Here is a 43,436-nt window from a genome sequence, read left to right on the forward strand (position 1 = left end):
AATTTTACACGTTTTCAGGCGGAAAGATACCCGTCTATCAAAAAAACTGTAACTTTGCAGCCAAACATTGTATGTTTAAGTTCAATAACGATACGTAGCAATAATGAAAAGAAAAGCCAGTTCTGAGTTAGGGCGATGGTATGCCTCCCCGGATCGTAAGCCACTTATTATACGTGGCGCCCGTCAAGTAGGTAAAACCTGGTTGATACAGGATTTTGCATCAGGCCGTGCCGCCGGTTCGGTCTATATCAATTTCGAGGATGACAAACAATTACGTGACATCTTTGAGCAAGATTTCAACATGGAGCGTATTCTGGAGCGCATCAGCATCCAAAAAGACACGGACATTTCGTCCGACACGATGATTATATTGGATGAAATACAAGAGGCTCCTCATGGGATAACAGCATTGAAATATTTTGCCGAGAAATTACCCTCACAGCCCGTGGTAGCTGCCGGATCGTTGCTCGGAATCTCCATGCACCAGAATGATTCTTTCCCCGTGGGGAAAGTGGATTTTATAGACCTGTATCCGATGGATTTCGAGGAGTTCTTATGGGCAACAGGCCATGAACGTTTTTCCAAAATCATCTCTGAAAAGAAATGGGAGCTCATAACCGGTGTGAAAGACAAGCTCACCCACCTTTTGCGCCTCTATTATTATGTGGGCGGAATGCCCCGGGCCGTTTCCGTATACTCGTCTACCAAAGACCTTGCGGCAGTCCGGCAAATCCAGTTGTCGCTCATCAGTTCATACGACAACGATTTCTCCAAGCACGCCCCTTTGAGTCTTGTGCCCCGCATCCGGCTTGTGTGGAACTCGGTGGTTTCACAATTAGCCAAGGAAAACAAGAAATTTATCTACGGGCTTGTTCGCGAAGGAGCCCGGGCACGCGAATATGAGTTGGCTTTGGAGTGGTTGTCCGATGCCGGATTGTTGCATAAGGTCTGTCGCACAAAGAAGGGCGAGTTGCCTTTGAAAGCTTATATGGATTCATCTTCCTTTAAGGTGTATCTTCTTGATATAGGTCTTCTCTGCGCCTTATGCGAACTCGGTCCGCAAGCGGTGGTTGACGGTAGCGACATCCTTGGAGCATTCAAAGGCGGCCTCACCGAACAGTATGTGCTTCAGCAATTGCTCTCCTGTAAAGATACTGGCATATACTACTGGTCGTCGGACAATTCAAATGGCGAGATAGACTTCCTTTTGCAGAGGTCCGACACTGTTATTCCTATTGAGGTCAAAGCCGAAGAGAACCTTAAGTCAAAGAGTCTGCGCTTGTTCTCGCAGAAATACAATCTGTATCCCGCTCTCCGCTTCTCCATGTCGGATTACCGCGAGCAGGACTGGATGACAAACATCCCGCTTTACTGCCTGCAAGTAGTCTCAACCATCTGACTTATATTAGCGCCAAACTGCAATGAATGTTCTACTATCTTCACGGGAGCCATCGGGAGTTAGGCTACAATAACAGTAACTCACTGTTCTACCAGTTGTTTAAGATAATTCACAGAGTTATCCAAATTCCTCTTTTTTATGACTTCAATGGCCTCCCAGTCGAAGACCTGTTCGCTCTTCGGTTCAATGCAGCCTTTCAGCCCGAAAAGGTCGAGCAAACTCTCCATGCGCGAGTTCACCTTGTGTCGATGACGGTTGAATACATAAACGGGCTTGTGGAACATTATCGAGAAGGCTGTGCCGTGGAAGGAGTTGCTCACAAACGCATCGCAGTGGTAAATCAGTGAAAGAAACTCTCGTGGACCCGCTTTTGAGAAATTCTTGTCAGCATATAACCGTGGATACGTGTCATTGATATTGTAAATTTTCAACCCGTGTTGCCGTGCATACCGCTGTGCAAAGGCTTTCAACGCATCGTTCCCTTCAAAGTCATATACCAGCAGGTAAGGTTCCGTCTTGCGGTAATCCGTCATCAGCGACTTCCATTCCTCTACGGACAGCAGAAATACAGGATCGAGAACCCATTCTCCCGGGATGTTCATCTCCCTAAGCAGTTGTAACCCGTGGCTTTCCCTAACTGATACAGCATCAAATGTCTGGAGATACCCGGCAATTCTTTTTTTCTCCGCTTGCGGGATGTCCACGTAGGAGAAACTGGCGGCATAGGATGCTTTTTTCCCATTTGTCACAAAGTCAAGATAGAAAGCCGGGTCGCGTCCCGTCTCATAAAACACGTTCCATATCTGGTCGCTTCCCACTACATAAAGGTCGGCTTGAGGGGGATTATTGCGGAGGACTTTATACGAAGTATATCTCACGGGTGTTTCCTTTAGTACCTGATGGTTGAAGATGTCGAACATCCGTTTTCTGCCTAAGGTTGTTTGGCGTTGCAGGTATTTCATCACCCGATAGGCGGCGCGTGTCAAGGCATATTTGCTTAACTTTGATTCCGGGTTCACCCATTTGTAATCATACTTACGGGTCAGATAATGGGGCTGGTAATTGATGATTTCCACCTCATGCCCCAACCTCATCAAGTATTGTTGCAAGGCATAGGCTTGCAATGATGCACCATAATTATAGACATCGTATGTAGTGAGAGTATTTATTTTCATATCGGTTATTTTCTTATAATCATATTCTTAAGAACAATGTCGGGCATAGAGCAAACAGCCGAGTATTTGAATCCGCAAACAGGATACAATTTTTTGAATATTTTAGTCCGCCATGTCTTTTTCATAGGGAACCTCAGTTGCTTGTTGCCGGCAATGGCTTCCTCCACCGGTCTTTCCACCATATTCACCTCTGAAGCTATATTCCGAAGCATGGCATGACCTTTTTCAGAGTTGACTAAAGCAAGTGACAATCCGTAGTCAGTGTTCGTATGTATTTTGGATTTGTCCACTCCCCAAAAATCCCCGATGGTTAGGTCGCTGACTCTCTCACTCTGGGCATATTTGCATTCGTGGCAACAGTCTCGACAAAAAACAGCTTTAAAAAAGCCTTTCATGTATAAGTCTGTATGTAATTCTCTGTTATAAATTATTTCCTCTGATTTATACATCTTTAACCTGTAGGTTGTGTCGTCTCGGAAAGTTAATTTATCAATATTACATTTTGCGATATCAGTAGGCAAACTTGATTTGAACAGTTGCATGGACGGAACTCCATGGCAAATAACGTCCACAGTGAACAGATTGGTTTCAACTTTTTTAGCGTATAGCATCACAGTAGCCACTTGACATGGTGTACCGATGAATAAGACCTTCTTTCCGCTCCTCAAATCACTCATCAATTGCGAGTGGATGCCCGTCAAATCGCTCTGTACATATTTTGAGTTTTTCAACTTTTCCAATTCATTTACAGATGAGCAACGGACATGCTTTATGGAAAACGGTTTCTCGAAAGCGCATCCATAAACAACGCCCCCTTCTGCAATCATCCGTTCAGACAATGCCGCAGCCAATCCACCCGAAGAACTCTGACGTCTTAGTGTGTCGTCTTTTCTCCACAAAGCATACGCCTTATCCGGTTTTCTATAATTGGATTTCTGTATAGCTGGGCAACTTTTTACGCACAAGCCGCAGTCGATGCACTGTGTCTCTTCTGCATGCGTATGTATATGTCCCAAGGAATCATTGAATATGTGAATACAATGTTTCGGGCATCTGTCAACGCATGATAGGCATCCTACACAATTGTGTACATTGTTGATATTGTTCATTTTCTTATGTCCTTGCATATACTCTGCACAATGGCCTCATATTCTCGTTGTGCGCAATTTTCTGTGTTAAATGGTTTCTCAAGTTCAATGGATGCCTGTCCCATGGCTTTCAAATCATGGTGGTGGAAATATTCCAAAGCATTTGCAATGGATAGGATGTCATACGTGTCGAATGTTATTCCGTTAGCATCCTTCTTTACGAGTTCAGGATGACATCCGTTGTAGATAGAGGTTGCAATGGGCAATCCGCAAGACATAGCTTCAGGTACCACCAGGCTCCAGTTATCTTCTAAAGTGGGTAATACGAAAATATCTGCGATACCATAATATTTATATACTTCCTGATAAGGGATTTTTCCTAAGAAATGAACAGACCCCATATCTCCGAAAGATTTTTTTAAGGAAGGAGCCAATGGGCCGTCTCCTAATAAAATTAAAGAATCATCAGGATGCTTCTTTATATGTTGACGCCATGCTTGTAATAAATATTTAGCCCCTTTTCTTTCTACAAGTTGCCCTGCAAATAAATATTTTATGCCTTTTCCGAATTTGCAGTTCAATGATTTTTTTTCATCGTCTGTCATCGATGCGATACCTGTTCTCAGCAATGTGCTGTCAGCGCTCATGCCGGTAATGAATATATTTTTTTCTTTGATACCTAATTGCAGCAAATAGCGTTTTGTTTCGCTTCCATTTACAAGGTATCCGGTCACAAACTTATTTATGAATTTTCGGTATAGATTCATTATCCACGTTGTATTACGCTCTGTATGGCAAGTGCGCTCATAGCCCATGAATATAGGAGTTTGATGGATAAAAGAATATAGGATTAGTAAGGGTGTCCATTGGAAAAATCCCTCTGTAATCAATACATCTGGTTTTATATTTTTAATGGTTCGGTACAATCCTTTTGTGATAGGAATTCTTTTCCCCTTTTCACCATTATATTTTTTAAAAGACATTTCATGAGTATTGAAAAGCCTTTCATTCTCAAAGGGCAGGGCGTTTTTACCCAAAACTTCAGGAATTTGTTTTAGCAAATGCTCATTATGGCGCATTTTGTAACGAGTAGTAGAATACATTACATAAAAATTGTCATCAAATAATTCGTTCAGTCTTTTATAAAAAGGCAGTCTGTAGTCTAAAAAAATCGGATTGCAATATAATACTTTCATACTATTTTGTGTTAAAGCAGTTTTTTATATCCTTAATGCCGCTTGGAAACAATATTCGTTTTAAGAATGTTCTTTTATTAATAAATATAGAAAGGAATAGCGATAAACAGATAGATGTGATAAATATTAATCCACCTGTCATCAGGTTGTTGGGTAACAGCATACATAAAATATTTATGATGAACATATTGAACAAATATATTCCCAAGGAATTTTCTCCTATTGTTTTTAACCACTTGAAATTAAGGTGTGGCAACAATGCCAATAAGAACAGAAAGAATGTCGGCACAAGTAAGATGTTTCCCATAGGTACACGTATGTCCATAAACTGTAATATGTTTATTGCAACAAACACAACGGCTCCTATATATTTCATATAGGCAGATAGGCTGTTTAAAGCAGATGCCAACCAGCCGTATGCAAAATATCCTATTGCCAGTCCGATGCCTAAGGGCATTGTGTTCTTGAACCAATAAAATTCTTCCCAAGTGCATCCCCATGTGATAACGGACAATATTACCATTATTCCATAGAGCCACTTGTGTTTCAACGACAAAAGGTACAGGATAAAGAACGAACAATAGGTGGGCAGAAACCAAGGGAATATAAAATTGTAGTAGTTGCTCAAATGTGTCTGTGTACCCAAAAGAATAGCTGATATGTGCCCCCATTCCAACCCGGCTTTATGGAAATAAATGCAATTTATAAGATAACAAACTGACAAAATCCATAAATAAGGCACCCAGTTCCTGATAATGATGTCTTTCAGGTGTCCCCAACTCGTGTCACCTTTCATCTTATAGAAGAATGGCAATATGAAGAATCCTATAACGTGGAATTTGTATAACTGGATTTGCAGGTTTATATATTCTCCATCCATAAGAAAGTGATTATGTCCCAATACAATTAGTATGATAAGCACCCCCTTTATTATATTGCTCTCATCGCGGGTAAGGTATATCGTTTCTTTCATATTCTGTTTCCTGTTGCTAAAGAATAAGTTTTCTTGGACAATTTAACCCAGCCTTGTCCTATAAGTATTATTAAGTATGAAATCATAATCGGCAGCAATATGTATGTAGCAGTTGCAATGATGTCGTTGCCATAGAAGAAGTGCGCGATACCTTGTTTGAGCAATTTCATAGGATAGAAATGCGTTACATAGATGAGAAATGAGAAGGTTGAAAGATGTAGCATTTTCTGCCGCCATGTCTTCGGTATATGATTCAGCAGTTGCCAGAACGCTATTAGACCTGTCATATCAGTCAGCTTGTGTGTCCAATCGTTGAAAGTCATAAATCCGGTAAAGCAGGCTGTAAGCCAGATAACTGAGATGACAAGAGTTGACACAAGGTGCATCCTGACAGATAGCACTTCCGGGTGTTTGCCTATCAATCCTCCCAATGCAAAAAACATTAAACATTCGGAGGATAAGACAGAACAATCTATGGGCACCCATAGGTAGAACAACATGGCAATAACCATCCATGTCGGTAACGATGTTTTTGTACGGAACAACCATCCATATACTGGGTATAGCACCATTACAATCATCAAATCCCTGACGTACCACAACGGACCGTACCAATGGCTGGTGAACAGATTTTGAATCACAGAAAGAACGTTTGTGCCTACAGCCTTTTTGTCAAAGGGTAACAAGCATAAAGCACCAATTACATTCCAGATGATGAAAGGAATGAGTAGCGTATTTACCTTTTTATGTATCATTCTTTTATAGTCCTGCGGATTATAATAGTTTTTTCCCAAGAAAAAGAATCCGGATACCATGAAAAAATAGGGAACAGCTATTTGGGTAAGCCGCATGAAAAAGTCTTCCACTGTTCCGCTCAATCCTTGTGAACTCCATGAGTGGAAGAATGCAAGGTAGTTGAGTGAATGCCTGTACACTACCATTAGCGTACAGATAAAACCTGCAATGCTGATTTTTGTACTTAAATCTTTATTCATTTTCGTCTCAATTGTTCAAGGCGTTGCGCTCTTTTGAAATGATAACCGGCAACTATTATGGCAAAATAAGCAATTGTGATGACACATGCCTTGCCCGAAAGGAAACCGTAGGAATACCCGTTGACCAAAGCAACCACCATGCACACATGAGCCCCAAGTAGCCGCGTTTCAAGCTGTTACTGAAAAAAGAAAAAAGCGAGGTCACGAAATGCAGTCCGGCCAATACGCACCCCACATACCCTAAACTGCCATAGAAACCTATATAGTTGTTGTGCGCATCAGGAGAAAGTACCGTCCCTTTGACAGATACCACGCGTTCGGCACAGGCAAATCCCCATCCGAATATGGGCTTTTGAGCTGCAAAATGCAGTATCTGATTCCACAACCGGTCGCGCCCGGTGGCACTTTCAATCGTTTCCCTCGTTTTGCCTGGCATGATAATTAATAATAAGTCCATAAGTTGATCCTGAAAGATATATGCAATGCCGCCTACACATGCTATTAAAGCTCCCCATGCAGCATGGCCACTGAATAGCATGGCTGTACCGATGCCGGCAATGCACGAGGCGTTAGCACCGCTCGATGTACTTGTGATAAGCAATACGAGACTAACCAGCATGGCTATCCTAAAAAACTTCAGGCGCTTCTTGTCTTTCTTTTCCTTTATCCACTCCGCAAAGCAATAGGCAAAACACATGGCAGAACAGGTCCCCGTTTGCAGCAAATGGATGAAGATAGGCCATCCTACATTGTATCTTCCACCGATAGCACTGAAAAAGGCCATTGACATAATGAGATATACCAAATTCCTTTCCACACCGTTAAATGTTTTTGGTATGCTTAGCAGCCAAAAAGTCAAAACCATAAGTATGAAATTCTGTATGCTCAAGAATGCGGAAAATGCAGGCATGAACGCCCATGTGGCACTCAACAACGCATAGAAATATAATAGCAGCAATGTACGTATCGGTGGATTCGATACTCTGAATATTCCCACAACTTTCCTTTGCCAATGAGAATATACAATAAATAACATACCGAAAAGAGATATGATTTGCAAGGCCTGTGCAAAGCCACCATCTCCCGCTGGCATAAATATGGTTCTGTATATCCACAACAGGAAGAAAGCCGTAATCCAACGAAACTTTTTCGCCCAGCTTATTTTAATGTCTTTATAGACTAACTTTAAATTGTTCATTTACCAATATGATGAATGATTGTCTTTTGTATGTTTTTGAAAATGAATGCCAACAAAAATGTGATTGCTAAGATAACAAAAATAGCCACTTCACTATTAATACCCCAAATCTTGTTTTCTAATGCATAGTACAGAATGCATCCATGGATTAGATATATTTTCAATGTATATTTTTGTATCCGAAGCCATATACTTTTCATTCTTTCTCTTAAACAGAAAAAGTTTAGTAATCCGAAAATTACGAAAGGAAAAGTATAAGACATAATGTATTGTCCCATATCATATAAAACGGGATGGTAATGTACGTATTTGCTTGTAAGTTGGATGCACCAAAAAAGAGAGAATAATAGAATGTTTATATATAAGTATCCTCCTCGGATAACTTTTAGTTTGTTGAAAAATGCCACAATCATTCCAATAACAAACGTTATCATTTGTCCACCTCCCAATAAAGGGTATGGCAAATTGTTAATTAGCGAAGCTGATATGATAAAAGTGCATAATAACAAGGAGACGATAATAATAACCACGCCCCCTTTTTCACTTATAAATAGTGAAATATATGTTATCAGATAAAGTGCAATAATTGATAAAATGTACCAGCTGAAGGGTACATATCCACATAATACTATATTTCTTAATGTCAAATGGCTATAATCTGTAGTCATATAGCATAGTAATATGGATAGCAAATAGGTGATGAGTAATGGAAAGATTCTTTTTTCGAGAAAAAGATGTCGGTAATCTTTTCCTTTTTTTATTATACTGCACATCAGCCCATATCCCGAAATAAAGAAGAATAGACTGACAGAGAACAGACCTAACGAGCAAAATAGCTTATATAGAAACACTCCTGTAAACACTTTACTGCAATGCCCTATGAATACTCCTATTATGGCTATTCCTTTTAGGACATTGCATGTCTCAAGATCAAAACATTCTCCCCCCCCCCCTTCCCTGTTTTCTTAAATGTAAATATTAGAGAAAATAAAAATATTACATTAAATAACTCCATAAATGAACTGCTGTGTGTTATTGACCGATTTTTTCTGCAATATCTTGACACATTGCGCCTACATTTTTCCATCCACTAATCTGTGCGGCAGTAAATTTCAGCTTGAATCTTTTTTCGATAGCTACAACCAATTGTATATGGCTTAGTGAATCCCATTCATCGATATCTGCTGATGTTGTATCATCTGTCAGTTCCAGGTCTTCATTGTCTAATATGTCACGGAAGATTTCTTGAATCTCCGCCATGATTTCATTTTTTTCCATTTTTCTTGATTTTAAAAAGTTTATAAAATATTTGTTCCGGCATTTATAGGTATATTTACACCATTGACATGTTTTGGCGCGTAGAGTAACGACAAAAATGACTTCTGCCACTTGTTTTGGAGCCAGTATTTCTTTCAATGGATGATTGGTCACCATTTGTTCTAAGATACGTTCATCTGTATTAGAAGTGAAACTTGTCTGCATAAAATCTGGAGATACGCAGTTACTTGTTATTCCGAATTTTATGTATTCCTTACTCCATGTTTTTGTCAATTGTTCTACATACGCCTTCTCTGCTCCATATTTACCGTAGCCCAATGGAGGCGTACCCACAAGCGAGGCTGTCAGAATCGTTACAATTCTTCCACTCTTCTTTTTACGGAATGTCTCCAAGGCTGTTTGAGTAATGTTTACCAGTGGCAATATGTTGTTATTAAAGCCCTTAAGAAGTATCTCATTTGTTAACTTATGGAATCTTATCTCTTCCGGAGTTCCTGTCCAAGCATTATTTACCAATGCATCGAGATCCCAGGTTTTAATGGCTTCGCATAATTGACGAACGTTTTCCGGTTTGGTCTGATCACATTTGAATGCTATGGCGTTTTTATAAATGGAAGTGATTTCCTGAGCTTTTTCTTCCGAACCCCTGTATGTGAAATATACAAGGTTATTGCAGTCTGTAGCTAACAAATCCACTACAGCCTTACCGACACCACCGGTGCCTCCTGTTACTAAGATATTCATGCCAATATTCCTATTTGAACTTTCCCTTTTGAAACAATCTTGTCAGTTGCATTCTTGAACGAAAATTTCAGTTCAACAGCGTTAACACTTTCAAAAATATCATTCATTTTCATCTCAGCTGTCAGCACATCGTTCATGAACACCGGGCTCTTATATTGAATCTCCTGTGAATGGATTATTACATCGGGTGTAGGTAAACACATGCCAATCAGTGTTGAGACAAAAGCATTGATAATGTTACCATACATCACGCGTTCCGGGAATCCTTTTTCTTTGGCAAAAGAGTCGTCAGTATGTAATGGGTTCATATCTCCACTGCATTTTTGGAATGCAACGTACACATCTTGTGTGACAACAAACTGTTTTTTTACAGTTTGCATATTTTTAAATAAATCAGTCTTTGACATTTATATAACATGTTTTAGGTTCATAACGATTGACATATAGCACATACTGTGCAGTGTTTGTTCCTTCAAGTGCTTTAAAACCAAGATCAGGATAATGTTTTGCTACAATTCTGTTTTTAGCAGTAGGCAGATACTCGCCTATGATTTTTTTGTATCCGTTTTGCTGTGCCCATTCAACGAGTGTGTTCAGAGTAAAATGTTCCATTCCGCGTTTCAGCACCCTGCAACTCATGAACCATGTGTCGATAAATAGAGTTTCTGTGTCCAATTTCTTTGCTATTATGACACATACGAGCCCATTGTCGCCAAATTTATCGCTCAGTGTGAAAGAGAAGGTTGCATAATCATTGTTGTTCTCGATAGCAACAATCTCATCTTCCGTATATCTTATAGTTCTAAGGTTGAATTGGTTGCTGCGTTGTGACAATTGTGCCACACGGGGAGTATTGAATTTGTCGAACCCTTTCACTTCACAATGCATATTCAGTGATTTCAAGAAATCCTTTTCATCAGTAAAGCTGTTCTTGGAGGAAACTCGTTGTGCTTCTATCTGATATTGCTTAGTTCTGTCTTTATCATCTGTGCTGTAAGATGCGGTTTCAAACAAGTTCAATGAGTACAAATACTCTAAATATTCACTTGGATCTTCTGGTAGTTCTGGTACTGTGATTTCCGGCACATGTTCCCTTACTATATTCCTTTCAAACGGATTATCATCAATAAAAACCATCGAGTCAAAACCAATGTTTAGTATCTGTTGTATGGTACGTATATTGTCAGCTTTGTTTTCCCAATTGGCAATAAACACTGCAATGTCATTCAGTTTAAGCACCATTTCGGAGTTCTTTAAAAAGGGTTCTTTTGCTTTGTCTTCATCATTTTTAGAGCATACAGCAAGTATTATTCCTCTATTCTTCAGTTTTTTTATCCACTGTTGTAATTCTGTAAAAGCTTTTCCAATGCCTAAACCATGACCTAATTGTATGCCTTCCCAGCCATCATCGCCGACAATACCACCCCATAGCGTGTTATCAAGGTCCATAATCAGGCATTTCTTGAATTGGCCTTCTGCAGCGGTTATTATATCAACAGTTCGTGAGGCCACGTATGGCAGGCTGTCTATGCTGAGCACCATTTCTGTATTTGTATATACAGAAGGTGAAAACATCATGTCACGTCCTAATTTGGCTTGTATCCCTGAAAGGTTACAAATAAACAATTGTGGATATTGCTGTGACAATTCCATGAGCCCCATGTTAAGTTTACATATCTGATAATTCAGTGAACTGCATATTTTAGATGAGTAACTACCAAAAATGGCATCATCTATTTCCGGATAGTTATAATAAACAATTCGTCCCGAAAGCTGTTCGCAAATAGTCTTCACAAAGTCCAGCCGTTCCTGCGCCAACAGTTCTTGTTCTTGGTTGTCCAATGAACTATGATATCCTACCAGTTTGTGTGTTGATTGGAATATCACAGTATAATCAGCTTCAAAAGCATGTAACTCAGACTGTGGATTCATCACTTGTAATTCCACTTGGTTATAGTCAGCCTCATAAATATCCGTATTGTAACCGCGCAATATCGTTTCGCCATGAATGGCTGTTGTAAGAAACTGTGTGGCAGTATCACCAACAATTGCGATTTTCAATTTTTTCCCTTCTTGATTATTATTTTTAATCGCTCTTTTGTATTCTTTTAACGTGTACATTTTTATTGATAAGTTATGAATATTACATCATTGTAGCAATTTCCTCTCGGCGGTCTATATAATATTTATTGTAGTTCTTTTCTAATTTCTTAAGTGGAATTCGATTATCTTCCGAATATTCTTTTTCCTCAAATGCTGCCGCCTCTTCAGGAGTCATGTTGAATCCTATAACCTTGGCGGGATTTCCCATGACAATGGCATAAGGAGGAACATTTCGCATCACTACAGCACCGGGAGCGACAGTTGCCCCTCGCCCGATTTTTAGCGCTCCGAGCACTAAAGCGCCAGCGGCAATTCTCACATTGTCGCCAATCTCTGGTTGCCCCACTTCGGTGCGATGTCCGATGCTAACCCCCTGGTTTATCCAGCAATTATTTCCCATCTTGGCAGGAGAAATAATCGTGTTGTATCCATGTTGGACAAGTAGCCCCCCGCCGATTTCAGAAGTTTCTGAAATATCCAAGAATTTCTGTGGTGCAGCGAATATTTCTAAGAATTTGGCATAAAAATGATGATATTTTCCAACACGTGCATAAAATATATTCCTGAACATGGAATAGAAGGTCATGAGATAGCATAGTGCAAAAAAACCATCAGATTCATTTCCTCCCATAAACTGCTTACTATTACGTTTCAAATCGGTTGATATTATACTTTGGTTTTTTGCTGTTTTGAAATAAATCCAATGTAGTATAAATCGCCAGCATGTGGCATATATAAATAATTTTTTCATGGTCTTAATATATTATTTTCCGCCTTTTTCTATGAAGACGTAAGTTGAAAAATAGAGTTTTATATATTTGTGTATATATTTTGTATATAAACTTGTTATTAATAAAGTGAAGGAACTTATTGTCAATGTACTGATACAACTCGCTGTGATGAGATTGTGCATACAAGCGTACTTCGTCATAGATTTCATCGTTCCATTTTAGTTCAGGTGTAAACAAGGCTTTAATGTAAGATAGAATGGAGTGTCTTGCAGCAGCATTGTCAGTTTCTTCATTATAACCTGTTACGATTGAACGTATCTTACTGTTTTCTCGCTTTAAATAATCGTATGACAATACATTAGAGTGCATCATAGATGTTGCATTTACCCCATTTACATACAGAATGCAGTCAATTGTACAGTATGTTTTTATGTTTTTTGCGATAGAAAGGTTGGTTAATAAATCTTCACCTACAGAGAAATCCATAAGTTCCTTGAATATATCTGAACTGAAAAGGTGTTTGCGATAGATACCGCCCCACATGTATGGATGTATTTCGTAATTCAATAAACTTTGGACATATTCATTTTGATTTTTTATAATGCAATTACGTTTTGAGGGAAAATCTACAATTTCTTTATCAGAATATTTTAAAAGATGTACCCCTTTTACAATGTCTGTTCCTTTGCTCAAAATTGATTTGTATAATATTTTTAACGCATAAGGTAACATATAATCGTCCGAATCCAAAAATAGCAAATATTCACCTTTGGCATGTTCAAATCCTGCTTTTCGTGCTGAAACCAATCCTCCGTTCTCTTTATGCACCACTTTTATTCGTTCATCTTTTTGTGCATATTCATCGCACATCTGCGGGCAACGGTCAGGGCTACCATCGTCAACAAGTATCATTTCCCAATCCGTGAAATCCTGTGCAAGTACAGAATCCACACAGCGTTGGAGATATTTTTCCACATTATATACGGGAACTAATATAGAAACTTTTGGAAAAATCATATCGTTGGTTTTAAAACTCATATACTTCAAATGGTTTGTTATTTACCATAGCCGCAGTTTTGGCAAATGCGCTATTATACATGTTGCCAGTCCGTGCAAGATAGACCTTTTCTGCCTTGGAAATCATAAAGAAATCGAGGAATGTTTTCATGTTTACATCATCATCACACTGATAGTCTATGTGCCCCACCTTGCCAGGTATGACGTAGACATCGGATAAGTGTTTTACTCTGTCCACAAATGTAGGACTGTCGGCTGTGACAAGTACTTTTTTATGTGCCGGAGCGTTCTTCCTTATTTCAGCAACTACATTCAGACATTTCTCTATCAGTACTTTCCGTTCTTCCATGGGCAACGGTTTGCCGGTGCAATCCTTAAAATCGCCCAATAGGGTAGTGAAACGAAAAGAGATTGATATAAATGTCCCTTGTATCTGAGATAAATGATAGTCTATTTCATTTTGCAGTTTTAGAGCTGGCTTGAACAGTTCATTGAACGCAACGGAAAATTCCTTATTGGTAGCATAATTCATGTTGGTGTAGACATGCAGTTGCTTCGTGCAGTCAACCAGTTTGTTCTCCATCCATTCTCTCAGATATCGACGGCTGTTGCCAACGACATCGGCTTTGTTGCAAGTCCGTGGCTCCATAAGGCATACCCGCGGGGTACTGCCGGTATCATATCGTACCTGTTCGGAAGATATGCTCCAGTCGTATTTATTGGGTTGCAGGTATTTTTCCAAATGAAACGGTGTCACAAAGTTTATACGGAACTGTTTGTTTCTTTTTTTGCACCACGTGTATAGACTACAAATGCCTTTCAACCTATCAGCCAATCCAAAATGATAGATATGACCGTCGCACTGGAATATTACACAACAGTTCTTAGCTTGTACCTTTGTACCATAATATTGCTTAATAAGCTGTTTTTCCAAAGCACTTTGCTGTTTTAAGAAAAACTTCCATGCTCCGATAATTTCTATCTGGAGGTCATACCACTTCATTTTTACCGGATGAAGAAAACTGCTTTTGATATATGTTAATCCCATAATGTTCTGTATTCTTTTACATCTTCTTCCGTGACACAGCCGAGTTTAAAGATATAAGTGTCCTTAAACTTGTTGGGCATACACAACACGGCGTTTGTGCCGCTCACAACTCCGGCAACAAGACAGTCACATTGTGAAACAATATACATGGAGCGATAATATTGCTTTGTGATTTCAAGGATGTCACGTTTCTCTTCTCTATTTATTTGCATCAACAACTTGCCATGGTTGTCCCCGTATTTTTCCTGGGTATTGGGTATCAGTTTCCTGCCAAACTCTTTTTCGAACATCCGGTATATGCGTTCGTCTTCCGTAGCGCAATAAACCATGTTGCAGTTATGTTTCTTCATCATGCATCTTACTTGTTCGATTGCCATTTGTGGAGTGGGCTGTTTCTCAATTCCAATCAAAGGTGTGTCAAAATAGTCCGTTCCACGGCATATACATGCAACAATGCGGTTGTTTCCGTTAAAAGCATCAGGTAGCCCTTTCAAAAAATACTCCTTTAATGTTTTTTGGGGCCGGATATATTCCGTTGCAACGGATTTGAGTTTTTCTTTTGTGGCTTTGTCGGCAGATGAAACATCCCATATCGTATATTTGCGATTAGGGAAAGGGCTGTCTATGCTGAATTTTGCATGTTTTGAACCGTACACGTCATTTAGCGTATACCCGCAGGGTTGCTCAAAAAAGTATTCCCATGGGTTTGTGCCATCGTTGCGCAAGTATGGATTCGGGAAATCCCTCCAATTGACAACTGGTGTCAGGCCATTGTCAAGTGCATACATTATATGTGCTCTTGTTTTGTTTACCATACTGAAGAAGCCTTCGCTTTTCATTGTAATACCGATTACATAGAAATATAGGTTCTTGTTTTTACCCCCCCCTATTTTGTGTAATCTATTGTATTTCAATGATTTGATAAAATGTCTTGTTTGAAATATCAATCGCCATATACGACCACCTGGGCCAAAAAATCTAAGTCTCATAAATTCCTTGAATTTTTAAATATCCTTTTATAATTTAATTCCAAATGCACAAAGGTATGATGTGAACTTACCATTCTATAACCTGTAGTATGTACCCAATTTTCTTCGATAGGTGTTATATACCTAAGCCTGAAGGTTCGCGCCTTAATATCCCGGCTTTTATTAGCAGCTTTTTAGCCCGTCGATAGATGCCATAATGACCTAAGCACAGTCGCCACAGGTGGTATCGTTGGAAGTACGTCTTTTTGTATTCCGCTGCATCGGCTCGCCGGAATGACAATATAATTACGGGATAGTCGCTCTTTCGTTCGTCTTTCCCTAAGGGCTGCCAAAAGTAGCTACGCAGACCGTAGTCCGACGGGTCGCGATAGGGGCGTATGCCGTGCTTGCGAATCACGATGTCGAATATAGACTGATCTTCACGATGGCTAATAAATTCAGGATCCTCAGGAATCGATTCATCAAAACGTTTGGGAGAAATTAACCGTTCTTCACAGCAAGCATCCAGCCATTCTTTTACAATAGTAAGATTCTCTGGTGTCTTTTGCCATAAGGAACAAGTAGCGAGTACTTGAAAATGTTTTCTGTCATCGTACCCCATCCACTCAAAAGTTTCAGACTTTGTATATTGATGAGCAGATGCCCAAGTTAGCTGAAATACCATTTTATTCTTATGGTCGTTCTCTGCTTGATTAATCAAATAATGGATATCGTTTATGAATTCTGCTCCACTATCACAATAAAACATCCAAGCTCCGTCTTCTATTTTTTGAAGAGTATCATATATAACGTATGGTTTCCATGCCCACAGACCGAAACCACGCTTATATTTGAATATATCAGGATGAGCGGTTATGAAATCCTGAATGTCTTCGGGGGAATATTCCAATACAGTGTCGGCTTTGCCCGTTTTTACAGCTGATGCTGAGTTTATCCGGCGGGCGTGTTCAAAAGTGGCATCAGCGTAGTTTACTACGTAAAGTTTATTTTCTGGCATGATTGTATTTTATATGTTGATAAACCCTTTTGTCCAGTTTGTGCCTGTTTTGACAACTTTGGCAGGATTGCCAGCTGCAATAGAATTGAGCGGAATATTTTTAGTTATAACAGAATCCATTCCTGCAATAGCACCATCACCTATGGTTGTTCCTTTAAGTACTTTGACGTTTTTGCCTAACCATACATGATTGCCAATGACTATTGGTTGTGATGGATTAATACCGTTGCCCATAAGGTCTGTTATCAGGTGGGTGTCGCTATTCCATATTTCTATGTTTCCACTGAACATACAGTCGTCACCAATATTTATAGAATTGTTTTCTCCCATACAAACCATATAGCAACTCTCAATGCTTGTTTTTTCCCCTGTCTGTACGCTACATCCTTTTCCACGTAAAGTAATTGTCATAATACCTGTAGTGCCGCTGATATGAATCTCATTGTTATCACCTACTATAGAAAAATGGCAGTAGGCTATATTGGCATTTTTATCAATAACAATTGTGTTGTTACTCCCGTTTATTTTGAAATTACAATGGAATATGCAACAATTCTCAAATATAAGTTTATTTCCACTTCTTTTTTTAATTCCATATTTTATCCATTTTATTTTTGTGCCCTTACCGATTAGGATGTCCTTGCTAAAATGGTATAGAAGTGTACATTTTATATATTGCCAATATTTTCTTATCATTTTAAATAAGGGGTTATTTTATTGTACCAAATTTTATAAGCATCACTATTCAGGTGAATGCCGTCTTTGGTCATATTCAACGGCAGTTCACCATTTACTGCATAAAGGGAATACAAGTCTATATAGACGTATCCGCAGGCAGACTCGTTTTTCTTGAGAAAATCATTGATAACAATGATTTTCGGGTTAACTTTCAGTCCGTCATCTTTAAGTTTATTGTTCAAAGGCAAGATGCTCTGTACATAAATAGTTGCCTCAGGGGCATATTTTTTAATGCTGTCAATGGTATTATAGAACATGCTTTTCGTACTATCCAGCGGAACGTTGTTCAATCCATTTATCCCTCCCATAAGAAATACATTACGAGTCTTGAAATGTCGCATCATGGAGACTCGGGAAGCTATCCCTTTCAAATGGTCACCGGGGAATGCCAATGTGATGATTTTTTTATCAGGGAAGGCCCTCGAAAATCCCCCCCCCATGTAATGGAATTGCCTAGAAAACAAGCATTTACGCTGTCTATGTTTAAGGATTCTATAGTTCTATCCCAACCATTGACAGCTGATTGCACAGCCCAATAGTCATAATGATTGTTTTCTTTAGGAAACAACTTGCTGAATGTATGTGTCTTTGTCATTAAGAAACAACTTAGTATGATAAAAAACACATTACTGAATATCAAGCTTTTTTTTAGATTCATTATTTATGCATTTTATGATTTGTAACTTTTTAGTGCTTCATGTACTTGTGAGTTAAGTTTCCAAAGTAGCAGAGATAGACTTATAGTCATCATTATGTCAATGGAAAGTTTTGTTAAAATATTCATTTCGGGAGAGAAAATCTGCTCGGCTATTATTGCTGCTATTGTATTGCCGACATATATCTCCAAAGTGTGTGAACCAATCCAATTGAATAGTTTGTTCTTTAAGATTCCCCATCTGTCAATGAGTATATTTGCTATTTGAACGGTGAAGAGTACAGCACATGCGGAAAACAGGTAATGATGTCCCTGAAAAAAGAAGGCAATACTTAATAGAAACAAGGGAATGGTGACTTTATAAGGCAAATTTTCTTTGTTATTGAGGGCACATTGCATACCTAGCAGATAAAGAGGGAAACGAGCGACAGCATTATCATACTGCCATCTTCCGGTTCCTAAAAATTCTCCTTCTAAGACAACGACCAAACTGACGAGTGTCAGTAATCTCCAACTATATTTTTCCAAAAGCATTTTTAATAACGGGCTAACAGCATAGAACAGAAGCAAGGTGGAAAGATACCATTCGGGCAGCAAGTCTGGGTTGTAATAGAATGAAAGTGATGTGATATTAAGTAGGAATGTCTCTAAACCAAAATCCCCCCCCCCTAATGTTAAATTTATTATACACGCAGAGCTTATCATGATAATCCACAATGGAAGGATTCGCTGGAGCCTGTGTATATAGAATTGTTTTATGGAATTGCGGGCAAGCGACTTAGCGATGCCATATCCACTCAGCAACATGAAGATATCTACTCCGGCATATCCTACATTCAACCGACCGATGTGTATGCCACGTAGGCACAGATGATAGCAAATGACTCCCAAAATGGAGAGGCACATTAATGTAGTTCTGTTTCTGAACATTAGTTTTGTTTTATGGCGTAAATTTTCTTTCTGACAAAAGAACTTATCTTCTCTCTTTCACCTTTCGTTAAGGCAAAAAACCATGAAGAAATCGCTATTGTTAGGGTAGATACTATGCCTGTCCCGAACAAACGAATCCACCCTTGTTCCATGCTGGATAGGAATGCAAGGCATACAAGAGTTGAGATACAGGTTACAATCATCACTCCTCTTAACGTATGTTTGAAAAAATATCCGAATGTTATTCCGATAAAAGGTTTGTTTACTGTAATGCGTGGAATGAAAATCAACAGATAAATGACATTTGTAACCGCTACAGTCAAAATGGGATTACCTGTTATTTCAAGTACTATGTAGGAAACAATGAGAATTAGCAGTTGGGCCATACTGATGATAATTTGGAAATTACGGATTTTTCCGGAAGCTCTGTTTAGTGTCTCATTTGAGTTCAGCAGTATTTCAACTAAGGTGTTGAGAAATGTCAGCTGGACAAAAATGCCAGCGTATGGAGGTACTTCAGTCAGCCATTTGGCAAGAAAAAAATCTACTTCGAACATGCATGGAAGTGCGATGAAAAGAAATAGCAGATATGAAAACTTTGCTCCTTTGCAAACCAGTTTTGTTGTATATGCTATATCTCCGGCAGCATACGATTTTGTTATTTGCGGATTCAATGCTGTAGTGAAATTTCGAGAGAAAGCACCTGCTGTTCCATTGATTTGAGAAGCTACACCACGGGCTGCATTGATTGCCGTGCCAAAGTGCATGTTAAGCATGATGCCCACTCCTTGACTGCTTAGCATGGAAGCGCAGGTCGTCAGAAAGTTCCATCCTGCAAAACCGAACATGTCTTTGAACAAGGCTTTGTCAATATGTGTAGAATATTGGCATTCGGAAAATCTTTTCTTACAATATATCCAGTACATCAATTGGATGGAAATAGATACGGCAAGTACAAGAATCCCATAGAACACCAGTTTGTCGATGGGGCTGACTGCAAGCGATAGGGCTATGCCAAATGTCAAGAAGACCTTGGTTATGGTAACGAAGGCAAATGCTCCCATTTTTTCGTGTGAGATAATCGAAGCACTGTAAGGCACGCTGATCATCTCAAGAACAAAAGAGAGAAGGGAGAACTGATAAATCCAATTTGCAGCGGTCATACGGTCTGGCTCGATATTCAACTTTGTATAGACAAACCATACACCTATGGTCTCACCCAACAGAACTACCAATAGTGCAAGAAGAAGAAGGATATTAACAGATGTGGAGAAGGTTTGCTGCAACCTTTTCGCATCATTCCTGCCTAATTCAAATGTAAGGAAGCGGCTCACTGCTTGTGTCATGGTGGCTGTTACCATATAAAACATGGACACAAAGCCTCCTATAACATTATAGACACCATAATCTGATACTCCCAAATTAGCGAGTATCAGACGGGTAGAATAGAAACTGATGCCTACAGTAAACAACATGCGGGCATACAGAATCAATGTGTTTTGGGCTAATCGTTTGTTATTTTGTGATTGAATAGACATGTTTCAAAACAATAAAAATATTAACAAAATTGTCAGAATGCGTACGGAGATGTTTATATCTATTTTTTTAGAGTTCCTAATGGTTGGGGTGGCTTTTTTTCACCACGGAGGGGCACAGTGTTTCACGGAGTGTTTTTTTACCACGACAATTTTATTGGCTGTTTTTCAGCCGATATAAAAAACGCAAGAAAATATTTTTTTATATTTCGCTTTATAAAGACGGGACAGAAGAACTTTCTTGTTGCGATTCTTACCATGAAGAATGGACTCAAAAAGTTTATGTTCTGTTCTCTGCATCAGCAGAAGAATGGTCTCTCAAAAATCTTCTTTCATCTGTTTGATGACGAGTGAAAAACTTTCCAATAAAGAATATATGCGGGCAGAATCAAACATAGAGCAGGTCTTTTGAAATATTCTCACCAAAGATGGAGTCGGTCACTTGTTTACTCAGCCGGATAATATCAACCTTGCACTTAAAGAGCTGTTCCAGTTCCCTTTTCATGTGGATACGTGTAAAGATGTCAGGCTCCCCTTCGTATGCGATGTCAATATCGCTATCTTCCTTCTGTTCATTGCGAGATACGGAACCGAAAATCGCCATTTTGACTATACCATATCGTATGGCAGTGGTATGAAAATACTCACTAAGCAATGCTATGTATTCTTTCTGCGTTTTCATTTGTTTTATGTATCTGGAGTATTGCAAAGAAACAAATTTTTTCGAGAGTTCCTAATGGTTACGGTTCTTTCTTTTCACCACAGAGGGCACAGAGTTTCACAGAGTGATTTTCTGTTTGTCAATGATGCTGTCCTTTAGTTGCTTTTTATAATCCACCTCTCTATGTTCCTCGTCCGGTTGCTAAAGTTGATGCCGATCTTGAACAGTTTCCGTGGGTCGGCTTCGAAGGGGAGGGCATAGTGCTTCTCCTCTATCTGGGCGAGGGCCTCTTCGGCGGTGCCTTCCAGCTTGAACTCCATCACGTAGATATAGTCCGGGGTTTTTACCACGAGGTCGACCCGTCCTTCGGACGTGTGGTATTCTGCCTGGGTATAGAAACCCACCAGCTTGAAGACGATGAAGAGCACGTTCTGGTAGTGCCGTTCCAGTTCGCCCGCCAGCTCGTAGGGGGTGTCGGCGAAGAAGCTTTGCAGGCGTTTGAGGAAGGCTTCGGGTTGTCCGGCGCATATTTCGCGTACAAACTTCTTTATCTCGAACGGCGCTTCTATCTTTGAGAAACGGGTGTAGAACGGCACCAGGAACTTGATGAACCCTTCCTCTACTTCCCGGTTGGGGAAGCCGAGGCGGTATAAGCCGAATTCTTTGTCGTATCCCTTGATGGTGAGGTAGCCGCTCTGGAAGATGACCGGTATGGGCTCCTCGTCGCCGTAGATGCTGTTCAGCACGTCGGCATCGGTCTCCTCGTGTGCCATGCGCTCCAGGTCGTAATGGTTGTTTTTGAGCAGCTCCACCAGGTAGGTGGGGGTGCCGGTCTCGAACCAGTAGCTGCCGAATTCTTTTTTCTCGAATGTGTTGAGCAGGCTGAAAGGGTTGTAGACCCCTTCGCTATTGTAGGTGAAGTGATAACCGTCGTAACAGGATTTCAGTTCCTGGCATGCCTCTTCGTATGTCATATCCTGTGCGGCGGCCAATTCGTGCAACTCTTCTTCAAAGTTCTCATGCAGCTCTTTTTCGGTGATGCCGCAGAGGTTGAGGAAACGCCTGTCCGTGGAGATGTCGTTCAGGTTGTTCAGGTCGCTGAACACGCTGACCTTTCCGAACTTGGTGACTCCCGTGAGCAGGGCGAACTTGATGCAGCCGTCCATGGTTTTGAGTACCCCGTAGAAGGGCTTCAGCGTGTTGCGGAACTCACGTTGCAAGTCGTGGTTGCCGATGGCTTGCAGCAAGGGCTTGTCGTACTCGTCGATGAGGATGGCCACCCGCTCGCCCGTCTGCTTGTAAACGCGTTCGAGGATGCCTTTGAAGCGCAGTGCCGGGGTGGCTTCCGCTATCCCGGTGCCGTAGAGGGCTTCCCATTGCGAGAGGGCATTGTCCAGAATCTGGTCCAGGCTGTCCGGCGTATCATATTTTCCGATGTTCAGGTCCAGGTGCAGCACGGGGCGTTTCACCCACTCTTTCTCCAGCTTCTCCATGGCCAATCCTTCGAAAAGTTCCCGCTTGCCTTGGAAGTAGGCTTCGAGGGTGGAAATGAGCAGGCTCTTGCCGAAGCGGCGCGGGCGGCTCAGGAAGTAATAACGACCGCTGGCCGCCAATTGGTGGACAAGGGCTGTCTTGTCTATATAGACATAACCGTCTTTGCGTAGACTTTCAAAATTCTGCACTCCAATCGGATATATTCGTTGCTGCGGTTCCATGTTATTGTCTTTGGGGTATGTTTCTATTTGCAAAGAAACAAATTTCCTTGTGGTTTTCCTAATGGTTACGGTTCTTTCTTTTCACCACAGAGGGCACAGGGTTTCACAGAGTGATTTTTTGTTCGCCAATGATGCTTCCTCTTTGTTGCTTTGTGCGTATATTACTTACACCAATTTTCCCAAGTCAACTGTAAATGCAGCTTGCTTATCCGGCACCGCCACGTAGTGCAAGGTCATTTCCGGCACTTAACGGGGCATAAAATCTTTTGCAATTTGCTTCCGGCATACGGTATTTTTTGTCCCTGTAGAGATTGTAGCAAAAACTACCCGCTTTGTCGCCTACTTCTTTCTGCTTGGACAGATAAGATTGTACATCCTCATTCGGCTTAAAGGAAGCTATGATGCCTTTTATCACCCATTCATCGGGAGTATATGATTGCAACAAGCTTAACAATGAATGCAGCTTGAGGTAGGAGGCTATGATTTGGTCTTTGGCCTTACATATCTGCTGGGTGGAAAACGAACTTTTCAGTTCGCACAGGTAAATGGTCTTCTGTTTGTCTTGCTCCGTGAGGAATATCCCGTCGCAATCTTCTTTTAAGATGGCATTTGAACCGGCATTGGAGAAAATGGAGGTGTCATCTTTCACGATTACGCTTGGAATGATAATACCGTTCATACCGTTGATAGTCAGTTGCTTGAATGTGTCGGGCTTGCTGCTGTTGCTTGTTTCGTCAAAGGTATAACCGGCCACTACACCGCTTGAGGCGTAGTTCGGATATGCTTTATTATAAGCAGCTTCATTCAGCTCACAGATTTTGTCGTAAACGTAGGAACTGTCCCTTAACTGGTTTTCCAGTACCGACCGGAACGTGTCAAAAGGTATTCCGCTCTGGGCATCTTGTGCCGTTATACTAACTGTCTTGTCTGCATTCCGCTTGAAGTAGTACGCATTGACAAGTCTTGCCGGGATGGTGACTTCCGGGTCGTAATGGTGCTCTTGGCAGAATGCTTCGTATTCGTCCTTGCTGAGCCTGTTTTTTAATAAATGCAGGCGAAGAAGGTCGTTTATCCGGCGCAGGAAATAGTCGCTGTGGGTGGTTACCTGGAAACGGCATCCCTGCTGCAGGAGTTGGGCCAGGATGTCGGCCACTTTGAGTTGCAGTTCCGGATGGAGGTTGGTCTCCGGCTCTTCGAACATGATGGAGTAGTTGCTCACCAACCCTTTCTGCAGCATAAGGGCAAACGGGGCAAGCTCCTTGATGGAAGCCGCACCTGCCAGGATGGGGATTTCTCCATAGGAGGCTTGTTCGTAGTACAAGTCGTTGTTGTGGAGGTTGATGGTTCCGTCTATCAATGTCCGGCTCAGCGTGGAGTATTCCTCGTTGTTTGTTTCGCTTTTGGGTGAAATTGCTTTTAGGTCGGACAAATCCCACATGAATTCTTTATACATGCCGGTCAGCACATTTCTGCCGATGTCGCTCAGGCTGACGATGCCACCGCGGGAAGGGGGGAGCAGGAATGTGCTGTTCTGGTTGATTCTGAATATGACTTTTATAAAGGCAGTGAAAAGCACTGCATAAGGAATCGCTCCCCATCCGGTGGAGGCGTGGGGGAGACGGAGAGGGGTGCCGTTCATCGACACCGTGTCATAGTACTTCATTTCTCCTTCCATCTCCAGCACTTCTTTGGCATAGCTGAATTTGTACCGGTCTGTAGGAAGTCCGTTGAATTTGATGGAGACTTTTCCTTCCAAAGAATAATTCCCGACCATCTCGCCCACGTATTTGATGGCAGAACGGCTGCACCATGCTTCAAACTCCTGTAGCGTAAATTCATGGAGGAATCCTTGTTCGGCATCGGGCAGTTGCTCTTTTTGCTTGTCATACGAGGCGTCTCTTTCGGTGAAGAAATCGGATATCTCGTTGCCGCACAATACTCTGTATATGTAGTGCACAAGCAATGCGGTGTAGCTTTTTCCTGTACCGGATTCACCGGAAAACACCATAAATGGCTTCAACTCTATCCGGGAATTGCGTACAGGACCGAGGCTTTCTATATAGATTTCTATGTTGCTGTCCATTTCTTTTTTTTCTTTCCTATTGCAAAGAAAGGAAATTTCTCGTGGTTTTCCTAATGGTTACGGTTCTTTCTTTTCACCACAGAGGACACAGAGTTTCACAGAGTGATTTTTTGTTTGTCAATGATGCTGTCCTTTAGTTGCTTTTTATAATCCACCTCTCTATGTTCCTCGTCCAGTTGCTGAAATTGATGCCGATCTTGAACAGTTTCCGTGGGTCGGCTTCGAAGGGGAGGGCATAGTGCTTCTCCTCTATCTGGGCGAGGGCCTCTTCGGCGGTGCCTTCCAGCTTGAACTCCATCACGTAGATATAGTCCGGGGTTTTTACCACGAGGTCGACCCGTCCTTCGGACGTATGGTATTCTGCCTGGGTATAGAAACCCACCAGCTTGAAGACGATGAAGAGCACGTTCTGGTAGTGCCGTTCCAGTTCGCCCGCCAGCTCGTAGGGGGTGTCGGCAAAGAAACTTTGCAGGCGTTTGAGGAAGGCTTCGGGTTGTCCGGAACGTATCTCACGTACAAATTTCTGTATCTCGAACGGTGCTTCTATCTTCGAGAAACGGGTGTAGAACGGCACCAGGAACTTGATGAACCCTTCCTCTACTTCCCGGTTGGGGAAGCCGAGGCGGTATAAGCCGAATTCTTTGTCGTATCCCTTGATGGTGAGGTAGCCGCTCTGGAAGATGACGGGTATGGGCTCCTCGTCGCCGTAGATGCTGTTCAGCACGTCGGCATCGGTCTCCTCGTGCGCCATGCGCTCCAGGTCGTAATGGTTGTTTTTGAGCAGCTCCACCAGGTAGGTGGGGGTGCCGGTCTCGAACCAGTAGCTGCCGAACTTCTTGTACTTGAAGGTGTTGAGCAGGCTGAAAGGGTTGTAGATGCCTTCCGTGTCTTCTACAAAGTGGTAGCCGTCGTAACAGGATTTCAGTTCCTGGCATGCCTCCTGATAGGTCATTTTTTGTGCGGCTGCCAATTGGTGGATTTCTGCTTCGAAGTAGTCGTGGATTTCCTGTTCGGTGATTCCGCACAAGCTGACGTAGGGCTCGCGCATCGTGATGTCGTCCAGATTGTTCAAGTCGCTGAATACACTGACCTTTCCGAATTTTGTGACTCCCGTGAGCAGGGCGAACTTGATGCAGCCGTCCATGGTTTTGAGTACCCCGTAGAAGGGCTTCAGCGTGTTGCGGAACTCACGTTGCAGGTTGTGGTTGCCGATGGCTTGCAGCAAGGGCTTGTCGTACTCGTCGATGAGGATGGCCACCCGCTCGCCTGTCTGCTTGTAAGCGCGTTCGAGGATGCCTTTGAAGCGCAGTGCCGGGGTGGCTTCCGCTATCCCTGTGCCGTAGAGGGCTTCCCATTGCGAGAGGGCATTGTCCAGAATCTGGTCCAGGCTGTCCGGCGTATCATATTTTCCGATGTTCAGGTCCAGGTGCAGCACGGGGCGTTTCACCCACTCTTTCTCCAGCTTCTCCATGGCCAGACCTTCGAAAAGTTCCCGCTTGCCTTGGAAGTAGGCTTCGAGGGTGGAAATGAGCAGGCTCTTGCCGAAGCGGCGCGGGCGGCTCAGGAAGTAATAACGACCGCTGGCCGCCAATTGGTGGACAAGGGCTGTCTTGTCTATATAGACATAACCGTCTTTGCGTAGACTCTCAAAATTCTGCACTCCAATTGGATATATTCGTTGCTGCGGTTCCATGTTATTGTCTTTGGGGTATGTTTCTATTTGCAAAGAAAGGAAATTTCTCGTGGTTTTCCTAATTTTCGTGCCGTTGTTTCAAAGCCCGGTTGACACCTGGGCCCCCCTTTTTTATAAATATCCGTTACGCGCGCGAGACAAATTATCAATTTCACAAACCTGCATGGGTTGTGTGTGTGATAAAAATTGACCTGTTAAAAGTGTGGAAAAAAGGCTGCCTCAGGTGTCAAGGCTTCAAGTGAAGTTAAGGTTTCAAGACTCCCGTATGGATTCTATAATTCCTCAAATCACTCTCCAGGCAATCGGCCACCTCTTTCTCAAAGCTCTCCTTTTCTCGTTCGGTTTTAAGGAACGACCGCCAGAAATGCGTTACGGCATGTATCTGGTTGATGTTGCTGCTCAGCCCTTTTTTAAAAGGTTGTAGGTTTTGGTACTCATCATCGTTGCTTGGGCGATGGTCTCGTTGGTCAGATGTCTGCCGTTAACGAGCTGTTCTTTCTGGCATTTGCTCAGAAAGGCTCCGAATGCCGGTGTCACCGGCTCTTTCTTTGTCATGTTGACTTTTTTAATTGTTAAACAATAATAAAAAAAAGCGGAATCATTTCCATGTAGTGGAAATGACCGGGCTTGTATATCTGGGCACTTATGCGTTCCTTCGTGTCGCAATTTTAAACATAAACAAAAATCAGTAAATTATGGGACACCGCAATATCAGCCTTTTCAGAGGCTATTCGGACACAGTATCTGTAGAAACTCCTCTTGAAGAAGTAGTCAACATCATTAAATGCGACGCTGCCCTGCGAGACCGCACTGAGAAACATCGCTACTACTTGCAGCAAGACCTGCGTAGGGATGCCGACCGCGAGAAGTCCGGCTGTCCCTGCTTCGCCGTTGCCGTCTGCTTTGAAGGTGGGAAGACCCGCGAACATATCTGTGCCTGGACCGGCTATACCTTGGTAGACCTGGACCACATCGCTCCCGAGCGGATGGCTGCCACGTCGGCATTGATTTGTGCCGACAAGCATACGTTGATGGCCTATACCACCATCAGCGGGCATGGCATCCGCATCATCTGCCGCATCGACGACCTGAACGGAACGGAAAAGGGAAAAGCCTTCCGGCAATACGCCAGGTATTTCAAGCAAGTCAACGACTACTATTCCTGCCTGGTGGGCATCGAAAGCGACGGGCAGTGCAAGAATGCTACCCGTATCAGCGGACTGGCTTCCGACCCTCATGTATATTACAATCCCGATGCCGCTTCCTTTGTTTTGCAAGATAGTCCGATTGCTCCCCGGCCGCAGGGCGGCGCTTCCGAAGCTGTGCCGGCAAAGCGCAACAAACGCCTGGAGAAGGTGGTGAAAGCTGCCGAGCGCTTGCTGGAAGAGGAGGGCGTGAGTTATTGCGAACACCATCATAATGAGTACGTGATGCGTATGGGCTATCTGCTCAACCAGTACGGGGTGGCCCGGAAGAGTGCCGCCGCCTGGGCGGTGGAACGTTTTCCCGACTACAACGGTGATGTGACAACCGTCATCGACTCCTGCTACGCGAATACCGGGGAGCATGGCACCCGCTCCCTTGCCCGCAGGGGAGGAGGAGGCGACAACAAGAAGAAGTTTGCTACGGTGGCCGACATCGAACAGTTCCTTTCCGGACAGGCGGAGTTCCGCAAGAATACGGTGAGCGGCAAGCTCGAAGTCCTGATGCCCGATTGCGGAGGGGAGTACACGGACCTGACCGACCGCTACGTCAACACGCTGTGGAGCCGCATGAGCAAGGAAGGGATGATTGTCCGCATTGCGGACATACGCTCCGTGCTCGATTCGGAGTACACTCCGTTCTTCAATCCCTTTGTCGCCTATCTGGAAGGGCTGCCGGCCTGGGACCGTACTACCGACCCCATTGCCCGCCTGGCCGCCAGCGTGCGCGTGAAGGACGACCAGGAGTTTTTCGGCACCTACTTCAAGAAGTGGCTGGTGGCCACCATCGCTTCGTTGCTCAATCCCAAGGTGGTGAATCATGAGATTCTGGTATTCATCGGCAGGCAGGGCATCTACAAAACCACCTGGATGCAGCGCCTGCTTCCCACCGAACTCCAGCGTTATTTCTATGTGAAAAGCAACAACCAGCGCATCAGTAAGGACGACCTCTTTACGCTGACCGAGTTTGCCTTGGTATGCCTGGAAGAGCTGGAGGAACTGACCTCCGCGCAGGTCAACCAGCTGAAGGCCATCACCGCCATGGAGGTGGTGAACGAGCGTGCCGCCTACGGACACTTCAAGGAGAGCCGTCCGCACATTGCCAGCTTCTGCGGGACCAGCAATAATACGGCCTTCCTCAACGACCTCAGCGGCAACCGCCGTTGGCTGCCCTTCGAGGTGGAGTCCATCGACAGTCCCTTCGACTGCCCCATAGACTACGCCGGGGTATATGCGCAAGGATATGCTCTGTGGAAGAGTGGTTTCCATTATTGGCTTGAACCGGAGGAGGTTGCTGCTGTAAATCTTCGTAACCGTAATTTCGAGGTGCCCTGCCTGGAGCGTGAGCTGGTGCAGGTGTATTATCGTCATCCCGCTCCGGGCGAGCGCTGCGTGTTCCTTACCAATGCCCAGATACTGGGCCGCATCAACATGGGCCTGCGCCACTCCTTGAGTGCCACGCGTCTGGGCATGGCGATGAAACAGATAGGCTACGAGCCTGTGCGCTACAAAGGATGCCGCGGCTATCGCGTGGTGGAACTGAAGGGGGAGGAGATAGCCAACAGTCAATACCTCATGGGAAGAGCGACGGAATGAGGAATAAGGATTAGGGATTAAGGGTTAGGGATTAATCGCTCATCCCTCATTCTTCATTCTTCATTTCTACGGTCTTCCCAAGTACCTGAATATAAGTTCCACCTGCAAGGAGGTGAATATTTTCTGGGAGCCTTTGTAGCCGGTGTGCCGCAGGGCTTCGTCCAGCTCTAAGTTCAGCTTCATCCATTTGGACAAGCGGTTGAGTGCGGATGCCGGTGAGATGGTGGGGGCGTATGCCTCTGCCAGCTCACGTTTGTAATAGGGGCGTACGGGCCACTCTTTGCCGGGGGTATTTTCGTAATCTTCAACGTATTTCATATACAATGCCTTAATGGGTTATTACACTGTAAATGTACGGAATTTTTTCCATATCTCTGTCGTCTCAGACCGGTATAATCTTATCTAATCTCACATTTTCCCACATCCTTTCATGCCACTTCACTGCATCTCTCATTCTGCCCGAAGGTATGCCGTATCTTTGTTCTGTCAGACGATGAGGGGTGAAGATTAGTAATCGTGACGCGCGAAGATTAGTAATCGTAAGCCTCTGGGATTAGTAATCGTAAGTCCCCGGGATTAGTATCGTCTCCCTGTCTTTTAATGTTTAACTTATAATTTTAAATTTATGATTAACTACAGTATCGTGATGCGTGGCAATCCTGTGAAGAAGGATGAACCGAAAAAAGCGTACGCCAGTGCGCAGTACTCGGAAGTGATGGATATCAACCGCTTTGCCGAGCATATTGCCAGTCATGGCTGCGTGTACAAGCGTTCGGACATCGTAGCCATCCTCACCATGTCCGTGGATTGTATGCGCGAGCAACTGCTGGCAGGACAAAAAATCCAGTTGGGCGACCTGGGGAGTTTCTACATCAGTATCAACAGTAGCGGTGCGGCTTCTGCCAAAGAATTCAATCCGGCCATTCATATCCGTAGGCTGAATGTGAACTGGACCTGCGGCCAGCACTTCGGAGAGTTGCTGGAGGAGGCGGAATTCAACCTGGTGGCAACCCGAAGTGCAGCCCGTGCCGTGGTGAAAGCCTGAAGGCCGGCAAGACTACCGTAGACCTGACGGGAACTACCGGTGGAGGTGATGATACCGGTGGAAGTGATACCGGAGGCGGCTCGGACGGAGACCAAGGGGAAAATCCGTTAGGATAAAACGAAAAAATGCAGCTAACCATATTGTTTTAATTCCTTAATTGCAAATTGTTATGAACGAGAAAACAAAATCAAAGTCTGTATGGGGCATTGTCCTCAAAGTGATTATTACCGTGGCCACAGCATTGGCCGGAGTGTTTGGCCTGACTTCCTGCATCAATTGTTAGCCGGATGAAAGCAGGCAGTTTCTATCAGAACTATCGGGAGGTAAACCTCCTGGTAGTTCATTGCAGCGCCACGCGCTGTGACCGCCATTTTTCGGTGGAGGCGCTCCGCCGCAGCATCTGGCACGGGGTTTTGCCGATATCGGTTATCATTTCTACATCACCCGCGACGGCGAGGTGCACATCTGCCGTCCGGTCCACCAGATCGGAGCCCACGCCACCGGCTGGAACGACAAGAGCATCGGCATCTGCTATGAGGGCGGGCTCGACGAGAACGGTGTCCCTGCCGACACGCGCACCTATGCGCAGAAATGCTCTTTGCTCGACTTGTTCCGCCAGCTGAAGAAGGACTATCCCCATGCCCGCATTTCGGGCCATCGGCAGCTCAGCTCCTCCATCCGTAAGGCTTGTCCTTGCTTTGACGCAAAGGGGGAATATGAGGTGCTGTGAGATTATATTTTCTCCACGTATCCTATCGGCATGTCCACATGTGCGCAGCCCAGCATATCCAGCCGGACTGCCACTTTGCTTTTTCCTCCTATCATGACCAGCTCGCCCTCCAGTCCGGCAAGGGGGCCTTTTATTACTTTCACGGTATCGCCTGTCGCCAGGGGCGTGCTGCAAATCTCCACGGCCTCCGGGCTATAATCCAGCATGAAGCGGAAACGTTCCATCTGCTCGTCGGGAATGACGGCGGGACGGCTTTCGCCGCGCAGCACCATGTAGCGGCTGACGGCTTGCAATGTAAGCGGCAAAGGGCGTTCCTGCGGGGTGACATGCACGAAAATCATCATCGGGATGACCAGGCGGTCCACTTTCTTGCGCCGGTCGCTCCATTGGCGTATTTCGCTTTGTATGGGCAGGTAATATTCCACTCCCATAGCTTTCAGCCGTTCGGCAGTCTTCTTTTCCAGGCAAGACTGCACGTATGCCACCAGCCATTGGCGACGAGGAATAATATGAGGGGTGATATCAGTATGGTTCATCTGAAGGAAATATGCTAGAAAAAGTACTTTCTATGGTTCATGAATAGTTGAGGTCCGGGCGCGCTACGCGGTCGCCTGTCACATTGGAAAGGCGGAAATTAAATTAAAAAAATAAAAATTAAAAATTCGATTAATTTACTCTCAACTCTTAATCACCAATCACTAATAACTAATCACTAATAACCGACTCAACTGTATCCGTATTTCTTACCGTAGCCATAATACTTTCCGTATTTACTATAGCCATAGTAATAACCGTATTTTTTCTTCTTCATATCGATTCCGTTGACTACTGTGCATAAGTTGGGGAGGCGGTGGTGCTCCTGAAGCTCGTTGATGAGCTGGTAGTCGGTCTTATGCGTATAGTCGGCACGGCAGACGTAGATGCTGGCGTCCGCCACGCGGGCCAGGATGAGCGTGTCGGTCACCATGCCGATGGGGGCGGTATCCAATACGATATAGTCATATTCCTTGCGTAGCGTGCCGATGGCGTCTTCCAGCGACTGGCGTGCCAGCAGTTCCGTGGGGTTGGGCGGGATGGGGCCGCCCAATAGCAGGTCGAGGTTGGCGGTCACGCCGGAAGGCTGTATCAGCGCATGCAAGTCCGTGGAGTGTGGGGCGGCAAGATATTGTGTGATTCCCTTTTCTTTGTGTGAAAGATGGAACATCTTGTTCAATCCCGGTTTGCGTATGTCCAATCCTACCAGAACGACCTTCTTGCCGAGCAGCGCCAGGCTGACGGCGAGGTTGGAGGCCATGAACGTCTTTCCTTCACCGCTGATGGTGGAGGTGACGAGCACCACCTTCTTGTCCGGGTCGCCCATGATGAAGAGCAGGTTGGTGCGCAGGCTGCGGAACGTCTCCGTCATGATGTTGTTGTCGTTTTCGCGGACGGCGATGGAACCGGTGTCTTTTCCGGTTGTGGCAGAAAGGGGGATGTCGCCGATGATGGGGACACTTGTCAGCTTCTCCACGTCCGTGTGGCCCTCGATGCGGAAACGGAGCAGGTTCAGCAGGTAGATGATGCCCAAGGGGATGCCTATACCTATGACGAGGGCAATCAGGTAGATTTTCTTGCCTTGCGGGGAGACGATGCCGACGGGCATGGGGTCTTCGATGATGCGGCCGTTGTTGGCGGTTGCCGCCAGGGTGATGGCGTTTTCCTCGCGCTTCTGCAGCAGCATGATGTAGAGGGTGGCCTTGATTTCCTGCTGGCGCGCGATGCTCATGAACTCTTTCTCCTGCTTGGGGGCGTTGCTGATGCGGCTTTTGTACCTGTTGGCCTGCCGGTCGATGTTGTTGCGCGTGATTTGCAGCCCTTGCAGCACGCTGTTCACGGTGGTCTGCACGTTGTGGCGCATTGCTCGATGCCCGTATTCAGGTTGATGATGGCGGGGTTGCTTTCCGAGGAGGTGCGCAACAGGCGCTTGCGTTCCACGATGAGGTTGTTGTACTTGTCGATGGCGGTAGTCAGGTTCATGTCGCTCAGGCCCACGTTGGAGGGGATAATTTCGTCGTTGTTGGCCGGATTGTTGATGTAGTCGCGCAGGTAGGTCACCAGGTTGATTTGGGTGGCGTTCTCGGCGTACTGCTGTTCATATTCGGCATTGGCTTGCAGGGCTTGTTGGGCATCGCTGCTGATGTCGGTCAGCCCGGCACGTTGCTTGAACTCGGCCAGCTCGTTCTCGGTGGTGCCCAGTTCGCGGTTGATGATGTTGATACGCTCCTCGATGAAGTCGGCGCTTTTCTGTGCCACTTCGTTCTTCTCGGTATTGGTGTCCTGGTTGTAGAGGGCTATCAGCTCGTGGGTGAAGTCGGCTGCCCGCTGTATGTGTGTGTTCCGCACGTTGATGGTGGCTATGGTGCTGGCCTTGGCCAAGGGGGCTATGGCAAGCCCTGCCCTGTAGCCTGCAGCGGTGGTGGTAGGCGTGCTGATGACGGCTTTCAGCTTGACAGGCTGCTGCAAGGCAGGCAGCGAGTCGTTGTGCGAGATGGTGATGACACCCGTAGGGAGCGGCAGGATGGCGGGCAGCTTGTCGAAAGACTTGGCGGCCTCTTGTTTCTCGCCGTTCTGCATGTAGTGTGCCGTGACGGTCAGTTGCCCGGCAGGGGTGTATGTCATTTGCAGCCGGATGTTTCCTTGCAGCTTGTCCGCTTCCTCGGCGGTCATGAACACGTCGAGGGGGGAGTTCTTATAGAGGGGGATGTCGTAGCCGAACGACTGTTCGCGGCTGATGCTGGTGTAGAGGTTGAGGCGCGACACTACTTTCTTGATAAGCGTGCGCGACTGCAGGAGCTCCAGTTCGTTGTCGAAGTTGCTGGTCATGGAGAGCATGCCGAAGTCCTGCATGGCAGGCAGGGCGTTGTTGCCGCCTTTCTTATCTTCTTCCTTGATGAGGATGGAAGAAGAGACCTCGTAAACAGGAATCTGGTAGCGCAGGTAGACGAACGCCAGCCCGACACATATCAGCGCACTTGCCACAAACCAAGGCCAGTGATGATGTATTTGAAAAAGATTGCCTGGAAATCGGTCTTTTCCTCTTTTTCGTTCGAAAAGTCATCGTATAAGTCTTCTTTCATTGCTGTTTCTTTTGTTTCTTTCTTAAAAAATCCTTTGTCTTTTGTCCATGGTCCGTTGTCCCCGGTTCCCGTTTTCTCATCTTACAATATTGACAATGAGGCTGGCCAGTGAAACGAGGGAGGTGACCACCGAAATCCAGATGGTGGTGCTGCTGCTGACTCCGGCATTCTTTGCCTTGGTCTTGTTGGGCACCACGTAAAGGATGTCGTTCTGCTGCATGTAGTAGTAGGGCGAGTGCAGAATGCTCCGGTCGTTCAGGTTCAGGCTGATGATTTCCCTCTTGCCGTCGTTGTCTTCGCGGATAAGCTTGACGTTGTCCCTTACGCCGTAGATGGTCATGTCGCCCGCCATGGCCAGTGCCTCGAAGATGTTCACCTTCTCGTTGCTGATGGTGAAAGTGCCGGGGCCGCCCACCTCGCCGATGACGGAAATCTTGTAGTTGGGCATGCGCACGGTGACAATCGGGGTCTCCTTCAAGTAGGGGCGCAGCTTTTCGCGGATAAGGCTTTCGGCAGCGTTCTTGGTCAGGCCGCCCACTTTCAGCTTGCCGATGACGGGGAAGTCAATCTCGCCGTTGTTGTCCACCAGATATTGCTGCAGGGCAGGCTGCGCGGTGGTCGACGTTCCGCCCTGCGCCATGTTGCTGTAGGTCTGCATGGTCAGGTTGAACGGTGCGGCGGCTTGCGGGTCGGTGGTGTTGATGGTGACGTTCAGCAGGTCCTTGGGCTGGATGCGTGCGTCGTAGAGCGTGTCTTGCGGCGCCACCTCGTTGATGACGATTTCCTCGTGGTTCTTGTCTGTGAGCGATTCGTAACTTTGCAGGTAAGGTACCTTCTTGTAAGACTGGCAGCTGGCCAATGCAAACGCAGCCAGCAGGATAGTTATGTTTTTTTTCTTTCTCATGATTGCTCCTTTATTTTCTTTGGTTCTCACTATTTTGTTCTCGCTTTAAGTTCTCAATACGCCTCTTTGTCGCCCTGTACGGCATTCTTCACCGTCTTGTATATAATGTATATGTCGAGCAGGAAGGTCCAGTGCTCCAGGTACCAGACGTCGCGTTCCACGCGTCCTTCCATCTGCCAGAGTTCCTTGGTCTCGCCCCGGTAGCCGGTGACTTGCGCCCAGCCGGTGATGCCGGGTTTCACCAGGTGGCGGACCATGTATTTGTCGATAAGGCGTGAATACTCTTCGGTATGCTTCAGCATGTGTGGCCGCGGACCCACGACAGACATCTGCCCCAGCAGCACATTGATGAACTGGGGAAGCTCGTCGATGCTGGTCCGCCGCATGAAATCGCCGATTTTCGTCTTGCGCGGGTCTCAATCGTAGCCTGCACCTTGTCGCTGTCCACATTGACACGCATCGAACGGAATTTATAGCACCAGAACTCTTTGCCGTTTTCTCCGCTCCGCTTCTGCTTGAAGAAGATGGGACCCGGCGAGGAGAGCTTGATGGCCGCACCAATGATAAGGTAAATGAAAGGAAATACCGTGCAGAGGAAGAGCAGGGAGAAAAAGATGTCGAAGGTCCTTTTCAGCATGCGGTTCTCCACTTGTGCCAGGGGTTCCTTACGTATGGAGAGTATGGGAATGTTGCCGAACATGTCGAAATACATGCGGCGGTGCACGTAGTTGCGGATGTTGGGCACATTGTAGAAGCGGATCAGGTGGTTCTCGCAATAGTTGATGATGGGGACTATCTCGTAGCTGTAGTCGGAAGACAGGCTACAGTAGATTTGGTCGGTGTGGTGCTTCGCCAGATAGGCTACAACTTCTTTGGGATGCCCCAGATAGGGAACGTTTTCGGGAAAATTGCGGGATAGCGAGTCGCTGAAATAGCCGTTGACACGGAACCCCACCGTGGAATTTTGGGTCATCTCCCGGTAGAGCTCAATCATGTTCTTGTTGTCACCCACCAGGGTGATGCTACATGAGTTGCCTCCGTATTTCCGGTACTGTTTGAGCAGATAACGGCATGTCAGCCTGTAGGTGGTCAGAATGATAAAGAAGATGCCGTAGAAACATACGAAAAAACGGAATGAAAAGGCGCCGACTTCTGCCAGGCTGTTCAGGCTTATGAATACGACTGCATGCAGGATTGTGTTGCGGAAAGCCCGGCGGACAATCTGTTCCGGACGTATGATGCGTCGGTGCAGCACTACGCCGTTATAGTAGTTGCAAAGCAGGTAGACGAGGTTCATCCGTACCAACAGCTGGGGCAATGAATGTGTAGATTCATTGCCCTGTGTCTGGTAATCAAAAATGTAATATAGTGAGATGAAAATGATGTTCAGTAAGGATAAGTCGCCAAAGATAATGACAAACTTAATCACGTTATTGAATTGGAGAACTTGTTTCATAATTCATACTAATCTAAATGGTTTTCACTCTTATTAAATGGTATGGAAAGAGAACAATGACTCTTTTTCACTCTTACTTTGTATTAAGCATTCTCTTACTTACAAGGTAAGGGAGACCAATACTCCCTTACTTACAAGGTAAGAGGTGGTGTTTTATTTAGAAGATAATCTTATAAATCAGCAATTAAAAGGTGTTTTACATTAAAAGGCTATATATGTAATTAAAATGTAAAACGATATTTTATCTCATAATTAAATTTAATTTTTGAAGTTAAAATGGAGGTGTTTATGTAAATATATAAGACTGAAAAAATGAGTGGATGTAATGTGTGTTGTATCTATATATGAGGTATGTATGAATTAAAAAAATAAATCTATTTTTTGCGATTGTAGTAATCTTTTTCATATCTTTGCAGCCGCAAAACATATTCTCTTACCTTGTAAGTAAGAGAATGAAATTGACGAATAAAAGTACTCCTATACAAATAGGAATACTTTTACAAATTCTAGTTCTCAGGGCTTTCTCTTTTTGTTTGGATGAATTGTCGCAATCACTTTTTTATTTGCTTTACTCATCGCATTGTTGTCAAAAGAAGCGAGGTAAACGTGGGTTACCTTTTCAGAAGTATGTCCTAAGCTTTCACTAATCACAGAAATGGCCACTCCTTCGTCTTTGGCAGTGGTGGCCCAGCTATGCCGGGCTACATAAGATGTTAATGGAATACTTAACCGTAACATCTTCGAAAGTGTGTGTAAATGTTGGTTGTAGAGCCGTAGGGCACTTTTGTATTGTCTGTAACCATCTTCTCCGGTCAGTGATAATATCGGTAACAAATAGGGGGAAGAGGCGGCTTCGTTCTTATACCTGTTTATAATCTGTGCGGCATACGACTCTATATGTACGGACAATTGCTGACGGGTCTTATGGCGGTAATAATAAATGGTATTGTGCTTGACATCCGTTTTGCGAAGATGTACAAGGTCTACAAACGGAATGCCTCGTAAGTAAAAACTTAACAAAAACATGTCGCGGCTGAAACGCAAAGGGGGCTTCTTCTCCAAATCGAGATTTACCAGGCGCCGGATTAGTGAAGGGGAGATGGCCCGTTTGGCGGTAGGCTCATAGCCGGTGAATACATAGGCGAACAAATCGTCTATGCTGTGTGTGAATGGGATGCCTTGTTCGGCAGCCTGGTGAGAGATGGAACGGAGCATACGCATATAGGTGGATATGGTATTATGGCGCCGCCCTTCGCCGAGCAGCCGGTCTTCGTATTGCTTGATGAGGCTAGGAGTGAGCTCTGCAAAAGTGATGGAACGGTGGCCGATGAAGCGGAAAAAGCTGTTCACTGTACTGGTATATATGCCGGATGTACTGTATCGTCCGGCTTGTTTTGTCCGCTGTATCAGAGAAGCGGAAAAATTTTGTATGGTATTCATAATCTGAATTTTAATATTTTAAATACATATAAAACAACCTTGAGCATGAAATGATTGTATGGCAATCAATACACGCTTAAGGGAAAAATGGTAAAATTTCTATATAAATTCAGATATGTACTCTCCGGGCAGACAGGTGGAGGGCTACAGTATGCCCGAACGTACCCGACTCAGTGTTTCGGGGGTCATCAGCAGATAGGACGCAATGTGCGACAAGGGAGCCCGCTTGATGACTTCGGGCTGATGTTCCATGAGCTGGTTGTAGCGCTCGCGTGCAGTCTCAAACCGCCAGGAGTCAGCCTTTACTTGTGAGACAATCAGGAATATTCCAGAATTTTCCGATAGAACATGTTTATTTCCCATGAGATTTCGGTAAGTGCCAGCAGCTTGTTGTATGGCAGCAGGTATACGACACTCGGTTCAAGTGCCTCAATCATGAGGTGGGTGGGTTCCTGTTTCAGGGTACTTTCTATGCAGATGATGATGCAGCCTTCGTAGGAAAAGTGTTCGGTGACGTCTTTGCCGTTTTTATAATAGAATTGGCGCAACATGCCTTTTCCTACAAATACGATATTATGGCTTATCTGCCCTTCATTGAGTAATAATGCGCCCTTTTCTACTTCCTTGCGAATGAGGATTTCCTCTATCAACTTTCTTCCCTCGGGAGCCATGCCCGGATAGCGGGAGTTGATAGCGGCATCTACGGTTTCTTTCAATAGTGCATCCATAAGACCATGATTTGTTTATTCAGTAAGCAAGACCGGTAAAGTTCGGTCCGCTTCTGCTTTCGGGGGGCAAAGATAGTGCAAACCGAATGCAGAACAAAATGAACGTGTTCATTTTTTATGCTGAGGTGCAGCCTATCTTCGCTTTTAGGCAAAGATAGGACTTTTGGAATTAAAAACAATTCCGGATGAAGCTTTTGTTTACCCATTTCATGCCATACCAGCGTCGGACGAAAATGAAGCCGCGGATATTCTCGTCCAACAGGAAGGCTACCCACATGCCGCAGATGCCCCAGCCGAAGGGGAAACCGAAAAGGTATCCCACACCTACAGCTACACTCCACTGCACCACCAACCTACGTAGAAGGGGTAGTTGACATCTCCTGCCGCACGAAGAGCATTGGTGGCGAAGATGTTGATGGGGCGGCCTATTTCAAGGAGTACATCTATGATAAGGATGGCGGCACCCATACGTATGATGTCGGGGTTGGACGTGAGCCAGCCAAAAATGACATGTCCCGAAAGGGCGAGGATGCAGGACAGCATGACGGTAATCATGACGGATTTCTTCATGACGTATTTTCCCATAAGGAAGGCTGCGTGAGGTTTCTTCTCGCCTATCAGATGCCCGATACAGATGGCGCCGCCTTGGGCCATGGAGATGCTGAACAGATAGGCGAACATGATGATGTTGACACAATAGGTACGGGTAGCGAGCGCTTCCACTCCCAGCATGTTGATGAAGTAAGTGATGACGACTTGCGACGAGCTGTACGACAATTGTTCGCCGGCAGAGGGTAGACCTACCTTCATCAGATTCTTTAGTTCTATCCATGGGAAAGGGCGGAAGTATGCCACCGGGAAACGGTGGATGTGCTTGCGGAACAGTATGACGAACAGTATAATCATGGAGACACCCCGGCTGAAGGCTGTGGAGATGGCGGCGCTTCCACACCCAGTTCCGGAAAGCCGAAGCGCCCGAAGATGAGGGAGTAGTTTCCGGTAATATTGAGGATATTGACCACGACGGTGACCATCATCGGGTAGATGGCTTTGTTGGCACTGCGCAGGGAGGCGGAGAGGGTGAGGGATAATGCCTGGAAGAAGGCGAAAGCGCCTACGATACGCATATAGTCCATGCCGTCCTGCATCAATTCGGTGGTGAGCCCCATCAGTTGGAGGATGGGGCGGGCACAGAAAAACAGTACCAGGCTGACCGTGATGCCGACCACCAGGTTGATGAGGATGGATACGCCGACTACTTGCACCACTTTTTTATGCAGTTTCGCACCGAGATACTGGGAACACAGAACGGACGTTCCGAGGTTGATGACTTCGAAAACGAGGAAAGTGAGCATGATAATCTGGTTGACTACCCCTACGGCGGCAACACTGTTGTCCGAGTGGCGGCTCAGCATGATGGTGTCCACAGCACCGAGCATCATGATGAGAAGTGTCTCTATAAAGATGGGGGCGGCCAGCTTGGCGAGCCGCTTTTTCAGGTTTTCTTGTTGTATCATTGTCCGTGTATGTGCACTATACTTTAAAAATTGCGCAAAGATAAGGAAAGGTTGAAAAGGACGGTTTGATATGTATCAAATTTTTTTTTCTTGTTTTAGGGTTTGAGTGTTAACGTGTTATCTCAAATTGTATGAAAACGGTGAAAAAAATATGTAGGAAAGATTTGCACAGTCCAAAAGTTTGCCCTACATTTGCACCGCATTTGAGAAGAATGCTGGTTATAAAAAAGGAAGTTTGGGTGAGTGGCTGAAACCACCAGTTTGCTAAACTGACGTACGGGTAACCGTACCGGGGGTTCGAATCCCCCAGCTTCCGCCAGATGCACTCTTAGCTCAGTTGGTAGAGCAACTGACTCTTAATCAGTGGGTCCAGGGTTCGAATCCCTGAGGGTGTACAAGACAAATGCGAGGGTGGGTTCATCTAACGGTTAGGATACATGCCTCTCACGCATGGTATACGAGTTCGATTCTCGTACCCACTACAAAAATCATCGGAACGGTTACCATGGTAAGGTATACCGTTTTTTTTATGTCTTTTCGTTTTTCCCTTTGGCTTTGAATACTGGTTCTGCTTTTTGTGTTTCCGATTCGAAGCCGAACCAATAACCGTTTTGGGTATTGTCGTCAATGGGTAGGAAACATAAGCGGAGGCTTTCTTTGTAGTTTCCATAGATGACTTCCCAATATTCCGGTGGTATCTGGCGCTTGGTCTTGACTTTCTCTGCCGGCTTTTTCTTTAATGACATGCCAGCCTCTATCCAGGCAATGGTGACCATGATTTGATAGGCCGGATAATGCATACTGCAGAATTCATAGAGTACGAGGCCTCGCTTTTCCAGGCTCATGGGCTGGTCTATAAGATTTTTATCGATTAAAAATTCCAGAAAGCAGCGTAGGAAGTCGTTGTCATCCAGAATCAGCTTGCGGGTGATGGTTTGCCAAGCAGTTGTGTTGTAGAATCCGTCCAGAAGACGTGACAGTTGCCGGGCTGTTTGAAGTTCGTTGACACTGATTTCATTTGTTTGAAGTACTTCATAAGGGGGGAGAGGAGAATATCGGATGCCCAATTCTTCCGCTCTTCTTCTCATTTCCGTGCCGGGAAGCAGTTTCAGGGATTCAAGCTGTATCTCGCCGGCATTGTATCCGGCAAGTGTACGCACGTCTTCAAATATTTCGGATAGGCGGTATAGAGGCAATCCGGCAATGAGGTCGGCGTGTGTTTCCATATTGGGTAGAGAACATAGGAAACGAAGACCTTGCAGTGAGTCCTCCAGGCTTCCCATCCGACGGCTTTTCTGGAGGACCGGTTCGCGCAGGCTTTGAATGCCGGCCTCGAGATGGAGCAATCCTTGAGGTAGCTTTTTCAATTCATTTTTCAGCTCTTCGGATAATAGTGCAGGATGTATCTCCAAATGAAAACGTATGTCCGGGTTGAATTCCAGGAAAAGTTGCAGTAATTCTTTAGCACGGCGCGGATTATAATTAAAGGTACGGTCGAGGACGCGTACGTTTTTTATTCCATGGCTGTGGATAATTTGAAGGCGTTCACGGATACTTTCAATGGACAGTGTGCGTACCGGTTTTTCTCCGCCGCTGACACAGAATGCGCATGTGTTGAAACAGCCTCGGGTAGTCTCCAGTTGTACAAATGGTTTGCTCCAGTTGAAGAAACAGCTGTTTTCCGGTGGTACGAGCCGGGAAAAATTGAGTACGCGGGCTATGCCGTTGTCTATGTATTGCTTTTGAGGATTGATATAGCAAAGTCCCGGAATACTGTTCCATTTTTCCGGCTGGTTCCAGCAAGACAGCCATTGGGGGAATGCTTCTTCTCCCTCTCCCCTGAATACACAGTCGATGAAAGGGTTTTTATGTAGAAAGTCTTCATTGTCTCCTAAGAATTCAGGTCCGCCCAAGATGAAGCAGCTATCGGGAAGCAATGCTTTCAGTCTTGCTGTGATGTGCAGCAGTTGTTCGTGGTTGAACAGCCATGTTGTTGCAGCAATGATGTCGGGTTGGTGTCGGTATATTTCGTCGACAATCATTCCTACGTTTTCATTGATGGTGGCAGATACGATTTCCCATTTTATGGAATTGTTCTTTGCTATTTGTGCGTGCAGTGCTGGGAGTGCCAGTGAAGAGTGTGCATATGAGCTATTGAGGTCTATCCAAAGAATTTTCATGTTTGATTGAATTTCATCTTTGCAAAGATAACTGATTTTGCTTTTCGTATAAACAAAAAGAGCTATATTTGCATGGTGGAAATTGAAAATGGTTGGATGTAAACGCAATTTTTTAAAATAGATGTAAAAGGAAGGGGAGTACTGTTAAGTGTGGCTGATACAAAATGTGAAATATCGGAATAAGTTTCCGGTTATTTTGAGCATTTTGAGAAAGTGGACTCTTTTGTACAAGTAAACTGGTTTAGGCAATTGACCCCTTCCTATAATGTAAGGATACTCCGTGAGGAGTATCCTTACGATTTTTTTTATGCCCCAGTCTCTCCCCCTTTGTTGTGGCTGTTTGGGCAATAACAAAAAAGAGGAACATTCTTATCGAATTTCCTCTTTTTATGGGGGTGGCAGATGGGACTCGAACCCACGACATTCAGAACCACAATCTGACGCTCTAACCAACTGAACTACAGCCACCATGTTAGTGCATTTCTTAAATGCGGTGCAAAGATAGAGATAATCTTTAATATTGCAAAGAATGAGACGGATTTTTTTGATATTTCTGCATTATTTTTTCTTCTCTGAAGAGT

31 protein-coding genes, 4 tRNA genes and 8 pseudogenes are annotated in these 43,436 nt (G+C 44.6%); 8 read left to right on the forward strand and 35 right to left on the reverse strand.

All coding sequences use genetic code 11. The annotated features are described in order from the left end of the window. Positions 1–103 precede the first annotated feature (103 nt). Positions 104–1,399: an ATP-binding protein gene (locus JCM16496_RS15945; RefSeq protein WP_025835536.1), complete on the forward strand. Its 1,296-nt coding sequence runs from the start codon at positions 104–106 to the stop codon at positions 1,397–1,399. Between the two features lie 80 nt (positions 1,400–1,479). Here the strand turns inward: JCM16496_RS15945 and JCM16496_RS15950 are convergent, their stop codons facing one another. The 25 genes and pseudogenes from JCM16496_RS15950 to JCM16496_RS22955 all read right to left on the reverse strand — a co-directional run bounded on the left by JCM16496_RS15950 (position 1,480) and on the right by JCM16496_RS22955 (position 27,496). After that, a complete protein-coding gene (locus tag JCM16496_RS15950) occupies positions 1,480–2,574 on the reverse strand; it encodes a polysaccharide pyruvyl transferase family protein (RefSeq protein ID WP_025835538.1) in 1,095 nt (364 codons plus the stop codon). Between the two features lie 5 nt (positions 2,575–2,579). Continuing rightward, entirely contained in the window at positions 2,580–3,473 is an 894-nt protein-coding gene (locus JCM16496_RS15955) for a Coenzyme F420 hydrogenase/dehydrogenase, beta subunit C-terminal domain (protein ID WP_244440435.1), read from the reverse strand. Positions 3,474–3,527: 54 nt separating this feature from the next. Further along, positions 3,528–3,701, reverse strand: a pseudogene (locus tag JCM16496_RS25055) (hypothetical protein); the annotation flags it as partial. Beyond that, the gene (locus JCM16496_RS15960) at positions 3,680–4,858 is read right to left on the reverse strand and encodes a glycosyltransferase family 4 protein (RefSeq protein WP_025835542.1); all 1,179 of its coding nucleotides are present in this window, start codon (positions 4,856–4,858) and stop codon (positions 3,680–3,682) included. The pseudogene JCM16496_RS25055 and the gene JCM16496_RS15960, both read right to left, overlap by 22 nt. A gap of 1 nt (position 4,859) precedes the next feature. Continuing rightward, the gene (locus JCM16496_RS15965) at positions 4,860–5,831 is read right to left on the reverse strand and encodes an acyltransferase family protein (RefSeq protein ID WP_025835543.1); all 972 of its coding nucleotides are present in this window, start codon (positions 5,829–5,831) and stop codon (positions 4,860–4,862) included. Beyond that, positions 5,828–6,826 (reverse strand): acyltransferase family protein, encoded by a 999-nt coding sequence (locus tag JCM16496_RS15970; RefSeq protein WP_025835545.1) that lies wholly within the window; start codon positions 6,824–6,826, stop codon positions 5,828–5,830. The genes JCM16496_RS15965 and JCM16496_RS15970 overlap by 4 nt, the downstream gene beginning before the upstream one ends. Positions 6,827–6,881: 55 nt before the next feature. Continuing rightward, the gene (locus tag JCM16496_RS15975) at positions 6,882–7,643 is read right to left on the reverse strand and encodes an O-antigen ligase family protein (protein ID WP_159102466.1); all 762 of its coding nucleotides are present in this window, start codon (positions 7,641–7,643) and stop codon (positions 6,882–6,884) included. Between the two features lie 377 nt (positions 7,644–8,020). After that, positions 8,021–8,929, reverse strand: a pseudogene (locus JCM16496_RS25060) (acyltransferase family protein); the annotation flags it as partial. A gap of 127 nt (positions 8,930–9,056) precedes the next feature. Beyond that, on the reverse strand, positions 9,057–10,046 hold the full coding sequence (locus JCM16496_RS15995; RefSeq protein WP_244440436.1) for an SDR family NAD(P)-dependent oxidoreductase: 990 nt from the start codon (positions 10,044–10,046) through the stop codon (positions 9,057–9,059). Beyond that, positions 10,043–10,453 carry a MaoC/PaaZ C-terminal domain-containing protein gene (locus JCM16496_RS16000; RefSeq protein WP_025835553.1) on the reverse strand — a complete coding sequence of 137 codons (411 nt, stop codon included), beginning with the start codon at positions 10,451–10,453 and terminating at the stop codon, positions 10,043–10,045. The genes JCM16496_RS15995 and JCM16496_RS16000 overlap by 4 nt, the downstream gene beginning before the upstream one ends. Further along, positions 10,440–12,167: an HAD-IIIC family phosphatase gene (locus tag JCM16496_RS16005; protein WP_025835555.1), complete on the reverse strand. Its 1,728-nt coding sequence runs from the start codon at positions 12,165–12,167 to the stop codon at positions 10,440–10,442. Before JCM16496_RS16005 ends, JCM16496_RS16000 begins: the two co-directional genes overlap by 14 nt. A 22-nt stretch (positions 12,168–12,189) precedes the next feature. Then, positions 12,190–12,900, reverse strand: coding sequence for a serine acetyltransferase (locus tag JCM16496_RS16010; RefSeq protein ID WP_025835557.1), 711 nt, complete (start codon positions 12,898–12,900; stop codon positions 12,190–12,192). A gap of 4 nt (positions 12,901–12,904) precedes the next feature. After that, a complete protein-coding gene (locus tag JCM16496_RS16015; RefSeq protein WP_244440437.1) occupies positions 12,905–13,918 on the reverse strand; it encodes a glycosyltransferase family 2 protein in 1,014 nt (337 codons plus the stop codon). Then, positions 13,908–14,945 carry a hypothetical protein gene (locus tag JCM16496_RS16020; RefSeq protein WP_025835560.1) on the reverse strand — a complete coding sequence of 346 codons (1,038 nt, stop codon included), beginning with the start codon at positions 14,943–14,945 and terminating at the stop codon, positions 13,908–13,910. The genes JCM16496_RS16015 and JCM16496_RS16020 overlap by 11 nt, the downstream gene beginning before the upstream one ends. Further along, the gene (locus JCM16496_RS16025) at positions 14,936–15,934 is read right to left on the reverse strand and encodes a hypothetical protein (RefSeq protein WP_128809669.1); all 999 of its coding nucleotides are present in this window, start codon (positions 15,932–15,934) and stop codon (positions 14,936–14,938) included. Before JCM16496_RS16025 ends, JCM16496_RS16020 begins: the two co-directional genes overlap by 10 nt. A gap of 115 nt (positions 15,935–16,049) precedes the next feature. Then, positions 16,050–16,931, reverse strand: a complete 882-nt coding sequence (locus JCM16496_RS16030) for a hypothetical protein (protein WP_025835564.1) — start codon at positions 16,929–16,931, stop codon at positions 16,050–16,052. A gap of 9 nt (positions 16,932–16,940) precedes the next feature. Next, entirely contained in the window at positions 16,941–17,627 is a 687-nt protein-coding gene (locus JCM16496_RS16035; RefSeq protein ID WP_025835566.1) for an acyltransferase, read from the reverse strand. Beyond that, positions 17,624–18,109 carry a GDSL-type esterase/lipase family protein gene (locus JCM16496_RS16040; protein ID WP_128809670.1) on the reverse strand — a complete coding sequence of 162 codons (486 nt, stop codon included), beginning with the start codon at positions 18,107–18,109 and terminating at the stop codon, positions 17,624–17,626. The genes JCM16496_RS16035 and JCM16496_RS16040 overlap by 4 nt, the downstream gene beginning before the upstream one ends. Before the next feature lie 230 nt (positions 18,110–18,339). Continuing rightward, entirely contained in the window at positions 18,340–19,254 is a 915-nt protein-coding gene (locus tag JCM16496_RS16045) for an acyltransferase family protein (RefSeq protein WP_025835570.1), read from the reverse strand. Beyond that, entirely contained in the window at positions 19,254–20,747 is a 1,494-nt protein-coding gene (locus JCM16496_RS16050; RefSeq protein WP_128809671.1) for an MATE family efflux transporter, read from the reverse strand. Before JCM16496_RS16050 ends, JCM16496_RS16045 begins: the two co-directional genes overlap by 1 nt. Before the next feature lie 430 nt (positions 20,748–21,177). Beyond that, positions 21,178–21,471, reverse strand: coding sequence for a nucleotidyltransferase family protein (locus JCM16496_RS16065; RefSeq protein ID WP_025835573.1), 294 nt, complete (start codon positions 21,469–21,471; stop codon positions 21,178–21,180). A 134-nt stretch (positions 21,472–21,605) separates the two neighbouring features. Next, positions 21,606–23,165 (reverse strand): ATP-binding protein, encoded by a 1,560-nt coding sequence (locus JCM16496_RS16070; protein WP_025835574.1) that lies wholly within the window; start codon positions 23,163–23,165, stop codon positions 21,606–21,608. Between the two features lie 205 nt (positions 23,166–23,370). Further along, the gene (locus JCM16496_RS16075) at positions 23,371–25,248 is read right to left on the reverse strand and encodes an AAA family ATPase (RefSeq protein ID WP_025835575.1); all 1,878 of its coding nucleotides are present in this window, start codon (positions 25,246–25,248) and stop codon (positions 23,371–23,373) included. A 133-nt stretch (positions 25,249–25,381) separates the two neighbouring features. Beyond that, positions 25,382–26,941, reverse strand: a complete 1,560-nt coding sequence (locus tag JCM16496_RS16080; protein WP_025835576.1) for an ATP-binding protein — start codon at positions 26,939–26,941, stop codon at positions 25,382–25,384. Between the two features lie 399 nt (positions 26,942–27,340). Beyond that, positions 27,341–27,496, reverse strand: a complete 156-nt coding sequence (locus tag JCM16496_RS22955; protein WP_167332303.1) for a hypothetical protein — start codon at positions 27,494–27,496, stop codon at positions 27,341–27,343. Positions 27,497–27,636: 140 nt separating this feature from the next. Here JCM16496_RS22955 and JCM16496_RS16095 point away from each other — a divergent pair, with 140 nt between their 5' ends. Next, a complete protein-coding gene (locus JCM16496_RS16095) occupies positions 27,637–29,739 on the forward strand; it encodes a VapE domain-containing protein (protein WP_025835580.1) in 2,103 nt (700 codons plus the stop codon). Between the two features lie 66 nt (positions 29,740–29,805). On the opposite strand, the gene JCM16496_RS16100 is transcribed toward JCM16496_RS16095, so the two are convergent. Further along, the gene (locus tag JCM16496_RS16100) at positions 29,806–30,057 is read right to left on the reverse strand and encodes a DUF4248 domain-containing protein (protein ID WP_025835582.1); all 252 of its coding nucleotides are present in this window, start codon (positions 30,055–30,057) and stop codon (positions 29,806–29,808) included. Between the two features lie 307 nt (positions 30,058–30,364). Here JCM16496_RS16100 and JCM16496_RS16105 point away from each other — a divergent pair. The 3 genes and pseudogenes from JCM16496_RS16105 to JCM16496_RS16115 all read left to right on the forward strand — a co-directional run bounded on the left by JCM16496_RS16105 (position 30,365) and on the right by JCM16496_RS16115 (position 31,514). Next, positions 30,365–30,900 (forward strand): annotated as a pseudogene (locus tag JCM16496_RS16105) (HU family DNA-binding protein). A gap of 53 nt (positions 30,901–30,953) precedes the next feature. Continuing rightward, entirely contained in the window at positions 30,954–31,067 is a 114-nt protein-coding gene (locus tag JCM16496_RS22725) for a smalltalk protein (protein ID WP_159102467.1), read from the forward strand. Between the two features lie 4 nt (positions 31,068–31,071). Then, positions 31,072–31,514, forward strand: a pseudogene (locus JCM16496_RS16115) (N-acetylmuramoyl-L-alanine amidase). Positions 31,515–31,516: 2 nt separating this feature from the next. Here the strand turns inward: JCM16496_RS16115 and JCM16496_RS16120 are convergent. The 7 genes and pseudogenes from JCM16496_RS16120 to JCM16496_RS16150 all read right to left on the reverse strand — a co-directional run bounded on the left by JCM16496_RS16120 (position 31,517) and on the right by JCM16496_RS16150 (position 40,675). Further along, positions 31,517–32,050 (reverse strand): UpxY family transcription antiterminator, encoded by a 534-nt coding sequence (locus JCM16496_RS16120; RefSeq protein ID WP_025835584.1) that lies wholly within the window; start codon positions 32,048–32,050, stop codon positions 31,517–31,519. Positions 32,051–32,238: 188 nt separating this feature from the next. Further along, positions 32,239–34,630: pseudogene (locus JCM16496_RS16125) on the reverse strand (GumC family protein). Positions 34,631–34,706: 76 nt separating this feature from the next. Continuing rightward, positions 34,707–35,534, reverse strand: a complete 828-nt coding sequence (locus tag JCM16496_RS16130) for a polysaccharide biosynthesis/export family protein (protein ID WP_025835586.1) — start codon at positions 35,532–35,534, stop codon at positions 34,707–34,709. Positions 35,535–35,587: 53 nt separating this feature from the next. Continuing rightward, positions 35,588–36,990, reverse strand: a pseudogene (locus JCM16496_RS16135) (undecaprenyl-phosphate glucose phosphotransferase). Positions 36,991–37,503: 513 nt separating this feature from the next. Next, positions 37,504–38,430 carry a tyrosine-type recombinase/integrase gene (locus tag JCM16496_RS16140; RefSeq protein ID WP_025835588.1) on the reverse strand — a complete coding sequence of 309 codons (927 nt, stop codon included), beginning with the start codon at positions 38,428–38,430 and terminating at the stop codon, positions 37,504–37,506. 144 nt (positions 38,431–38,574) lie between these two features. Beyond that, positions 38,575–39,158 (reverse strand): annotated as a pseudogene (locus tag JCM16496_RS16145) (Crp/Fnr family transcriptional regulator). A gap of 169 nt (positions 39,159–39,327) precedes the next feature. After that, positions 39,328–40,675, reverse strand: a pseudogene (locus JCM16496_RS16150) (MATE family efflux transporter). Between the two features lie 229 nt (positions 40,676–40,904). On the opposite strand from JCM16496_RS16150, the gene JCM16496_RS16155 reads away from it, so the two are divergent. The 3 genes from JCM16496_RS16155 to JCM16496_RS16165 all read left to right on the forward strand — a co-directional run bounded on the left by JCM16496_RS16155 (position 40,905) and on the right by JCM16496_RS16165 (position 41,157). Further along, positions 40,905–40,994, forward strand: a tRNA-Ser gene (locus tag JCM16496_RS16155). Positions 40,995–40,997: 3 nt separating this feature from the next. Then, a tRNA-Lys gene (locus tag JCM16496_RS16160) sits at positions 40,998–41,070 on the forward strand. A 15-nt stretch (positions 41,071–41,085) separates the two neighbouring features. Next, positions 41,086–41,157, forward strand: a tRNA-Glu gene (locus tag JCM16496_RS16165). Between the two features lie 45 nt (positions 41,158–41,202). Here the strand turns inward: JCM16496_RS16165 and JCM16496_RS16170 are convergent. Then, positions 41,203–42,855 carry a B12-binding domain-containing radical SAM protein gene (locus tag JCM16496_RS16170; protein ID WP_025835589.1) on the reverse strand — a complete coding sequence of 551 codons (1,653 nt, stop codon included), beginning with the start codon at positions 42,853–42,855 and terminating at the stop codon, positions 41,203–41,205. Positions 42,856–43,245: 390 nt separating this feature from the next. After that, a tRNA-His gene (locus tag JCM16496_RS16175) sits at positions 43,246–43,324 on the reverse strand. Between the last annotated feature and the right edge of the window lie 112 nt (positions 43,325–43,436).

This window comes from Bacteroides rodentium JCM 16496 (genome assembly GCF_000614125.1).
Classification (GTDB): domain Bacteria; phylum Bacteroidota; class Bacteroidia; order Bacteroidales; family Bacteroidaceae; genus Bacteroides; species Bacteroides rodentium.

Excerpts from the sequence above, each read along its gene's own strand:
- JCM16496_RS15945 (WP_025835536.1), top strand. The coding sequence starts at position 104 with ATGAAAAGAAAAGCCAGTTCTGAGTTAGGGCGATGGTATGCCTCCCCG.
- JCM16496_RS15950 (WP_025835538.1), bottom strand. The coding sequence starts at position 2,574 with ATGAAAATAAATACTCTCACTACATACGATGTCTATAATTATGGTGCA.
- JCM16496_RS15960 (WP_025835542.1), bottom strand. The coding sequence starts at position 4,858 with ATGAAAGTATTATATTGCAATCCGATTTTTTTAGACTACAGACTGCCT.
- JCM16496_RS15965 (WP_025835543.1), bottom strand. The coding sequence starts at position 5,831 with ATGAAAGAAACGATATACCTTACCCGCGATGAGAGCAATATAATAAAG.
- JCM16496_RS15970 (WP_025835545.1), bottom strand. The coding sequence starts at position 6,826 with ATGAATAAAGATTTAAGTACAAAAATCAGCATTGCAGGTTTTATCTGT.
- JCM16496_RS15995 (WP_244440436.1), bottom strand. The coding sequence starts at position 10,046 with ATGAATATCTTAGTAACAGGAGGCACCGGTGGTGTCGGTAAGGCTGTA.
- JCM16496_RS16000 (WP_025835553.1), bottom strand. The coding sequence starts at position 10,453 with ATGTCAAAGACTGATTTATTTAAAAATATGCAAACTGTAAAAAAACAG.
- JCM16496_RS16005 (WP_025835555.1), bottom strand. The coding sequence starts at position 12,167 with ATGTACACGTTAAAAGAATACAAAAGAGCGATTAAAAATAATAATCAA.
- JCM16496_RS16010 (WP_025835557.1), bottom strand. The coding sequence starts at position 12,900 with ATGAAAAAATTATTTATATATGCCACATGCTGGCGATTTATACTACAT.
- JCM16496_RS16015 (WP_244440437.1), bottom strand. The coding sequence starts at position 13,918 with ATGAGTTTTAAAACCAACGATATGATTTTTCCAAAAGTTTCTATATTA.
- JCM16496_RS16020 (WP_025835560.1), bottom strand. The coding sequence starts at position 14,945 with ATGGGATTAACATATATCAAAAGCAGTTTTCTTCATCCGGTAAAAATG.
- JCM16496_RS16025 (WP_128809669.1), bottom strand. The coding sequence starts at position 15,934 with ATGAGACTTAGATTTTTTGGCCCAGGTGGTCGTATATGGCGATTGATA.
- JCM16496_RS16030 (WP_025835564.1), bottom strand. The coding sequence starts at position 16,931 with ATGCCAGAAAATAAACTTTACGTAGTAAACTACGCTGATGCCACTTTT.
- JCM16496_RS16035 (WP_025835566.1), bottom strand. The coding sequence starts at position 17,627 with ATGATAAGAAAATATTGGCAATATATAAAATGTACACTTCTATACCAT.
- JCM16496_RS16040 (WP_128809670.1), bottom strand. The coding sequence starts at position 18,109 with ATGGGGGGGGGATTTTCGAGGGCCTTCCCTGATAAAAAAATCATCACA.
- JCM16496_RS16045 (WP_025835570.1), bottom strand. The coding sequence starts at position 19,254 with ATGTTCAGAAACAGAACTACATTAATGTGCCTCTCCATTTTGGGAGTC.
- JCM16496_RS16065 (WP_025835573.1), bottom strand. The coding sequence starts at position 21,471 with ATGAAAACGCAGAAAGAATACATAGCATTGCTTAGTGAGTATTTTCAT.
- JCM16496_RS16070 (WP_025835574.1), bottom strand. The coding sequence starts at position 23,165 with ATGGAACCGCAGCAACGAATATATCCGATTGGAGTGCAGAATTTTGAA.
- JCM16496_RS16075 (WP_025835575.1), bottom strand. The coding sequence starts at position 25,248 with ATGGACAGCAACATAGAAATCTATATAGAAAGCCTCGGTCCTGTACGC.
- JCM16496_RS16080 (WP_025835576.1), bottom strand. The coding sequence starts at position 26,941 with ATGGAACCGCAGCAACGAATATATCCAATTGGAGTGCAGAATTTTGAG.
- JCM16496_RS22955 (WP_167332303.1), bottom strand. The coding sequence starts at position 27,496 with ATGACAAAGAAAGAGCCGGTGACACCGGCATTCGGAGCCTTTCTGAGC.
- JCM16496_RS16095 (WP_025835580.1), top strand. The coding sequence starts at position 27,637 with ATGGGACACCGCAATATCAGCCTTTTCAGAGGCTATTCGGACACAGTA.
- JCM16496_RS16100 (WP_025835582.1), bottom strand. The coding sequence starts at position 30,057 with ATGAAATACGTTGAAGATTACGAAAATACCCCCGGCAAAGAGTGGCCC.
- JCM16496_RS22725 (WP_159102467.1), top strand. The coding sequence starts at position 30,954 with ATGAACGAGAAAACAAAATCAAAGTCTGTATGGGGCATTGTCCTCAAA.
- JCM16496_RS16120 (WP_025835584.1), bottom strand. The coding sequence starts at position 32,050 with ATGAACCATACTGATATCACCCCTCATATTATTCCTCGTCGCCAATGG.
- JCM16496_RS16130 (WP_025835586.1), bottom strand. The coding sequence starts at position 35,534 with ATGAGAAAGAAAAAAAACATAACTATCCTGCTGGCTGCGTTTGCATTG.
- JCM16496_RS16140 (WP_025835588.1), bottom strand. The coding sequence starts at position 38,430 with ATGAATACCATACAAAATTTTTCCGCTTCTCTGATACAGCGGACAAAA.
- JCM16496_RS16170 (WP_025835589.1), bottom strand. The coding sequence starts at position 42,855 with ATGAAAATTCTTTGGATAGACCTCAATAGCTCATATGCACACTCTTCA.